A 57,345-nucleotide genomic window follows, 5' to 3' on the forward strand; every position below is an offset into this window, starting at 1 on the left:
TAATGGCCGGTGGTGACGCCGTCGGCGAAGGTCAGCCCTTCGATGGTGACGTTCTTGGCGCCGCCGAGGCCGAAGGACACCGACGCCGAAGAGCTGCCGTGGATCACCGCCTTCTCGTTGCCGTAGCCGGCGAAGGTGACGCCGGAATCCTGGGCGTTCAGCCACACCCCGTTCTGATGGTAGTCGCCGCCGCGGATGTAGGTGGTGTCGATGTTCGGATCGGCGCGCATCGCGCTCTGCGCCTTGGCGAGGCTGGCGAAGGGACCGTCGGTGCCGTCGGCGTTGGGGGCGGCCAGCTTGCCCGACCAGCTGTCCTTGCCGTTGGTGGCGACGTAGAAGGCCGGGCCGGTGGGGGTCGGATTGGTCGGCGTCGGGTTCGTCGGGGTGGGGGTGGTCGGCGTCGTCGGCGTGGTCGTGCTGCCGGCCGGGAAATCGGAGGCCGGGGCGTTCAGCACCAGCGTGCCGTTCCACCACATCCCCTTCTGGCCGGCCACCACGTCCTTGCCGTCGAGCGCGCCCTTGTCATAGGTGACGGCGCTGCTGGTGGAGGCGTAGCTGTGGCCGTTGATGGAGATGCTGTTGACGGTCAGGCTGCGGTCCTGGCCGTTGATGATCGCATCGTTGTCGTACTGGACCTGCACCTTGTGCGCGACATTGTCGGCGGCATCGGTGGTGAAGGTGAAGTTCTTGGCGGTGGTGCCGGCGGTGCCCTCGCCAATCTGCTTGCCGTCGACCAGCACCTTGAAGTGGGCGTTGACGCCGCCCGCCGCGGTGCCCGACGCGTTCACCACGATGGTGTCCTTGCCGGACGCGGGCGTCGCGGTGACGGCCGCGGGGAAATAGCTCTTGTCGGCGTTCACCACCAGCGTGCCGTTCCACCACATGTTCGACTGGCCGGCGGCGACGTCGCGGCCGTCGAGCGCGCCCTTGTCGTAGCTGACGATGCCGGCGGTCGGCGCGATCGTCTTGCCGCCGATGCTGATGCTGTTGACGGTCAGGCTGCGGTCCTGGCCGTTGATGACGGCATCGTTGTCGTACCGGATCTGCACCTTGTGCGCGGTGTCGGCGGTCAGCACGGGCGTGAAGACGAAATCCTTCGCCGTCGTGCCGGCGGTGCCCTCACCCACCTTCTGGCCGTCGACCAGCAGGGTGAAATGGGCGTTCACGCCGGCGGCGGCCTTGCCCAGCGCGTTCACGACGATCTTGGTGGAGGTGGTGGCCATCGGTTCGGTGTCCTCGCCTGATGTGCCCCGGGGCATGCCTGTGCCCCTGGGGTCTGATGTCCGTTTTGGGCCTGAACCCGGATGCCGGCGGAGGATGGCGAGGAGCGGCGGGATCTTTGTGTGATGTTTTCCCTTAAAAGCGCCGAATCTGCGACAAATTGTGGCTACTCCCGCCGTGGGCCGATTCGCACGATGGTCGTGATTGCAGTGCAGCATTTCCGCAACAGCGAGCCGTGCGAAAATTGCGGCTTTCCCGTATTCCTGCAGGAAGCCGTTGAACGAAAGGTGCTTTTCCCGGATTGTTTGGAATGGCCACAACTGTCTGCCGCCGGAACGAGACGCGGTGACCGCAGGGCTCCGGACCCCCATATGTCCGGTCGCCGAGCGGAACGAGGATTGACTGAGAGATGCACGAGTACAGCGAGCGGCAGCGCCGCGCCGTCGAAGACCCCAGCCACCGGCCGCTGCCGCCGGGCTGCTTCCGGGTGCAGCGGCCCATTCGCTTTTCCCACTGCGACCCGGCCGGGATCGTCTATTTCCCGGTCTATTTCGACATGTTCAACGGCGCGGTGGAGGACTGGTTCACCCAGGGGCTGGACATCGATTATGCGACGATGATCCTGCAGCGGCGGCTGGGCCTGCCGATCGTGCATGCCGAATGCGATTTCGTGATCCCCAGCCGCATGGGCGACACGCTGACGCTGGGCGTCCTGCTGGAACGGCTGGGCCGCAGCTCGCTCAAGCTGCGGATCAACGGCGAGCATGAGGGGCAGGTGCGGCTGTCGGGCAGCCTGACGGTGGTCACCACCTCGCTGGACGATTTCGCCGCCGTGCCGATCCCCGACGACATCCGCGCCGCCATGCAGCGCTATCAGGCGGGTTGCGACGCGTAAGGGGGGCAGCTATCACAGCGGGGACTGGGCTTAAGTCGCCCTGCCCTGCTGTAACGGACCTCCATGGACGACATCGACCGCCGGCTGATCGATCTGTTGACGGTGAACGCACGCACCAGCACGGCGGCGCTCGGCCGCGCGCTGGGGCTGTCGCGCTCCACCGTGCAGGACCGCATCGCCCGGCTGGAGCGGCAGGGGGTGATCGCCGGCTATACCGTGAAGCTGGGTGACCCGGCGCCGCGGCGCGGGGTGTCGGCGCTGGTGATGATCAGCGTGAACGCCCGGCTGGCCGACCGCGCCGTCCATGCTCTGCGCAAGATGCCGGAGGTGATCCGGCTGCACAGCATCAGCGGCCAGTATGATCTCTGCGCCACCGTCGGCACCGAGACGCACGACGCGATGGACGCCGCGCTGGACAGCATCGGCCGGCTGCCCGGCGTGGAGCGGACGATGTCGTCCATCGTGCTGTCGACCAAGATGGAACGGTAGATCGGATCGCCACTCCGATCCGTCAGAGCCTGTAAGTCTTCAGACGGTACTTTTCCACCGTCATCCCCGCGAAGGCGGGGATCCAGGAATCTTTGCGGATCAGCCGGTGAACCGGCTGGATTCCCGCCTTCGCGGGAATGACGGCCGAGAAAACTTTCGCTGCCAGCATATTCAACGGATCAGGATGTGCCCCCATCCGGTAAGGACGGGGACTCTCCCTGCCCTCACGCCTTGCCGTCCATGTGGATGACGCGCAGGTTGTTGGTGGTGCCGGCCTGGGCGAAGGGGATGCCGGCGACGACGACCATGGTGCCGGTCTTGCCGGCGAACTCCTCCGCCCGCGCGGTGGAGATGGAGCGGTCGACCATTTCCTCGTAGGTGCGGATGTCGTCGGACAGCACGCTGTGGGCGCCCCACAGCAGGCAGAGCCGGCGCGACACCGCCCGGTCCGGGGTGATCGCCAGGATCGGCACTTCCGGCCGTTTGCGGGCGATGCGCGCCGCGGTGGTGCCGCTGGAGGTGAAGGCGACGATGGCCGAGGAATGCAGGTTGTTGGCCAGATCGGCGGCGGCGGCGGCCACGGCGTGGGGCGGGCTGTGCTCCTCCCCCGGATGGGTTGCCTGGATCAGCGAGTGATAGAGCTTGTGCTGCTCGGTGGAGCGGATGATGCGGTCCATCATGGTGACCGCCTCGACCGGATACTGGCCCGACGCCGATTCGGCCGACAGCATCACCGCGTCGGCGCCGTCATAGATGGCGGTCGCCACGTCCGACGCCTCGGCCCGTGTCGGGGTCGGGGCGGAGACCATCGAATCGAGCATCTGGGTGGCGACGATCACCGGCTTTACCGCCAGACGGCAGGCGCGCACCAGCTCCTTCTGGCGGCCGGGCACGTCCTCGTGCGGGATTTCGACGCCGAGGTCGCCGCGCGCCACCATCACCGCGTCGGACAGGCGGATGATGTCGTCGATCCGCTCCAGCGCCTGCGGCTTCTCGATCTTCGCCATGATGCCGGCACGGTCGCCGATCAGGCCGCGGCCTTCCAGGATGTCGCCCGGCTTCTGCACGAAGGACATGGCGACCCAGTCGACGCCCAGCTCCAGCCCGAAGGCGAGGTCGGCGCGGTCCTTCTCGGTCAGGGGCGACAGGTCGAGCACGGTGCCGGGAAGGTTGACGCCCTTGCGGTTGGAGATGGTGCCGCCGACGACCACGCGGGCCTCGATCCAGTCGTCGCCCAGATCGGTCACCTCGACGCGGACGCGGCCGTCGTCGATCAGCAGATGGTGGCCCGGCATGATGGCGGCGAAGATTTCCGGGTGCGGCAGCGGGATGGCGCGCTTGTCGCCCTCGCTGCCATTCAGCACGAAGCGGATCTGGTCGCCGGTGGCGACGGTGATCTTGCCGTCGCGGATGGTGCCGACGCGGATCTTCGGACCCTGGAGATCCTGCAGGATGCCGATGGGGCGGCCGACCTCCGCCTCCAGCTCGCGGATGGCGCGGTGGACCTTGGCGTGGTCGTCGTGGGTGCCGTGGCTGAAGTTCAGCCGGAAGGTATCGACGCCGGCCAGGAACAGGGTCTTCAGCATCTCGGGCGAGTTGCTGGCCGGTCCGACGGTGGCGACGATCTTGGCGCGGCGATGACGGCGCATGTGGTTCCGGCCGCGGGGGCCGTCCTCTGTGGCTGGGCCGTCCGGTGCGCCGACGGGACGGCGGCCACCTTGGAGGGACGGCGGGGTGACTGGTCTGCAGCGGAACGGCCGGAGCGGGCAACCGGTTGGGGTAGCCCGCCGACTGTTCGCGTGCCTGAACAAGGTGTCGCCATCGCCGCCGGAAAGCAAGGCGGCAGGCGGGCTTAGAGTTCTTCCAACTGCTCGTGCAGGTCCTCGATGGCGCGGATGCGGGCGCGGCCGGCGGCGCCGGTCAGGGGGATCAGTTCGGCGGCAAGGGCGTGGATCACCGCCAGGGCGGCGACATGGGTGTCGAGCGCGGCCAGGCTGCGCGTCTCGCAGCGGAAGGTCAGCGGCGGCGGCGGGGCCTCCAGGGCGGAGTGGCTGTCGGCAATCAGGATGGTGGGAATCGCGCGCTCCCGCACCGTTTGCAGCAGGCGGACGATGGCCGGCGGGCGGCGGCGGATGCCGACCAGGAACAGCAGGTCGCCGGAGCCCGGATTGCCAGGACTGAGGTCGGCCAGCGTCTCCGCCATCGTCTCGCCGGAGGCCGCCAACTGGTGGACCTCGCCGCGCACCTGGATGAACTGCCAGCGGGCATAGCCGGCCAGGAAGGCGCTGTTGCGCGCGCCGCAGACCCAGATCCGGCGGGCGTCGGCCAGCGCACGGGCGGCCTGGGCCAGCAGCGCCGGGTCGGTCTGGCGGGCGGTGGCGGCGAGTGCCTCGGCGCTGCGCTGGAAATGCGCCTCCAGGGGAGCGGGGCCGGCGTCGGAGGCCGGAGCCGGGCCGCCGGGGGGCAGCAGGAACAGGGGGGAGCCCCAGTCGCCGCCGCGCCGGGCGGCCAGCCGTGCCTCCTCGAAACCGGCATAGCCGAGGCGGCGGACCAGACGCGACACCGTCATCTTCGACACGCCGGCCCGGCCCGCCAGCTCGGTCGCCGAATAGCCCGACAGCTCGCCCGGACAGGCCAGGATCACGTCGGCGAGCTGCCGCTCCAGCGGGCTGAGGTCGCCGTAGCGCTCGCGGATGCGCGCGGTCAGGGACGGCTCGGCGCCGTCGCTTGGGGGGCTGGAGTGGTTTGCCTGTTTCATAGGCTGATCGCCTCGTGGTTCCGGCATTTGCATAAAAAATCAGCTTCTGGAGTTCGGCCAATGTGACGTTACAGACGTAACGGATTTTGCCTGTGGCGGGATAATCGTAACATTTCCGTGCTTTGGCCCATATCGGAATTCATAGGACGGACGTGGCACGCCGATTGAAAAGGAGGGGGTCATCGTCCTTCGCTCTGGAGATCAGGTGCCATGCGGTTCGCAAAGATTCTGGGTGCTCTCGGCCTTGCAACGGCGGTTCTGGCCGGGGGTCTGGCCCCGACCCATGCAAAAGCCGACGCGCTTGAGCGCATCGCCAAGGAAAAGGTGCTGCGCGTCGCCGTTCCGCAGGACTTCCCGCCCTTCGGCTCGGTCGGCACCGACCTGAAGCCGATCGGGTACGACATCGACGCCGCCACCCTGATCGCCAAGGAAATGGGCGCCAAGGTCGAGCTGGTGCCGGTGACCAGCACCAACCGCATCCCCTACCTGACCACCGGCAAGGTCGATCTGGTCATCTCCAGCCTGGGCAAGAATGCGGAGCGCGAGAAGGTCATCGACTTCTCCACCGCCTACGCCCCCTTCTACAACGGCGTCTTCGGCCCCGACGACATCAAGGCGGAGAAGCCGGAGGACCTGGACGGCAAGACCGTCGGCGTCACCCGCGGCTCGGTCGAGGACATCGAGCTGTCGAAGATCGTGTCGGACAAGGTCACCGTCCGCCGGTACGAGGACAACAACGGCACCATCTCCGCCTTCCTGTCGGGGCAGGTGCAGCTGGTCGCCACCGGCAACGTGGTCGCCGCCGCCATCTTCGAGCGCAACCCGCCGCGCCAGCCGATCATGAAGTTCCTGATCAAGAACTCCCCCTGCTATGTCGGGCTGAACAAGAACGAAGGCCCGCTGCTGGAGAAGGTCAACGCCATCATCGCCAAGGCCAAGGATGACGGGTCGCTGAACGACATCGCCAAGAAGTGGCTGCACGCGCCGCTGCCGAAGGATCTGTGAGCGGCATTTTGCCCCTCCTGGGGATCCCCCCTCTCCCCCCCGGGGAGAGGGTCGGGGTGAGGGGGATGCACAGGGTGGAGTAAGGGGGAACAGACAGCGCACGATGCTTGAAGATCCTCGCCGCGCGTCCCCCTCACCCTAACCCTCTCCCCGGGGGGGAGAGGGGATCATTCCCGATCCGCAATGTTCCGGCATCTTCAATCCGGCACGGGACCACATCATGGCCTACAGTTTCGATTTCTCGTCCCTGTTGGACTACACGCCCGTGCTGGTGGACGGGGTGGTGACGACCATCGGGCTGACGGCGGTCAGCACGGTGCTGGGCGTCGCGCTCGGCATCGGCGGGGCGGCGGCGCGGACCTCCTCGGTCAAGCCGCTGGCGGTGGTGGTCGGCGCCTATGTCGAGCTGATCCGCAACACGCCCTTCCTGGTGCAGCTGTTCTTCATCTTCTTCGGGCTGCCGTCGCTGGGCATCAGGCTGGCGGAATGGCAGGCGGCGGTGCTGGCGATGGTGGTCAATCTCGGCGCCTATTCGACCGAGATCATCCGCGCCGGCATCGACGCCACGCCGAAGGGCCAGATCGAGGCCGGGGCCAGCCTGGGCATGACCGGGCCGCAGATCTTCCGCTATGTCGTGCTGGGGCCGGCGATGGGGAAGATCTGGCCGGCGCTGACCAGCCAGATCGTCATCGTCATGCTGGGATCTTCGGTCTGCTCGCAGATCGCAGCGGAGGAGCTGAGCTTCGCCGCCAACTTCATCCAGTCCCGCAACTTCCGGCCCTTCGAGGTCTATTTCCTGGCGACCGCGCTGTATCTGGCGCTGGCGGTGGCCCTGCGCTGGATCCTGAGCCTGGTCGGCGGACGGATGTTCGCCAAGGGGGTGTCGCGTGCTTGAGTTCACCCTGTGGGACATCCTGTCCAACCTGCTGCTGGCGGCGCGCTGGACGGTGCTGCTGTCGCTGATCGCCTTCGTTTCCGGCGGGGTGGCGGGGCTGCTGCTGCTGCTGGCGCGGGTGTCGCCGGTGCCGCCGCTGCGCGTCGCGGCGAAGCTGTTCATCGAGGTGTTCCAGGGCACGCCGCTGCTGATGCAGCTGTTCATCGTCTTCTTCGCCCTGCCGCTGATCGGCATCGAGACGACGGCCTGGACCGCCGCCGCCGTCGGGCTGACGCTGTTCACCGCCGCCTATCTCGCCGAGATCTGGCGCGGCTGCGTCGAGGCGGTGCCGAAGGGCCAGTGGGAGGCGTCGGCCAGTCTTGCCATGACCTTCGGCGAGCAGATGCGCCACGTCATCCTGCCGCAGGCGCTGCGCATCGCCGTGCCGCCGACCGTCGGATTCTCGGTGCAGGTGGTGAAGGGCACGGCGGTGACCTCCATCATCGGCTTCGTCGAGGTGACGAAGGCCGGAACCATGATCACCAACGCCACCTTCCAGCCCTTCCTGGTCTACGGGTTGGTCGGGCTGATCTATTTCGCCCTGTGCTATCCGCTGTCGTTGTCGGCCAAGGCGCTGGAAAGGAAGCTGAATGTCGCCCGTTAAGACACTCCCCGCCGGTGGGCCCGCCACCGGCCGGCCTCTGGTTAAGCTCTCCGGCATCCGCAAATCCTTCGGCCCGGTGGAGGTGCTGAAGGGCGTCGACATGGCGGTGGAGGAGGGGCAGGTCGTCGCCATGATCGGCCGCAGCGGATCGGGCAAGAGCACCCTGCTGCGCAGCATCAACGGGCTGGAGCGCATCGACGGCGGCGTCATCGAGGTCGACGGCGAATGCGTCGATCCCGGCCAGATCGACCTGCGGGCGCTGCGCCAGAAGGTCGGCATGGTGTTCCAGCAGTTCAACCTGTTCCCCCACCTGACCGCCGGCGAGAATGTCATGCTGGCGCTGAAGGTGGTGAAGAAGCAGGACAAGGCCACCACCCGCGCCGCGGCGGAGGCCGCGCTGGCCAAGGTCGGGCTGGGCCAGAAGTTCGACGCCTACCCGTCGCAGCTGTCGGGCGGCCAGCAGCAGCGCGTCGCCATCGCGCGGTCGCTGGCGATGGCGCCCAAGGTGCTGCTGTGCGACGAGATCACCTCGGCGCTCGACCCCGAACTGGTGGCCGAGGTGCTGGGGGTGGTGCGCAAGCTGGCGGAAGAAGGGATGACGCTGATCCTGGTGACGCACGAGATGCGCTTCGCCCGCGAGGTCTGTGACCGGCTGGTCTTCATGCATGGCGGCCGGATCATCGAACAGGGACCGCCGGCCGAGTTGTTCGACCGGCCGGCGACGCCGGAACTGGCGCAGTTCATCGGCATGGTGGAAGCACGCTGAGCGGCGCGCCCTGGCCTTCCGGCGTCTTTTCCCGGCCCCCTGGGGAATCGCATCGGGGAAGCTTGATCATACACAGGGAAGCACGTCATTCCCGCGAAGGCGGGAATCCAGCCACATCCGCCGCTGATCTGCAGGGTTTCCTGGATCCCCGCCTTCGCGGGGATGACGCAAAGTCCCTTTTGCTCCAGAAGCTTATCAATGTCTGGAATTGTGTGAATGCCATGGCGCCTTCGCGGGGATGACGAAAGTCCATTCATCGGAAATTCGCTTCCTGATCCCCTGCCCCGGTCTCAGTGCTTGCGCACGCCGAGGTCCATCAGGGCCTTGCGCAGGCCGGACGCGGCGGCGGGGCTGGGGACGGTCTGGCGGAAGAAGGCGTAATAGCTCCGGCTGAGGGCGGCGGCGGACTGGCCGCGCGCTGATGCCGGAGCGACGCGGTAGATCTCGTACAGGGCGTGGCCCAGACCGCCGTCCAATTGATACTTCATCTTGATGTTCATGAAGCGCACCGGCCCCAGGATGCGGCGGACGCTTTCCTCCGACTGCTTGGCGTAGATGATTTCCGGCACGTTGATCTGGATTTCCGCCGGACGGCCGTTCGACGTGCGCACGAAGACCGTGGTCGAGGAATAGCCGCAGGGATCGGCGTCGGCCCCCACCTCCTTCACCTGGATCAGGCCGCGCCCCTGCGAGGCGGTGAAGGCGCGCTTCAGATCGACCAGCACCGAACGGCAGTCGGCCAGGGTCGGCACGATGATGGTCATGCGCGCCAGATCCTTGATGGAATGCCAGTCGCCGTCATAGTCCATGCCGACCTTCTGGGACGCGCGCTCCTCGCTCTTGATCGGGGCGGCGGAGATGACGCCGCGGTATTTGGCGGCGATGGACTGGCCGACCTGCTCGATCTCCGCCTTCGACGCCGCGGCATCGGCGAAGACGCCCGTCTTGATGCGCGACTGCGCCGCATCCCTGATGCTGTTCAAAAAGGCGGCGTGCGTGCCGGTGGCCATGGTCCCGTTCCTTCGCAGGCGATCGATTCAACCCATCATACGGCGTCGCTGGCGGCGGCAAAGTGACGACCGTCACTCGAAAGATTTGGGTATAAAAGGAATATAATCAGCAAATTAATCTCTTAACGAACCCGGCGGGCGTGGTTGTGCGCTCACGGATGTTAACTTTTTTGCGAACGATAATGGTCGGTCGCGAATTTGGCTTACTCCCATGGCTGTAATCCCACGTGACAGACACCTATCAATCAAGTGTACGAATGGGTAAGTATATTTGGCAAACATATGGGATCGTTCAGCGGTATTTTTGAAAGAATGATGCGTGAGCGTGCCTATAGCCGCGGATTGTCTGGTCTATGTCTTTTGAGATCATCTTGAGAAAATCAGTGAAAGCAAAGCGGATACTGATGTGATGAAAAGAAGACTATGGGTTTGATCGCAAAACCTGTGACCAAGATGGGGTATAGTTTGCTGATCTGACTCCCCCCTCTTGAACGACCCTGTGATCGGCTGGGCCAAATTTGCCACAAGCTTCGAGAAAAGTTAAACGGACTTGGAAAGGTTTCGTTAACCATTGAAGCCCCAGCATGGCTTCAACACAACGGACATAGGATTGAAGTCATGAGCACGACCACCGCGCCGAGCAAGATCGTCGTCAACGCCTACGGCCAGTCCCAGGATGGCGTGGCGCCGCATTTCAAGCTTCTGGTGGATGGTCACGAGGTCGGTTCGGCCAATGCGGCCGCCACCTCGTCGAAGGCATACAGCTTCACCGCCGACCTTGCGGCGAACACCGCGCACACGGTCCAGGTCGTCTACGACAACGACACCGTGAACGCCGCCAATCGCGACCTCTATGTTCAGTCGATCGAGGTGAACGGCCACACGCTGAAGCCGACCGACGCCGTCTATGAGCGCCATGACGATGCCGCCCCGGCGCCGACCCAGGCCGGCCAGGACGCCATGTGGTGGGACGGCGCGCTGACCTTCAAGACCCCCGCCAGCCATTACGCCGCCCCGGTGGCCGCCGCTCCCGCCGTGCCCGCCGCCGGCACCGCGCAGAACGTCATCACCGTGAACGCCGCCGGCAATGCGGCGGGCGGCGAAGGCGCACACTTCACCGTGCTGGTCGACGGCAAGCAGATCGGCGAGGGCACGGCCACCAGCCCGGACGCCAAGGACTTCAAGTTCACCGCCGATCTGGCCCAGGGCACCGCCCATGCGATCGAGGTGAAGTACGACAACGACGCCGTCATCGGCGGCAGCGACCGCAACCTGTACGTCCACAGCGTCGGCGTCGACGGCAAGACCGTGGCGGCGACCGACGCCGCCATGTCGGTCCACCGCACGGCCGACGGTGCCGAACTGGGCGCCACGAGCAACCTCTATTGGGACGCCACGCTGACCGCCAAGCTGGACGCCAGCCATTTCGCGGCCACGACCAGTTCCACGGGCGGCTCGACCGGCGGTTCCACCGATGCCGGCAAGGGCGGCAGCAGCACGGGCGGCGGCACGAACGTCTCCACCGGCGGTTCGACGGGCGACGCCTCGCTGTCGCTGAAGGTCGGCAACGTCACCGTGTCCGATCCGGGCATGGTGCAGAGCAGCGGCTCGATCAACGGCTTCCTGCACACCAACGGCAACCAGATCGTCGATGAAAGCGGCAACAACGTCCGCCTGACCGGCGTCAACTGGTTCGGCGGCGAGGGCTACAACTATGTGCCCGCCGGCCTGTGGGCCGACAGCTACCAGGGCCACATCGACAGCATGAAGGGCCTGGGCTTCAACGTCATCCGCCTGACCTGGGCCGACGACATGTTCGACAGCGACGCCGTCACCAACGGCATCGACTATTCGAAGAACCCGGACCTGAAGGGTCTGACCCGCCTGCAGGTCTATGACAAGGTCATCGATTACGCCGGCAAGGTCGGCATGAAGGTGATCCTGGACCACCACCGCAACGACGGCGGCGCCGGCACCAACGAGCATGGGCTGTGGTACACCGCCAACAACCCGGAATCGACGGTGATCGACCACTGGAAGATGCTGGCCAAGCATTATGCCGGCAACGACGCGGTGATCGGTGCCGACCTGCACAACGAGCCGAGCGTGACCGCCACCTGGGGCGACGGCAACCAGGCCACCGACTGGGCCGCGGCGGCCGAGCGCATCGGCAATTCGATCCAGACCGTGAACAAGGACTGGCTGCTGCTGGTCGAGGGCACGGAGTGGAGCAGCACGCTGGCCGGCGTGAAGAACCATCCCATCGAGTTCGACGTGCCGAACAAGCTGGTCTATTCGCCGCACGCCTATGGCCAGAGCGTCGGCAACTTCAGCTGGCTGACCGACAGCAACTTCCCCAACAACCTGCCGGCCCAGTATGACGGGATGTGGGGCTTCATCTATAAGAACAACATCGCCCCGGTCCTGATCGGCGAGTTCGGCGGCCAGATGCACAGCGCGGCCGAGCAGACCTGGGCCAACGCCTTCGTCAAGTACATGAACGGCGACTGGAACCTGGACGGCAAGAGCGACCTGCCGGCCGGCCAGCAGGGCATGAACTGGACCTATTGGGCGTGGACCCCGGAATCGGGCGATGTCGGCGGCCTGCTGAAGGACGACTACAAGACCATCGACAGCACCAAGATGAACATCATCAAGGCGGGTCTGGCCTCCAGCTCCGGCCACTCCGGTTCGGTGCCGGGCAGCGACGAGGCGGTCTTCACCGTGCAGCTGGCCAAGGCGGTCACCACCGCCACCACCATCGACTACTCGACCGAGGACGGCACCGCCAAGGCCGGCAGCGACTACACCGCCGCCCACGGCAGCCTGACCTTCCAGCCGGGCGAGACGAGCAAGACGGTCTCCGTCCACATCAACGGCGACAACGTCACCGAGGGCACGGAGAACTTCCTGCTGCACCTGACCCACGGCACCGCCAACCTCGGCACCGCCACGGGCTACATCACCGACCACGCGGCGTAACGCCGGGCGGTCAGCGCTGAAAAAAGGCCGGTCCGCGTCGAAAGGCGTGGGCCGGCTTTTTTCGTGTTTTTGGGCGCGTGTTTCCCGTGGTGCGTTTAATGTGAAACGCACAAAGCCTTGAAACGGGAAATTGTGTAACCTTATGGGGCGGGGCGGAGGTCGGCCCTGCAATCGCCAAAAGGGCTTCAAAGTGGCCCAGAAAAAAATTAACCCCGGCCGCATGCCAGGGGCAGAGACGGTACCGGGGTATACAGGCGTCAATTTAGGGCGTGTGAGGGGGAAATGCAAGGGGAAGCGGCGAAAGTGAATTCCTATGAGGAGTTGGAGAAGGCTCTCTCCCTGGAGCGGTTTGCCCGTTATCTCGATTGGGCCGGCGGTGACCGCGAACGGGCGATCGAGCTTTACAGCCTCAACACTGCCTTGTCGGAAGCCCTCTATACGCCCTTGCAAATGCTGGAGGTGGCTCTTCGCAACCGCATCCATGCCGTGATGGCCGAAGCCGTCAACGAGAGCTGGTTTCAGGAAGAGACTGTGTTGCTGGGCCAGTGGCAGCCGGAGCAACTTGCCAAGGCGATCAAGGACATCGAGCAGAGCGGGAAGGACCCCACACCCGGCCGGATCGTAGCCGCCTTGACCTTCGGTTTCTGGACTTCGATGTTCGGCAAGGATTACGAAACCCTGTGGCAGCAGACCTTGCACAAAGTTGGCCGGCGTGGCGACGGAAAAGGCCTGCGCCGTAAGGACTTCTCAGGTCCGCTCGCGCAAATCCGCAGTCTGCGGAATCGAATTGCGCATCACGAGCCGATCTTGATGTGGGACCTGGGGAAACGGTACCTCAGCATTCTGGAACTGACCGGGTGGTTGTCGCCGCCCGCTCTCGCATGGTGTCAGGCGCACAGTCGCTTCGAACAGGTGTATCCGGTCGAGCCGATTGTCCTGGAGGCAGGTGTCGAGGTGAAGGTGGAATGACGTTTTGTCTTGAGGCCTATCGCCTTTCGCCCTGCCGTTACCGCAGGCTTCCGATGCGCGGCCACTCCACCGCCGGATGCCCTGCCAGCCGGTCGAGCAGGCAGTCCAGCAGGTCCCAGATCGCGGCGTCGTGCACCAGATGGTGGGTCAGCAGGCCGATGGGCTCGGCGGGATCGCCCCTGCCCTCTTGGCGGCCCTCGCGGCGGTCGCGCAGTTCGCGGCAGAGCAGGTCCAGCAGGGCGTCCAGCGGGACGGCGGAGCGGGTGCCGTGCCAGTCGATCAGGTCGAGATGGGTGTTGACCCAGGCGATGCCGTCGCGGCTTGCCGGCGCCGGGCCGAAGGCGGAGACGGCGCGGTAGCCGGCGGCGGAAAGGCGGGACGGCATGTCGGCGGCCATGCGGTTCCAGGGCGGGACGAACAGCGGCAGCAGGCGGTCGCCGAACAGGGCGCGCAGGGCGGACAGGCCGCGTTCGGCCTCGGCCTGGCGGAGGTCGGCGGGGCGTTCCGGGCCGAACTCGCACTTCTTGGCGCCGGGGGCGGCGTGGTCGGCGTGGGACCAGCCATGGACCAGCGGGGTGACGGTCGGGTGGCCGGCGAGGGTGTCGGCGAGAGACGGCTCGGCGTCGGCGGGGATGACGGCGAGGCCGAGCGGGATGTTGGCCTCGGCGCAGCGCTGCAGAAGTTGGTCGAGCTGCGGGCTGGCGGCGATTGCGTCGTCGTCGCGCAGCCAGAAGGTGCAGCGGCGGCCGAGATCGGTCCAGCGCGCCAGTTCGTCATCCACCGCAATCCAGTTTGTGGCGGTCCAATTGGTCATGGCGTCTTCTCCGCAAGCAGGGTTTCGACGATCTCCACGCTGCGCGCCGCACCGGCCAGCGAGGCGGGGCTGAGCGGCGGGATGCGGGCGCCCAGCACGGAGGTCAACGCGCGGGCGAGGCTGTCGGGCGTGAGGTCGGCCTCGCGCAGGGTGGCGATGCCGGGCTGGCGGGCCAGGATGGCGGCGCGGATGGTCTGCTCGACCTCCCTGCCGTCCTCGAAGGGACAGAAGACGCTGGGGACGCCGGCGGTCAGGCAGTCCAGCGCGGTGTTGTAGCCGCAGCGGCCGACGGCGGCGGCGGCCCGGCCCAGCAGGGCGCGGAAGTCGGGGCGCACCGGCTCCAACAGCAGCCGGTCGGCCGGGGCCATGGCGCGCAGCCGGTCGGCCAGCGCCTCGTCGCCCTTCGCCACCAGCAGGCGCCAGCGCTGCGGCAGGGCCCAGGATGCGGCACAGCGGGCGGCGGCTTCGAAGACCGGGCGGCCGACCGGGCCGCCGCCGGCGGTGACCAGGATCTCGGCATTGCCGTCGGTGCCGTCGTCGGGGACGGGCGGCGGCGGCACGACGAAGCCGGTGTAGCGCAGCAGTGGGCGCATCGCCGGGGTCAGCGGCCAGCTGTCCTCCAGCGGGATCAGGGCGGGGTCGGAATGGACCAGAACGCCGTCGTAGAAGCGCAGCAGGCGGTGTTCGGTCTCGGCGACGCGCTTCGGTTTGGAAGGCGGGGCCAGGATGTCGCGGACGGAGGCGAGCGTCAGCGGCGGGCGCGGCAGGGCGCGGGCGCGCTCCAGCAGGGCGTCGAACTCGGCGGCCAGAGCGCGGCGGCCGAAGGGGAAGAGTTCGGTGATGAGAACGTCGGGTCGGAGGCTGTCGAGCAGGCCGGTCAGCATCGCCTGCCGCGCGGCGAACAGCGCGGCATCGGCGGGGCGGCCGTCGGCGGCCAGCAGAGTGGAGAAGTCGGCACCGTCGCTCGCCAGCGGCGGCAACTGGTGCAGGGTGGCGCCGCCGCTGCCGAGATGGGGGGCGGGACGGCCGCCGCTGACCACATCGACGCTCCAGCCGCGGGCGGTGAAGGCCTCGGCCAGGGCGAGGGCGCGGCTGAGATGGCCGGTGCCGAGCAGATGGGTGACGGCGATCAGGAGCTTCATGACAGGCGCTGCCCCTCCCTTGGGCCGGCGGGGTGGAGCGTGCCGTCGGCGGCGAGCGTCATCGCATAGAGGCGGTCGCGCTTGACCGGAACCGGCGGCGGGCCGCGGAAATCCCAACCCCAGGCGAGCGCCAGGGCGACGCGGATGACGCCGATGTGGGTGACGATGAGGTGACTCTCCTTCTCCCCCCTGGGGAGAAGGTTGGGATGAGGGGGTTCGGCGCAGCCGAAGAGATCCTCGCCGTGCGTCCCCCTCACCCTAACCCTCTCCCCGCTTTCGGCGGATCTTCGATCCGCCTGTCGCGTCAGCGCAAACGAAGTTTGCGCGTGAGCGGGGGGGAGAGGAGATTTAAGCCACCCAATCAACCGGTCCCGCAAGTCGGCGGGGCTTTCGCCGCCGGGGGGGCGGAAGTCCCAGCCCCAATGTTCGAGGTCGCGGTAACCGCTGGCGGGGTCGGCGCGGAGGTCGTGGCCGCGTTGGCCTTCCCAGGCGCCCCAATCCATCTCGATCAGGCGGGGGTCGGTGTGGATGGGGCGGTCGTTGCCGAGGATGCGGGCCGTCTCGATGGCGCGCGACAGCGGACTGGCATGCAGGGTGGCGTCGCGCCAGTCCGCCGGCAGGGTCAGGCGGGCGAGACGGTCGCGGCCCTCCGGGTCGAGCGGGATGTCGGTGCGGCCCTGGATGCGGCCCTCGCGGTTCCAGGCGGTGATGCCGTGGCGCAGGAAAGCAAGGCGGATCATGATGGCAGCAGGCCGGTCAGCAGGCCGCGCAGACGCTCGGCCGCTGCGGACAGGGCGTGGTGGGCCTCGACATGGGCGCGGGCGTTTTGGCCGAGGGTGCGCAGGGCCGGCGGGTCGGACAGCAGGGCGGACAGCGTGGCGGCGTAGTCCTGGGCGGTCGGGCCGGTCAGCCGGCCGCCGATGCCGTCGCGGATGACGGTGCCGGTGCCGGCATTGTCGACGGCGAGCACGGGGACGCCGTGGGCCTGGGCCTCCAGATAGACCATGCCGAAGGCCTCGTTCAGGCCGGGCCAGACCAGCAGGTCGGCGGCGCGGTAATGGGCGGCGAGGTCGGCGGGGGCGCTGGCGCCGTGGAATTTCACGCGCTGGCCGAAGGGGGCGAAGAAGGCCGAGACCTCCGCCGCGGCCGAGCCGTCGCCGACGATGTCGAGCGTCCAGGGCCGGGCGGCGAGACGGGACAGGGAATCGGCGAGCAGGCGGTAGGAGGCGAGCTTGTCGCCGGGACGCATCATGGCGACGGTCAGCAGGCGGGGCGGAGAGATCGGCTCCGGGCGGTCGATAGCAGGCGGCAGGTCGAGGAAGGGGGGCAGCATCGCCACCTGTTGGCCGGGCGGGCCGTAGGCCTCCACCGCGTGACGGTCGCGGGCGCTGATGCAGAGGACGAGGGCGGCCTGTTCGATGGCGGACTCGGCGGCGGCGGCGAAGGCGGACCAGGGGCCGGTCAGGCGCTTGCGGGCGCGGGTGGCCTCCACCACGACATAGGGGATGCCGAGGGCGCGGGCGACGGCCGGGCCGATCAGGTCGGGGGCCTTGTAATAGACGTGGTAGCTGAGCCACAGCGCCGGGCGCCGCGCCGGTTCGGCGGCGTAGAGCGCCAGCAGGCGGTCGCATTCGGCGGCGGCAACGGCGGACAGGCGGGCCTGCGCGGCGGGGTCGCCGGCGCCGTCATAGACGCGCAGGCCGCTCGCCACCTCCACCGGGCCGGTGGTCTCCAGGGCGCGCAGGATCAGCCGCGCCATCTGGCGGTCGCCGGAGGGGATGGGATGGTCGACCGGTTTCAGGGGAGCGTAGAAGGCAATCCGGGGGGCGGTCACGCCGCGGCCTCCTCCAGCCGGCGGACGAGACGGTCGATGCCGGCGGTCATGCCGAACTCGGCGCGCAGGCGGGCATGGGCGGCTTCGCCCAGACGCAGGCGGAGCGCCGGGTCGGTGGCGAGCCGTTCCAGCGCGGCGGCGATGGCGGGCGGGGTTCCGTCGGTCAGCAGGCCGTGGGTGCCGTCGGCGATGAATTCGGGGATGGCGGAAACGGCGGTGGAGAGGATGGCGAGGCGCTGGCTCGCCGCCTCCATCAACACGTTGGGCAGGCCGTCGCGGTCGCCGTCCTCGGCCACGACGCTGGTCAGAACGAACAGGTCGGCATGGCGCAGCGCCTCGATCACCGTCGCCTGATCCTGGGCGCCGTGCCAGTCGATGCGATCGGACAGGCCGAGCCGCTCCGCCTGGGCGCGCAGGGACTGCTTGAGGTCGCCGGAGCCGATATGGACCAGCCGCCAATGCAGACCGTCCGGCAGCGTCGCCAGCGCGTCGAGCAGCCGGTCATAGCCCTTCTTCTCAACCAGCCGGCCGACCGACAGGATCTCCACCGCGCGGTCAGGGGTGGAGCCGTCGCGGGCCGCGGCGTCCTTGCGGTCGGGCGGGTCGGGGAAGCGGGAGAGGTCGAGGCCGTGATAGACGAGGTCGATGCGGTTGGGATCGGCGGCAAGGCCGCGCAGATGGGCGGCGCCGACGGCGGTGCAGGTGGCGCCGAAACGGGCGTCGGCCAGCTTCTCGCGCTTCTCCCACTCCGGCGTCGTCCAGATGTCCTTGGCATGGGCGGAAAAGCCCCAGCCGATGCCGCGGATCGCGGCGGCATAACGCCCGACCGAAGCGGGCGTGTGCAGGAAATGGGCGTAGAGGAAGGGCACGTCGGCCGGCAGTTCCGCCGCGAGGACGAGGGCCTGTCCGAAACGACGGCCCCGGTTGGCGGTGCGGTCGCGATTGAGGTCGCGCAGCCAGCCCAGCGCCGTGCGGACCAGCCCGGCCGGGTGGCGGAGGATCAGGCGGCCGAGCGCACGCAGGACGCGGGCCGGCTCGTCGCGCAGATACTCGGGCAGGTAATGGACGGGCGCGGTGATGCGGTCGTGCAGGGCGTGGCGGCGGCTGTCGGTGGGGTGGCGCAGCGACCAGATCGCCAGTTCGATGCCGCGCTGCTGCAGGGCCAGAAGCTCCTGCGCGATGAAGGTTTCCGACAGGCGGGGATAGCCCTTCACCACGACTGCGATCTTCAAAGCTTTACGAGTCACCATGCACACCGGGCGGCATCATGCCGTCCGTTCCCTGGATGGTTAGGGTAGTCGCATATGGAATCAGGAGTCCCGGTAAAGGACGTTCGTCATCCCCGCGAAGGCGGGGATCCAGGAAGCTTTCGTGCGAAGTAACTGAAACGGCTGGATTCCCGCCTTCGCGGGAATGACGTGGTTCCTTGTGTGGGATCATAACCGCCAAATGCGATCACCTTGCCTGGATGGTCATGCGCGCTTGCCCGCCATCGCGCGGGACATCCGCTCCGCCGCCCGGCGGATCGGGGTGACGGGGGTGGCGCGGGCGACCACCGAATCCGCCTCCAGCACCTCGCGGGTCAGCCCGACGATGCGGTCCAGCCCGCCGAGCAGGCCGGGCAGCGGGCTGGCCGAGGGCGGCGGCTGGCTGGACAGGGCGCGGATGGCGGCGGCCATCGCCAGCGGGTCGGTGCCGTCGCGGTCGCTGTCCAGCGTGCGCAGCAGGCCGAGCGCCTCCGCCGCCTCGGCGCGGATGCGCTGTTCCAGGCGCGGGCGGGTGCGCGGGGCCAGGACCGACGGCTTGTCGAAAGACAGGATCTCGCAGAAGGTGTTGTAGCCGCCCATCGCCACCACGCCGATGGCCCCGGCATAGAGATCCTCCATGCGGGAATGGAAGTTGATGGTCTCCACCCTGCCCTTCAGCCGGCGGATGCGGGCGGCGAACTCCTGGCGGCGGGCATCCTCCAGGAAAGGGCCGTAGACGATCAGGGCGCGGGGGCTGAGATCCGGATCGGCCTCATAGGCGGCGATGGTCCAGTCGACCAGGGCCGCGCCGTCGCCGCCGCCGCCGGGCGTCACCAGTACATAGGGCGCGGCCATGGGCGCATCGGCGGCCTGGACGGCACCGCCGCCCTCCGTCGGCTCGCGCTTCAGATAGCCGGTGTAGCGCACGCGCGCGGCGATCTCCGCCGGCAGGTCGAGGCCGTCCAGCGGGCGGTAGACCTCCGGCAGGCCGTAGATCCAGAGCTGGTCGTAATAGCGCTCGATGGCGGCGACCGCCTCCTTGCGCTCCCATTCCGGCTGCAGGGCTTCCGGCGCGTCCAGCACGTCGCGCAGGCCCAGCACCACGCGGGTGTTGCCGGTCGCCCGCATCTCCTCCAGGGCCGGCAGGAATTCGCCGTGCAGGCCGGTCGGCTCCTTGTCGACGATGGCCAGCGTCGGGCGGAAGGCGCGGGCGGTGGCGCGGATGATCTCCGCCCGGATGGCGGCGGTCTCCTCGATCGGCAGGCCGAGGTTGCGGGCGGTATAGCCGCCGTCCGGCAACTTCACCACGCCGGGCAGGCGGACATGGTCGACCCGCTCCGGAAAATCGAAGCGGCCGGCGACCGGCGAGCCGGTGAGGATCAGCGCCGAGGCGTCGGGAAAGGCCGACACCAGCGCCTGGGCAATCGTCCGCGACCGCCGCAGATGGCCCAGCCCGAAGGTGTCGTGGCTGTAGAGCAGGATGCGCGGCGGGGTGCGGTCGGGATGGATGGAGCGAAGGGGGGCCAGGGGCTGGTGCATGCTCGGACACTCCGCTTCAGCACTGCGTCGGAACCGAAAAGCCGTTGCAGAACAATTTACTGTGCTCGTCTGAGGACCGGCTCGGTCCCGGTGGTTGCGCGACTGGTCCAGATGCCGGCAGCAGCGCTCCAGCCTGGATAGAACCCCTCACATGGATTGCGCCGCGCATCAACCCGCCTTCCGGCCAAAGGGCGGCAACCCAGCTATGCGCTGTGATATATGAGCTAAGGCCAAGCTCACGCTTCGGGGGGCCGGCTGTTTCGAGCAGGGCAATCGCATTTGGGACACATGTTCCTTGGAAAGGACTTCCGTCATCCCCGCGAAGGTGGGGATCCAGAGTTCGCAAGGCGAATCTGATGGAAAGGCCTGGATCCCCGCCTTCGCGGGGATGACCGGCTTCCTTGGGAGGAACACGATCTTCATATGCGATTGCCCTGCTGGTTGGGGGATCAGTCGCCATGATAGGGATCCAGGGCGTCGCGCAGGCCGTCGCCGAAGAAGTTGAAGGACAAGACTACCAGGATCACCGGCAGCATCGGCAATGACACCCAAGGATAGGTTTCCACGGCCATCAGGTTCTGGGCGTCGTTCAGCATCACCCCCCAGCTGGTCGCCGGCGGGCGCAGGCCGAGCCCCAGGAAGGACAGCGCCGTTTCGCCCAGGATCATCGCCGGGATCGACAGGGTGGCGCTGGCCAGCAGGTGGCTGGCGAAGTTCGGCAGCAGGTGGCGGCGGATGATGCGGGCCGGGCTGGCGCCCATCAGCTCCGCCGCCATGACGAAATCCTCCTCGCGCAGTGCCAGGAAGCGGGAGCGCACGGCGCGGGCCAGCGACGGCCAGTCGAGCAGGCCGAGGATGACGGAGATGCAGAGGAACACCGTCACCGGCGACCATTGCGCCGGCACCGCGGCGGACAGCGCCAGCCACAGCGGCAGCTCCGGCAGGGATTTCAGGATCTCCGACAGGCGCTGCACCCCGGCGTCGATCCAGCCGCCGAAATAGCCCGCCATGCCGCCCAGCGTGATGCCGATGGCGAAGGACACGGCGATGCCCAGCAGCCCGACGGTCAGTGACAGCTGCGCCCCGATGGCGAGGCGGGAGAGCATGTCGCGGCCCAGCCGGTCGGTGCCGAGCAGATGCAGCGAAGCGTCCGGCGGCGGGCAGACCAGCCGCATCCGCAACTCCGCCAGTCCCAGGAAGCGGTAGGGCGTGCCGGGGCAGAAGAACTCCAACGGCATCGGCCGGCTGGTGTCGGTCTCGTAGCGCCAGCGATAGTCCTTCAGGTCGGGATGGCCGACGGTCGGGTAGACGAAGGGGCCGATGAAGGCGCCCTCGTGGAACAGGTGGATGCCCTGCGGCGGGGCGTAGAGATGCTCCACGTCACGGTCGTTGGCGCCGTAGGGGACGAGGAAATCGACGAAGGGCAGGCTGAGATAGGACAGCCCCAGGAACAGCGCCCCCAGCACCGCCAGCCGGTGGCGCAGGAAGCGGCGCAGCATCAGCCGCCCGGCGGAGGCGTTCGCGTCGAAACGGGTGGCCGGTGCGTCCGCCGCCTCCGGATCGGGATAGGGCCGGCTGTCGACGTAATGGTCCCAGCCGCCGCTCATGGCCCCGTCATTCAAGCCCTGGTCTTTCACGATTGGGCCTTCCTCGCCTTGCCCAGGCGGATGCGGGGATCGAGCAGGGCGAGCGCGATGTCGGAGACCAGCATGCCGACCAGCACCAGCAGCGAGATGAACATCAGGATGAAGCCGGACAGGAAGATGTCCTGCGCCCGCAGCGCCTCCAGCAGGGCCGGGCCGATGGTGGGCAGGCTGAGCACGACGGAGATCAGCACCGATCCCGACACCAGCGACGGCAGCAGCGAACCGATGTCGGAGACGAAGGGGTTCAGCGCCATGCGCAGCGGATAGCGGGTCAGCCGGCGCAGCGGCGGCACGCCCTTGGCCTTGGCGGTGACGACATAGGGCTTGCCCAGCTCGTCCAGCAGGTTGGCGCGCAGGCGGCGCACCATGGCGGCGGTGCCGGACAGGCCGATGACGATGGTCGGCACGATCAGATGCTCCAGCACCGAGCCGATCTTGGCCCAGCTGAGCGCCTGATCCTCATAGCGGGCGTCGACCAGCCCGCCGATCGGCAGGCCCAGCCATTTCTGGCCGTAATAGAGCAGGATCAGCGCCAGCAGGAAGTTCGGCGTCGCCAGACCGATGTAGCCGACGGCGGCGGCGAGGTAATCGACCCAGCTGTTGGCGCGGATCGCCGCCAGCGCCCCCAGCGGGAAGGACACCAGATAGACGAACAGCACGGCGGCGAGGTTGAGGATGACGGTGAACCACAGGGTTTCGCCCACGACCTCCGCCACCGGCTTGTTGAACTCGAAGGACCAGCCGAGATCGCCCTGCAGCAGACCGTGGAAGCCGTTCGGCCCCGGCCAGACGCCGATCCAGACCAGATACTGTTCGGCCAGCGGGCGGTCGAGCGCGTATTCGTGGCGCAGGAACTCCGCCTTCGCCAGACCGGCCTCCTGGCCGGTGGCGCGCAGCTCGGCGATCTGGTTGGACAGATAGTCGCCGGGGGGGAGGTTGATGACGATGAAGATCAGCATCGACACCACCAGCAGCGTCGGCACCATCACCAGCAGCCGGTGCAGGATGAAGCGCAGCATGGGCGTCAATTCCCCCCGCGGTGGATGCCCGACGGCTCCGGATCGGCCGGGCGGGCGTCGGCGAAATAGAACTCGTCGGGCCGGTAGACGCCGAGGTAGGCGCCGGGGTCCCACAGCCACAGCCCCTTGTCCGGGACGTTGCGCAGGCGGTTGGAGACGGCGATGGGCTGCGGCGTCTTCGACACCACGCCGATGGCGTAGATCTGGTCGGCATGGATGTCGAGCAGCGCCGACCACAGGGCGCGCCGTTCCGTCTCGTCGGTGGTGTGGCGCCAGCGCCGGGCGATGTCCATCAGCTCCTGCGGGATCGGCATGTCGATGGGTTCGCCGGCGCTGCCGGAGGTCTGGTAATACTGCCCCCATTTCGGCCAGCTGAAATTCTCCTGGGTCATCGGCGCCAGCTCCTCCGGACTGCTGTCGGGGTCGGGGATGCCGTTGTCCCAGCCGCCCCACACCGCCATCATCGTCTGGCCGGCATAGACCCGGTTGCGCAGAACGTCGCGGTCCACCGTGCGCACCAGCAGCCGGACGCCGATGTCGCGCCAGGTCTCGGCGATGATCTGCATCGCGTCGGCCACCTCCGGCTTCTCGCCGGCGGTCTCGACGATCACCTCCAGCGGCCGGCCGTCGGGAAGCCGGCGGTAGGCGGCGCCGCGCGGGCGCTTCAGCCCCATCTCGTCCAGCAGCGCCGCCGCCTGTTTGGGGTCGTAGCCGGTCCACAGCCCGGTGCGCTCCGGCTTGTAGAGCGGACTGCGCGGCAGCACGTCGACGCCGCTTTCCTGCGCCAGCCCGAAGAAGAGCGAGCGGTTGATGATGCGGCGGTCGATGCCCATCGACAGGGCGCGGCGGAAGCGGACGTCGCGCAGCACGGCGCGCCAGACCGGATCGTTGTAGTTCAGGTTGGGATAGAGCGCGATCTCCGCCGCCTTGCCCTCCGGCCACAGCAGGGTGCGGTAGTCGCCCTGCCGCTCCCCCGACACCAGGACCGGGACCTGGGAGAAGGTCAGCCCTTCGGCCTGGAGGTCGGCCTTGCCGGTGGCGACCTGGGCCGGGATCAGCCCGCCGGCCATCACCGACACGTCCAGCCCGTCGGTGTAGGGCAGCTGCATGCCGCGTGCGTCGAAGCGGTGGTAATAGGGGTTGCGCTGGAACAGCAGATGGGTGCCGGTGCCCTTCGACATCGCCATCCAGGGCTGCAGCGTCGGCTCGTCCGGGTTCTCCATCCGGAACATGTCGTCGCGGGCGTTGTGCAGGGCGGCCCAGTTGCGGACCTTGTATTTGGCGATCAGCGGGGCGAGGTCGGCCTCGCCGGTGTAGCGGGCGTGGAAGCGCTTCAGGTAATGGGCCGGGCGGTAGATGAAGGGCGGCCGGGCGGCGGCCAGCGCCGGGAGGAAATAGGGGTTCGGCTCGTCCCAGCGGAAGCGGGCGGTGACCGCGTCGGGGAAGCTGACCTCCGGCGGCTTGCCGTCCACCAGCATGAAGCGCGGCGGGCCGGACGGCGACAGCATCGGGTTGTTGGCGATGTCCTCCCACCAGTAGCGGATGTCGTCGCTGGTGAAGGGGGCGCCGTCGGACCAGCGGTGGCCGGCGCGCAAGGTCAGGGTGAAGTCGCGGCCCTCATGGACGGTCACGGCCTTCAGGATGTCGGGCACGATCTCCCGCTTGGCGTCGTAGCCGACCAGCCGGGCGTAGCCGTACAGCACGGCGATGCGGCTGTTGCGCCGCTGGGTGATGAAGGTGCGGATCCAGCCGCCGGAGCGGCCGAGGTCGCGGCCCTTCGCCTCCAGATCGACGATCAGCGGCTCGTCGGGCATGCGCTGGCGGACGGGCGGGATCAGGCCGTAGACGACCTCGTCGCGCAGCAGGGCGGGTTCCTGCGGGCTGAAGGCGGCGGCGGGGGTGGCGAGGAGGAGGAGGAGGGGGATCGGCAGGCTGCTTATCGATTTGCCGAAAGGGCCGAAGCCAAATCGGCCGTCATTCCCGCGAAGGCGGGAATCCAGCTTTTTGAACGGCATCGCGATGGAGGCGCCTGGATCCCCGCCTTCGCGGGGATGACGGCCGAAAAAATGGTCGATGATGGTCCTCATGCCGCCCGCCTTACGAAATGTCCGGGCGCGGCTTCCACCAATGGAGGGGGGGCGCCGTCGGAGGTGGGGCGGAAGGGTTCGGGCCAGAGGTCGGGGCGGCCGGCGCCCAAGGCCACGGTGGCGATGTCGATCGGACGGTCGACGTACGGTTCCGGCGAGGCGGCGATCAGCGCGCGGGTGTAGGGGTGCAGCGGGGCGGAGAACAGCAGGGCCGGCGGCGCCTCCTCCATCACCCGGCCGGCGCGCATCACCGCGACGCGGTCGGCCAGCCGAGCCACCACCGCCAGATCGTGCGAGATGAACATCAGGCTGAGGCCGAGCCGCTGCTTGATCGATTCCAGCAGGTCCAGCACCTGCGCCTGCACCGACACGTCGAGCGCCGAGGTCGGCTCGTCGCAGATCAGCAGTTGGGGGTCGAGGGCGAGCGCGCGGGCGATGCCGATGCGCTGGCGCTGGCCGCCGGAGAAGGCGTGGGGATAGCGGTTGGCCCAGGCGGGGTCGAGCCCGACCTGCGCCATCAGCGCCCGCACCCGCTCGCGTCCCTCGCCGCGGCCGCAGACGCCGTGGATCGCCAGCGGCTCCGCGATGATCTCGCCGACGCTCATGCGGGGACTGAGGGAGGCATAGGGATCCTGGAACACCATCTGGGCACGGCGGCGGTAGGCGGTCAGCTCCGCCCCGGTGGCGGAAAGGAGGTCGAGCGGCGGTTGCCCCGTGGCGGCGCGGAACAGCAGGCGGCCACCGGGATCCGGCCGCTCCGCCAGCATGGCCAGCCGCGCCAGCGTCGTCTTGCCGGATCCTGACTCGCCGACGATGGCCAGCGTCTCCCCCCGGCCGACCGACAGGTCGACGCCGTCCAGCGCGCGGATGCGCAGGTTGCCGCGCTCGTAGGTCTTGGCGACGCCGTGGAATTCCAGGATGGCGTCGCGCACATCCTCGCCCGGCGGCACGCAGACCATCGCCGGGATGGAGGGGGCGGCGGCCATCAGCTTGCGGGTGTAGCCGTGCAGCGGCCGGCCGAGTACGTCGGCGCAACAGCCCGACTCCATCACCCTGCCCGCCCGCATCACCACCACGGCGTCGGCCATGTTGGCGACCACCCCCAGATCGTGGGTGACCAGCAGAACCGCCATGCCGGTCTCGGCCTGCAGCTCCTTGATGAGGGCCAGCACCTGGGCCTGCAGGGTGACGTCGAGCGCGGTGGTCGGCTCGTCGGCGATCAGCAACTGCGGGCGGGCGACCATCGCCATGGCGATCATCGCGCGCTGGCGCAGGCCGCCCGAAAGCTGGAACGGATAGGAGCGGAAGGCGCGCACCGGATCGGGGAAGCCGACCCGCTCGAACATGGCGAGGCAGCGTTCGCGCGCGCTGGTGCGGTTACAGTTGCCGTGCAGCCGCAGCACCTCGATCGTCTGGTCGCCGATGGTGTGGAGCGGCGACAGCGCGCTCATCGGTTCCTGGAAGATCATCGAGATGCGGCTGCCGCGGATGTCGCGCAAGCCGGCCTTGGACAGGCGCAGCAGGTCCACCGCCTCGCCGTCGCGGCCGAACAGGATGGAGCCGCCGGCCACCGCCGCCCCGCGCGGCAGGATGCCGAGGATGCTGCGGCAGGTCAGCGTCTTGCCCGATCCGGATTCGCCGACCAGCGCGACGCTCTGCCCGGCGCCGATGGAGAAGCCGACGCCGTCGACCACCGGGCGGGGGGCGTTGCGGAAGCGGATCGTCAGGTTGTCGACGGTCAGCATCTTTGCGTTCCCCGCCCGTTTTTCCAGGGCCATCCGTAATTCGCCATTATCCCCCTCTCCCCCCCGGGGAGAGGGTCGGGGTGAGGGGGATGCATGGCGTGGCCGCCCCGAGAATCCTCGCTGTGCCTCCCCCTCACCCTAACCCTCTCCCCGGGGGGGAGAGGGGATGTCTGGCGCCTTGGACCCATTGCGGTCATTCCATCACTTGCGTTTCAGAACGGCTGTTGGCCGCGGCGGGCACCGAGCCGGCCGGCGCTTCGCTGGTCAGGCGCTTGCCGACCTGCTGGATCACCCGCAGCGGCAAATCGGGCACCGACGACAGCAGGCGCAGCATGTTCGCTCCGTCCAGCCGCAGCAGGCGCAGGTCGGTGCGGGCGCGGATGGTGGAGAAACGCCGCACGCCGGCCAGAAGCTCCAGATCGCCGAACACCTCGGGCGGCTTGATGTAGGCGATGTGCAGCGGCGGCTGGTTGTCCGGCATCAGCCGCACCAGTTCCGCCTCCCCTTCCGCCAGGACGAAGGAGAATTCCGACGGCTCGCCGCTGCGGTAGATGAAGTCGCCGGCAACGACCGTGCGCCATTCCGATGCCACCAGCATGCGGCGCAGCACCGTTTCCGGCAGGTCGGAGAAGACGGGCGAGCGCGACAGCAGCCGCAGCGCCGGCTCGTCGGTGCCCTCCGCCTCGCCCGGCATGGTGTCCTCGCCATGCTCGTCGTCCCCCTGGCCGCGCCGGACCAGCCGGCCGTCCTCCAGGTCGTAGAGCGCGTCGAAGGCCGGGTTGTCGGCGATCCGCTCCTCCAGCACGATCATCGTCATGGTCGGCAGTAGTTCCTTCATGCGCAGGAAGATGCGCAGCCGTTCTTCAGGATCGTAGCTGTTGAGCGCCTGATAGATGACGAAGATGTCGGGCTTCTTCATCAGGCCGCGGATCAGCTGCACCCGCTGGCGCACGCTGATCGGCAGCAGCGAGCCGCCAATGCCGACCTCGCCCAGCGCCACCAGGATCAGCACGAAGGCGCGGGCGTCGGTACGTTCCAGCGCCTCGTCCACCAGGGCGCGGAGCTGGGTGATGGCGCGCGGATCCTCCGTCGTGATGCGGCCGAACAGCAGGTTGTCCATCACGTTCAGGCGCGGGTGGTAGAGGTCGGGATCGAAGACGGCGACCTTGTCGCGCAGCTCGTACGGCATCTCGTTCAGCAGGCTGCGGCGGACCGCCATGATCGCCTCGCGCTCCGCCGGGGGCGCGAAGTCCATGCCGTCGCGCTTGGGCACGATCATCAGGAACATGGTGGCGAACAGCAGGGTGTCCGCCTCCTGGTGGCGGCGCTGCGGCCGTTCGGAACGGCGCTTCAGCCGGGTGACCGCCTCCACCAGCTCCTCGAACAGGGCGTCGTCGATGTGCGGATAGCGCATGATCATGACGTCGCCGTCGGCGCTGTCGCGATAGACGCCGACCACCCGCATGGCGAAGCGGCGGCCGATGCGGACGGCCGACTCCCACAGCCCGTAGGTCTCCATCAGCTCGCGGACGGTCGGGTTGCAGACCATGCGGGCGACGGTCAGTCGCTTGCCGTCCGGCAGGCCGAACAGCATGTTCTCGGCAAGGCTGGCGTAGGGGTTGAAGCGGTCGCGGTCGAAGCGGGCCAGCAGCTTGTCCATGCCGCGTTCGGCGATGGCGTCGCGCAGCCAGTGGCGGGCGCGCAGCAGCGGCTGGGCGACGAAGGGGTAGTCGTCGGGATCGAACACCTCGCGCAGGCCGCGCTGGTAGACGGCACTCTCGCCGCCGGTCGCCGCCAGGCACTGCATGAACCAGGGACGCAGGCTGGTCCAGTCGGTGGCGCCGATCATGGCGAAGTCGGTCCAGATCCCCTCCATGCTGTCGGTGGAGTTGCCCGACGCCTCGGCCTCCGCGATCTCGCGCCGGCGGGCGGGGGTCATGCTGTCCGGATCGTCGGCCGGCGGGCGGTGGCGCAGCCCGTAGGTGATGTTCTGCATCATGCTGCCGGTGAACATGCGCGGTTCCGGGCCGGCATAGGCCATGCGGCGGCCCAGCAGTTCCAGCGGCAGCTCGTCCAGCGTGCGGTCGCCGATGGTGATCCGGCCGGATGTCGGCGGCGACAGCCGCACCAGCACCTCGGCCAGACGGCGCAGCGCCAGCGCGTTGGTGCCGGCGATGCCGATCAGCGCGCCCGGCGGCACCTCCAGCGACAGCCGCTGCAGCATGCGGTCGCCGTACTCGTTGGCCCAGGTCACCGCCTCCAGCCGCAGCGGGGCCTTGAGGTCCGTCGGGGTGGCGGGCGTCGGCTGCGCCCATTCGAACAGGAAGGGCGGCGAGAACTGGTCGGAGATCTGCTCGTACTTGATCTGGGCGTCGATCATGTTCTGGTAATAGTCGAGCAGCTCCTTCCAGGGAGCCGTCAGGTCCTTGAAGGCGGAGAGCGCGGCCACCAGGGCGCCGATGGTCATGTTCCCGTGCAGGACCAGATAACCGCCGATGGAGAACAGGAAGAAAGGGGTGATCTGGTTGATGAAGTTGTTCAGGAACTTGACGAAATATTTTCGCTTGTAGATCTCCAGCCTGATCCAGTAGATGCTGCCGAGATATTGCGAGAATTCCGCCATCACGTAGCGGACGGTGCCGTTGACGCGGACCTCGCGGACATTCTCAACGCTTTCGCCGATGCGTTCGGACAGCTGCCGGACCTTGCGCACCCGCTCCTTGCCCAGCAGCTTCACCTTCATCTGAAGCTTGGGGATGATGTAGGCCTGTACCGGGATCAGCGCGACCGAGACCAGACCGATGGTCGGCTGCTGGATGAACAGGAACAGCAGGATGGTGAGCATCGTGCCGCCCTGGTAGAGCGGCTGGGCGAAGGAATCGCCGATGAAACCCGCCAGCGGTTCGGTTTCCGCCGAGATGGTGGAGATCAGCTCTCCCTGGCTGACCTTGGAGAAATGCGGCAGCGGGAAGCGCAGCATGCGGTCGAGCAGCATGAAGCGCAGGCGCCGCACCTGCCGTTCGCCGACCACGCCCTTGAAGGTGTTGATCCGCATCTTGAAGGCGCCGTTGGCCAGCACCAGCGCCAGGAAGGTGAAGCACAGCACCAGCAGATAGGTCACCGGCCCCATGGCGACGCCGAGGATCTCGCGCACCGGCTGGGGATCGGACAAGGCCCGGTTGATGATGATCTTCGGCAGTTCAAGCGAGGCGTAGAGCACCGGGAAGGACGCGACCGTCAACAGGGCGAGCAGGATCTGCTGGCGTCCGCTGTGCTTCCAAATGAACTGAAATATGTTGCGGTCCATCAATGGCCTTCAGCGTCGCGGCCGGTCGGGGCCGCAGGGGTCGCGCGCGGGGGGATGAAGGACGGAAGATTGGCGTCGGCCGGGCCGTTTTCCATTGGTGCTTTTTCCGCTGCCGCTATCTCCGCTGCCGCCCGCTCAGCCATCGACCTTCCAGGCATGATAGGTCCAGCGTTCGTCCTGCGGCAGGGGGAGCGGGGTCCAGTTGGGACGCTGCAGCGGCCGGTCGGACAGCACGACGCCGCCGGGCAGCATCAGCGCGTCGATCAGCGGCGCCAGCCACGCCGCCTGTTTGGCGTCATGGTTGCGGTCGGTGCTGCCGAAATCGGCATGGGCCAGCCGGGCGCAACGGCCGAAGCGTTCGGCGGCGGCGGGCATGGTCTCCTGGAAATCACCGACGAACAGGCGGTCCTCGTCCGGCGTCAGTTCCGGCGGCACGCGCACCCACATGTCGAAGACCAGGATGTCGCGCGGCGGGAACAGGTGGCGCAGATGGTCGAAGGTGCGGCCCTTGCCCAAGCCCACCTCCAGCACCATGCCGTCGCGCCCGGCGACCGCACGCTCGGCCCAGGCCAGCGCGTTGCGCTGCACCGTCATCCGGTCGATCATCCGGTCGAGCAGCGACCGGCTTTCAGCACCATTCCCGACATCGGCCGCCATCGGCCCCCTCCCCTTGCCAAGCGCACGAACGGCACGCCGCAGTGTGAAAGGCTGCGCGCGCGCCGTCGAGACAAAACGTCGCATGGTCGGGGCCGGAAACCGCAGCCCTGCCCGGCCTATGGCCGGTTCGGGTCGAAGCGCTTCGCCAGCCCCTGCCAGCAGCGGTAATAATCGTGCTGAAGCTCGGCAGTTTCCAGTGCGTGCCGCGTCGGACGGATGACGGCGCGCGTTTCGACCATGAAGGCCATGGTGTCGGCGACCCGCTGCGGCTGCGTGGTGTCGGCGGATGTCGCCTTGGCGAAGGTCTCCGCATCGGGGCCGTGGCCGCTCATGCAGTTGTGCAAGGACGCGCCGCCGGGCAGGAAGCCCTCCTCCTTCGCATCGTAGACGCCATGGATCAGGCCCATGAACTCGCTGGCGATGTTGCGGTGGAACCAGGGCGGACGGAAGCTGTCCTCCTGCACCAGCCAGCGCGGCGGGAAGATGACGAAGTCGATGCTGTCGACGCCCGGCGTGTCGCTGGGCGATTGCAGCACCAGGAAGATCGACGGGTCGGGATGGTCGAAGCTGATCGAGCCGATGGTGTTGAAGCGGCGCAGGTCGTATTTGCAGGGCGCGTGGTTGCCGTGCCAGGCCACGACGTCCAGCGGCGAATGATCGATGCGGGCGGTCCACAGGGCGCCGTCGAACTTCGCCACCAGCTCGAAGTCGCCGTCGACATCCTCGTACCAGGCGTCGGGCGTCAGGAAATCACGCGGGTTGGCCAAACCGTTGGAGCCGATGGGACCAAGGTCCGGCAGGCGGAAGGGCGCGCCGAAATTCTCGCAGACATAGCCGCGGGCGGTGCCGTCGAGCAACTCCACCCGGAAGCGGATGCCGCGGGGGATCAGCGCGATCTCCTGCGGTTCGACCTCCAGCACGCCAAGCTCGGTGTAGAGGCGCAGGCGGCCCTGCTGCGGCACGATCAGCAGCTCGCCGTCGGCATCGTAGAAGAAGCGGCCCTCCATCGACCGGTTGGCGGCGTAGAGATGGATGCCGCAACCGGTCTGCGCCTGCGGCCCGCCGTTGCCGCCCATGGTGGTGAGCCCGGCGATGAAGTCGGTGGCCATGTCCGGCATCGGCGGCGGGTTCCAGCGCAGTTGCGTCGGCGGGGCCGGCACTTCGTCGAAGCGGCTGGTCAGGCGGCCGGACTCCAGCGGGCGGAAGGGTTCATGGACCACGGCCGGGCGGATGCGATAAAGCCAGGAGCGGCGGTTGTGGGCGCGCGGCGCGGTGAAGGCGGTTCCGCTGATCTGTTCGGCATAGAGGCCGTAGGGCGGGCGCTGCGGCGAGTTGCGGCCGACGGGCAAGGCGCCGGGCAGCGCCTCCGTCGCGAACTCGTTGCCGAAGCCGGACTGGTAGGTGAAGGCGGAGGACGTCATGCGGGCAGCTCCCTGATCCGGGGGATGCGGCCGGCGTGGGCGCCGGGCGCGACCATTTGTCGCTCATATAGTTTCTTTTGAAACTATGCGCCAGGGGAAAATGGAGGGAGTGGTTGCAAGCGGTGCCCCTCTCCATCTTCGAATCAATCCCTTCTCTCCCCTGGGGAGAAGGTTAGGATGAGGGGGTTCGGCGCGGCCGAAGAGATCCTCGAAGCGGGTCCCCCTCACCCCGACCCTCTCCCCGGGGGGGAGAGGGGGAAGCTCAGTTCATCGCGCGATCCGGCAGGTCCAGGATGAAGTCGCCGCCTTCGTCGTAGCCGGCGGTGCGGATCACGCCGTATTGCGGGGTCTGCGGCGCCTCGCTGGTCACGTCGGCGCGGACCTCCTGGTAGAGGCTGTAGCCGTTGCTGTCCTTCGGCAGGGCCAGCACCCGCTTCTTCAGCGCCACCGCGAAGGGGGAGTTCACCTCGCCGTCGGCGACCGGCTCGTCGCCGCCCGACGACAGGGCCATGACGGAGCGGCGCTGCCGGATTTCCTGCTCGTTGGCGAGGCGGCTGGCGTCGACCTTCTGCTCCTTGGTGAAGGCGCCGGAATAGCAGCTGTCCGACACCACCATCACATGCTTGGCCGGCATGCGGCTGAGGAAGCGGCCGATGTCGTTGTTCGACACCCAGTTGCGGGCGCTGGTCGTTTCCGCATCGGCGGGCAGCCAATAGCCGGTGCCGGTCTCCGCCAGTTCATAGCCGTGGCCGGCATAATAGACCATCACCTGATCCTGTTCGCCGACCTCGCGGCCGAGCTTGCGCAGGGCGTCGCCGATCTGCGCCTTGGTCGGGTTGCGCAGGGTCCGCGTCTCGTAGCCGAGATGGTCGTTCAGCGCCTGCGCCACCGCCTTGATGTCGGCCTCCGGCGTGGATAGGGCCGGGATGGCGCTGTCGCGGTAGCTGTCAACCGCGATCATCAGGGCGATCTTGCGCGGCTTCGGCGGGGCGGCGGGATCGGGGGCGGCTGTCGCGCTGTCGATGGCGATGCGCTGCTCGGTCGTCTTGCCGGTCTCGTCGGTCATGGTCAGGGTGGCTTCGGTCGCCCCCGGCTCCACCGGGATGCTGGTGCGGAACTGGCCCTTCTCGTCGATGAAGACCCAGCGGCCGTTCACCCGCGCCTCCGCCAGATTGGCGCTGTCGGCGACGATGCCGCGCAGGGTCATGCTGCCGCCGCGGGTGCGGCCGCCGCGCGCCTGCTGCAGGCTGGGCGGGGCCGAGGAGGCGGTCGGCCGGAACATGTCCGCCGCCCGCGGGTTCGCCACCAGCTGCCGCAGCGCGCCGGAGAAGGCCTGGGTGCGCTGCTCGCGCTCCACCCGCTGCACCATGGCGAGGTAGGTGCGGGCGACCTGGGGCGGCAGGTTGGCCTGGGTCACCGCGGCGCGCACCTGGGCATAGCCGCCGGGCTGGCCGGACGCGCTGGTCTGCAGGATGCCGCCGACGCGCACGGCCACCGGATCGTTGCTGGCGGTCAGGCCGCCGATCAGGGTGGGGACGGGAACGCTGGCCAGCACCGCGCGCTGTTCCGGCAGGGAGAGGGTGCCGGTCGAAAGGCTCGTCACCGCCTGGACCATGCCGCCGCTGCCGGCCGCCTGGATGAGGCTGCCGGCCGCCGCCTGCACCTGCGGCGAGGCGAGAAGCTGCGGCCCCGGTTGCGACAGGGTGGCGCCGGAAGCGTAGGCCCGCGTCGCCTCCGCCGTGAAGGTGACGGAGCGTCCGGACGGCAGCACCACCGTCGCCGGCGCGGGCGGCGGGGGTGGCGGTGAGGTCGGGCCGTTGCCGGCCGGCTGGGTGCCGTCGGAGGTCTGGCCGCCCTGCCCTGCCCCCTGCTCCAACCCGGCCAGGAAGGTCTGCGGGGTGGTGGCGGTGGTCGGGGAGCCGGTGGATGAGCTGGCCGATGTGCCTGTCGATGTGCCGGTCGTGGTGGCGGGGTTGGTGCCGGTGACTGTCGTGGTCGAGCCGGTGGCCGTCGTCCCCGTCGGGTTGGCGGCGATCTGCGCAACCGTCTGCAGCACCGTCTGCACGGAAGTGCTGCCGGTTGCGGTGGATGGAGTGGTCGGCGTCGTGCCCGTCGTGCCGGTGTTCGTCCCGGAGGTGTCGGTGCCGCCCGTATCGGTGCCGCCCGTATCGGTGCCGGTGGTCGGCGTGCCGGTTCCGTCTCCGCCGTCGGTGGAAGGCGTGGTCGGTGTGGTTGGTGTCGTGGGCGTCGTGGGCGTGGTCGGGGTTGTCGGAGTGGTCGGGTCATCCGTGATCGGGGGCGTCACCGGTGGTGTAACCGGGGGCGTCACCGGAGGAGGAGGTGGTGGCGGTGGAGGCGGCGGCGGCGGCGGTGAACTGGTGACCACCACGTCGCCGTTGCTGTACAGCGCCATCGCCTTTTCGCCGGTTCCGGCGGTGCCCCGCAGGCTTGCCTCTCCGCCGCCCGCGGCGATGCGGATGCTGCCGCTGCTGTCGGCGTCGAGGCCGATGCCGGCGACCTCGTAGGTGACGGCCGACGTGCCGGCCTTGCCGAGAATGGAGATGCCGCCGGACGAGGTGACCGTCGCCGAACCCTGGATCAGAACGCCCCAGGCCTCGTCGGCATCCACCTGGGTGGCGTCGCCGTCGATCAGGATGGCGTCGGAGGCGGTGGAGCTGGAGCGGATGGTGGGGCTGCCGCCGCTGGCGTCTGTGGCGATCAGCACGCCGGCATTCCAGCCGTAATAGGACAGCGCCTTGCCGCGGATGGCGATCTTGCCGGTGCCGGAGAGAAGCTCGCTGGTCCCGGTGATGGAGACGCCGTGCCCCTCGTTGTCGTAATCGGAGCCTTCGCCGCGGATGGAGATGACGCCGCCGCCGGAGTCCAGTGTGGCGTCCTCGATCGCCACGCCGGCGGCGCCGTCCCAATCGCCCTTGGCCGCCTCCTGCGTCGGATCGCTGCCGCCGCCCAGGATGATGGCGCCGCCCGAGGTCGAGATGCTGCTGGAGATCAGGCGGACGGCGCCGCCGGACTGTCCGGCGTTGCTGTTGAGCGTTACCGCCGAACCGCCGGTCACGATGGTGCTGTTTGACAGGGAGACGGTGTTGGCGGCCTTCAGCGTCACGGTGCCGTCGGACGTGAGGCTGGTGCCGTAGTCGAGCAGCAGATTGCCGCCGGACTCGACGGTGATGGGAGCGGCGTCGTTGTAGATCTCCGCACCGTTCAGCACGATGTCGCCGCTGGAATAGTCGGTCCTGCGGATGGTGATGGCGCCGTTGCCCAGCACGGCAATGGTGGAGGTGCCGTCCATGCTGACGGCGTAGCTGCCGGAGCTGCCTTCGCCGTGGCCCTCGGTGCCGGTGATGGCGACGGCGCCGCCCGTGGTCTGCAGCACGGAGTCGGCAATGGCGACGCCGATGTTGCCACCGTAATTCATGCCGTTGCCGCCGTCGCCGTTGAGGGTGATGGCGCCGGTGGTGGTTTCAAAACGGCTGTTGTCGAGCGAGATGCCGTTGTTGCCCTCGCCGTTGTTCTCGCCGCCCTCGCCGTTGACCAGGATGGCGCCGGCCCCGGTCTTGATGGTGGCATAGCTGAAGGCGGCGCCGACGCGGTTGTCCGATGGGGAGTAGTCGCCGTACATGCCGATCGCCGGTTTCTGCGTCGGGTCCGACCCGCCGCCGACGATGAAGCTGCCGCCGTTGGTGTCGATGGTGACGGGGCTGCCGGAGGTCCCGGCCACCTTGACCACGCCCTTGCCGAGCCCGGTGGCGGAATTCAGCGTGACGTTCAGCGCGCCGGCGGTGGAGGTGATGCTCCTGAACAGATAGATGTTGCGGTAGGCCTTCAATGTCAGCGAGGCGTCGCCGCCGGACGATTTCAGGATGGGCTGGTCGACGGTGATGTCGCCGGCCTCGGACCCGGTCGTCTCGGTTTGCAGCGTGACGCTGGTGCCGCTGTTCAGCGAGGTCTGGATCGTACCGGCGGTGATGGTGCCGCCGGTGTCCGCCACGATGATGTTGGTCGGGTCGAGCAGCCAGGAACCGCCCTTCCCCTGCCCCTCCCCTCCCCTGGCCCCCGCATCGACCCTGCCCCGCACATGCAGCGACAGCTTGCCGGAGGTCTCGACGAAGCCGCCGTCGCCGCCGGCCGCACCGCCGCGGGCGGAGACGGCGCCGTCGAAGTGCGTGGTGCCGTCGGCCCACACCACCACCTTGCCACCCTTGCCGCTCTGCGTGGCGTCGGCCGTGATGGTGGCGCCTTGCGCAACCACGGTGTCGGTGGAGGGCGGTACCGGCTTGCGCGCCGGGCGGATGTTGTAGCCGGCCAGCGTGGCGGCGGACGCCTTGCCGCCCTGCACGTCGCCGCCGATCAGCACCTCCCCGCCCCCGGCCGGACCGGAGGCGTCGATGCGCACCGATGCGGCCAGCGTCGTGCGGTTGCCGGAGACGGTGACGGAGCCGCCGGTCTGGCCCTGACCATTTCCGCCGGCGTCGAGGGTGCCGGAGACTTCGACCTCGCCGCCGTCGCCGAGCAGGACGATGTCGCCGCCCTGCTGCTCCACCCGGCGGGCTTGCACGGTGCCGGACATGTTGACGACGCGGTCGACCAGCCCCTTGGCGGCGCTTGCCGTCATCTGCACCCGGCCGCCGTCGGCGAAGATCCTGCCGCTGTTGCTGACCAGCGCATCCACCGGTTTGCCGTTGGCGCCGACGGGGCGCGCGTCGGTTTTCGCATCCACCGCGATGTTGATCTTCTGGTCGCCGAAGAGGTCGACGACGAAGCGCTTGCCCGAAGCCAGAGTCACCTCGCCCAGCCGGGCCTGGATGGTGCCGCGGTTGGCGACGCCGGGGGCGACCAGCGCCGCCAGCCCGGCCTCGGCCACCGTGATGGTGCCCTCATTCTCCACCGTCGCGGTGGAGCCGGCGCGGCCTTCGAACTGGAAGCGGCCGGCCATGAAGTCGTCGTTGCGGATGTCGTGGGTGGTGGCGAGCAGCCCGCCGACATCGACCTGGGCGTTCGGCCCGAACAGGATGCCGTTGGGGTTGACCAGCCAGACCTGCCCGTTGGCGGTCAGCCGCCCCATGATCGCCGACGGGTCGGGACCGGTGACGCGGTTGAGGGTGATGGCGTTGGCGTCGGGCTGCTGGAAGTTGGTGTGCTCGCCCTCAGAGATGCCGAAGCGCTGCCAGTCGATCACCGCCCTGGAGGTCGACTGGATGACGTCGAGCCGGCCGGGGCCGGTCGGCCGGATGGTGGCGGCGCCGTCGGTGACCACGCCGCCTTCGGGATTGGCCAGGGCCGGGAGGGGCAGGGTCAGGGGGAGGGCCAGAGACAGGGAGGTGATCGCGGCGACGATCGCGAAACGGGCGGTTCCCGCAAGCGCCGTGCTGTGGCGCAACGCCGTCCTGCCGGACAAACCTGAAACTCGCATCACCGATCCAATCCTCTCGCCGCCCCGGAAACCAGACCGGAAGGCAATACGCTGTCACAAACCAATGGATACGAAACATTTTAACGACCGGACGGCTGCACGGAAATACCGAAAGTGGTGACGGAATGTTTCGTGCCGGCAATGGACGCTGTGCGTCATTTCACGGCGGAAGCGTTACCGGTAACGGGTATCGGTAATGAGTTTGGGGCGGCAGGCGTTACCGGTAACGGGTTTTCGGTACAGAGGGAGCCTATTTCCATGGCGCAGGTATCGCCTTTGCCCTTTCGACCCGGCCGCCGATCCGCTAATAAGAAGGCCATCAAGTAGATTGGCACGCGATGCAGGGGAAACAGATGGCCGATCCGACCGCCGTCGCCACGAGGAAGTCTGCGGGCAAATCTTCCGGTAAATCAAGCGGCAGGCAGGCGACCCAAGGCGCCGGAGAGCCGGTAAAGTCAGCCGCACCGAAGCCGGCGCGCTGGGTGGTCTACAGTGCGCCGAAGGGCGGCACCGGCAAGACCACCAGTTGCAAGAACACCGCCGTCGCCGCGGCCAAGGACGGCATGCGGGTGGCGACCCTGGATTTCGATCCGCAGCGCACGCTGGGCCAGTGGCACGAGCTGCGCCGTCCGCACGACGTGGCCGCCATCGACCATTATGAAGGGACGCTGGACGAGATCGACGCCGCCCTCGCCCAGATCGACCCCGCCCGCTACGACGTGGTGTTCATCGACACGCCGCCGTCGGTGGAGCTGTATCCGGAGGCGACCAAGATCCTGCTGCGCCGCGCCGATCTGGTGCTGGTGCCGACCGGGGTCGGGCGCTTCGACAAGATGAGCGTCATCCCCTGGATGGAGTTCCTGCGCGATTACGGCCGCCCTGCGGCCTTCCTGCTGAACCGGGTCAAGCGCCGGTCGGTCAGCCTGCGCGAGGCCAAGCTGGAGCTGGGACGCGTCGGCCGGCTGGTGCCGCATGAGGTGCCGGACATCGAGGACATGCACCGGGTCGACGACATCGGCTGTTCCATCGTCGATGTCGGATCGGTCAACGGCGCCGACGAATGCCTGGGCGCCTGGTACTTCATCCGGCACGAGCTGGGGATCTGAACCTGGGGGTTTGAAAATGGCCAACGTGAAGTCCTTCATGAAGAAGGTGGCGGAGCAGGGCAAGGCCGCCCCCCCGCCGGCGGCCAAGCCGGAGGTAGCGTCTACTCCATTGCATGGAGGTGGGGTGCGGTCAGGGACGGCGGTGGCGCCGTCCAAGGCGGATCGCCGGGCGTCCGACATCAGCGACGCCATCGTGCCCTGCCACACCCGGCAGGAATTCGCGCAGGAGATCCGGTATCACTGGAACCGCAGCCGCAAGGAATTCCTGTCGATCGGCCGGTATCTGAACCGCGCCAAGGAAATCCTGCCGCATGGCGACTTCGAGGCGATGATCGAGAGCGACATGCCGTTCTCGGTCGAGACCGCCTTCCGCTTCCGCGCGGTGGCGGAGGCGGTGGACACCGGCCGGCTGTCGCTGGAGGTGCTGCCGGGGGCGGAAAGCGTCGCTTACCAGATCGTCACCATGACGCCGGACGAGTTGGAGCGGGCGAAGGCGCAGGGGCTGATCCGTCCCGACGTGACCCGCAGGCAGTTGATCGACTTCAAGCGGTCCTTGCGCCCGCCGAAGGACGTGACGCCGAACGACCGGCGCCGGCAGCTGCTGTCCGAATATGCCCGGCTGCGCGCCCGCATGGCGGAGGTCCGCGACGAGCTGCGCCGCGACCATGGCATCGACCCGGAGCATGACCATGGCCGATCCGGCCGCACCGGCGTCACCATCGACGTCGAGGCGGAGGACATTGGTCCCGGCGAGAACGGCGAGGACTGATCCGGCTTCAGTGGCCGTGCGACGAATGAGAGGCGATGCCGTTCCGGCCGCCGCCGCGGCCGGGGGAGGAGTTGCCGCTCAGCAGGTCGGTCAGCGCGCCGAAGTCGCGCTGGAAATTGCCGAAGAAATCGACGCCGCCGCCGTTGCGGGACGCCCGCGCGGCCGACGCCGTCATCTCGTGCGCCTCGCTGTGGCTGGACCGGCGGCTGGAGCCGCGCGCATGACGCTTTGGGGTCTTCGGCTTGCGCAGCGGCGTGACCGCCGGCGGGGGAGGGCCATCCGGTAGGGAAGCGGTTTCCGATGCACTGGCGAAGGCGTCGTTGCACAGGCCGCGGTCGGCCGCCCGCTCCAGCCGGTTGGGATCGAGAATCCAGCAGTCGAGGGCATCGGTCTGCGGCCGCTTCGGTGCCTGCACCGCCACCGCGACCGGCTTGGCCGGGGCGGACGCCACCGGTTCCGGCGGGGCGGGGGAGGGCAGGGGGCTGGCGATCTCCGGCGCGTACAGCAGCGGTTCCGCAGCAGCCGGTCCCGCGACGGACAGGACAAGCAGGGCCGCGAGTGCCGCCGCCATCACCATCCCGCTTCCGGTCGTCGTCCGGCGCTCGCCCGGCATCCTCCGTCCTTTCGATTGTCGCGCTCGCGTCTCTCAACAGATAAACGCATCAGCGCGCCTGTTCGTCCGCGCGAAATGGGGGCGGTGGCCGGGATGCGCGGTACTCCTTCCGGGCGGGCTCTTTCGGCGGTGGGGCAGGGGGCTCGGGTGCGGCGTTGTCGCAGGGGCGGGTTGGTGAGCTTAGCGGAGACCGCCCTCTCCCGCCCTGGGAGAGGGAGTTATGATGCGCTGTTGTCGCAGGGGCGGGTTGGCGCTCTTGTCAGGCGGGCGGGTTGGTGGGACAGTTCGGCCCCTGTTTCACCTGCGAGAATGGACGGCGGCGCCGGCGACATGGCCGATTTCAACTGGAACGACCTGCGCTTTTTCCTGGCGGTGGCCCGCGCCGGCACGCTGACCACGGCGGCCCAGCGCCTGCGCGCCGATCACACCACGGTCAGCCGCCGCATCACCGCGCTGGAGGACGCGCTGCGCGTCACCCTGTTCGAACGCCGTCCCAGCGGATTCACCCTGACCCCGCAGGGCGAGCGGCTGAAACAGACCGCCGAGGTGATGGAGAGCGCGGCGCTTCTGGCCCAGGGGATGGTGGCCGACGGCGACCTGTCGCTGGCGGGTGCGGTGCGGATCGGCGCGCCGGACGGCTTCGGCAGCTGTTTCCTGGCGCCGCGCATCGGCACCCTGTGCGAACGCCATCCGGAGCTGGAGGTGCAACTGGTCGCCATGCCGCGCGTCTTCAGCCTGTCCAAGCGCGAGGCCGACATCGCCATCAGCCTGTCGCGCCCGCAGGAAGGGCGGCTCTATGCGCGGAAGCTGACCGATTACCGGCTGGGGCTGTACGGCACCGCCGCCTATCTGGAGGCCCGGCCACCGATCCGCAGCCGCGCCGACCTGCGCGGCCATTCCTTCATCGGCTATATCGACGACCTGATCTTCGCGCCCGAACTGGACTATGTCGAGACCATCGGGGAGGTGGCGCCGCGCATCAAGAGCAGCAGCCTCGTCGCCCAGCTGAAGGCGACGCTGGCCGGGGCCGGCCTGTGCATGCTGCCCGCCTTCATCGCGGCCGGCGAGCCGGATCTGGTGCAGGTGCTGCCGGAGGAGGTGACGATCACCCGGTCCTTCTGGCTGATCGTGCATGAGGATCTGCGCTCGCTGGCGCGGATCTCGATGACCGCCGACTACATCGCCGATCTGGTGCGGCGGGAGCAGGCGCTGTTCCTGCCCCCGCCGACCATTTGATTGGCCGCAGCCTGACTTACCCCTCGCCGCGCAGCATGCGGATGATGCCGGAGAAGTCGGTGCCGCCTTGCCCTTGCGCGTTCATCATGGCGTAGAGCTGCGCCGCCGCGGCGCCCAGCGGGGTGGGGGCGCCGGCGCTCTGCGCCGCTTCCTGGGCCAGCTTCAGGTCCTTCAGCATCAGCGCCGCCGCGAAACCGGGCTGGTAGTCGCGGTTGGCCGGGCTGGCCGGCACCGGGCCGGGGACCGGGCAATAGCTGGTCAGCGACCAGCACTGGCCCGACGAGGTCGAGGACACGTCGAACAGGGCCTGATGCGACAGGCCGAGCTTTTCCGCCAGCACGAAGGCCTCGCAGACGCCGATCATCGAGATGCCGAGGATCATGTTGTTGCAGATCTTCGCCGCCTGACCGGCGCCGGCGCCGCCGCAATGGACGATCTTCTTGCCCATGGCTTCCAGGATCGGGCGGGCGCGCTCGAAGGCGTCCGCCTCGCCGCCGGCCATGAAGGTCAGCGTGCCGGCCGACGCGCCGCCGACGCCGCCCGACACCGGCGCGTCGAGCGAAGTGGCGCCTTGTTCCGCCGCCAGGGCATGCGCCTTGCGCGCGGAGTCCACGTCGATGGTGGAGCAGTCGATCAGCAGGGTGCCCGGCCGCGCCACCGGCACGATGTCGCCGTAGACGCCCAGGACGTGCTTGCCGCCCGGCAGCATGGTGATGACGACCTCTGCCGCGGCGGCGATGGCCGCCGGGCTGTCGCCGATGGTGACGCCGGCCGCCTTGGCCGCATCGATCGCGGCGGGCACGAGGTCGTAGCCAACCACCTGATGCCCCGCCTTCACGAGGTTCGCGGCCATCGGGCCGCCCATGTTGCCCAATCCGATGAAACCGATCACCGCCATCGTCGCGTCTCCCGTTGGTTTGGTTTTTATGGTGCTTCCCCCTCTCCCCCCCGGGGAGAGGGTCGGGGTGAGGGGGAGGCATGGGGTGGATTCAGTAGGGTGCGGAGGTGTGCGACGCTTGAAGATCCTCGCCGCGCGACCCCCTCACCCTAACCCTCTCCCCGGGGGGGAGAGGGGACTAGGGGTCGTGTCGGTCAGGCCATCCGCGCGATCTCGCTGCGCGAGACGATCAGGCGCATGATCTCGTTGGTGCCTTCCAGGATCTGGTGGACACGCAGGTCGCGCACGATCTTCTCCACGCCGTAATCGGCCAGATAGCCGTAGCCGCCGAACAGCTGCAGGGCGTTGTTCGCCACCTCGAAGCCGGTGTCGGTGGCGAAGCGCTTCGCCATCGCGCACAGCCGCGTCGCGTCCTTGCTCTTCGCATCCAGCGCCGAGGCGGCGCGGTGGACGAAGGTGCGGGCGGCCTCAAGCTCCGTCGCCATGTCGGCGATGCGGAACTGCAGCGCCTGGAAGCGGTCGAGCGACTGGCCGAAGGCCTTGCGCTCTGACATGTAGGTCAGCGCCTTGTCGAGCGCCGCCTGGGCGCCGCCGATGGAGCAGGCGGCGATGTTGATGCGGCCGCCGTCCAGACCCTTCATGGCGAACTTGAAGCCCATCCCCTCCTGACCCAGCAGGGCCGAGGCGGGCACCCGGGCGTCTTCCATGATGACGGCGCGGGTCGGCTGGGCGTTCCAGCCCATCTTGTGCTCGTTGGCGCCGAAGGAGAGGCCGGGGGTGTCCTTGGGCAGCAGGAAGGCGCTGATGCCGCCGGGGCCGTCCTCGCCGGTGCGGGCCATGACGAGGTAGAGGTCGGAGCTGCCGGCGCCGGAGATGAACTGCTTGGCGCCGTTGAGGACGTAAGAGTCGCCGTCGCGTACCGCCCGCGTGCGCAGGGCCGCGGCGTCGGAACCGGCGTTGGCCTCCGTCAGGCAGTAGCTCGCCAGCCATTCCATGGTGCAGAGCTTGGGCAGCCAATGGGCCTTCTGCTCGTCACTGCCGAAATTGTCCACCATCCCCGCCACCATGTTGTGGATGGAGATGTAGGAGGCGATGGTCGGGCAGCCCTGGCTCAGTGCCTCGAAGATCACCACGGCGTCGAAGCGGCTGAGCGCCGAACCGCCATGATCCTCCGATACATAGATGCCGCCCATGCCGAGTTCGCCGGCGGCGCGGAGCGTGTCGACGGGGAAATGCTTCTTCTGGTCCCACTCGACGGCGTTGGGCGCCAGCTCGTCGCGGGCGAAGGACAACGCCATGTCGCGGATGGCGACCTGGTCTTCGGTCAGTTCAAAGGACATGCGTCACCTCCTCTAAATCACCCCGCCCCCGGCGCGCGAAGCGCGCCGCGCGGACATGTACCCATCAATCCATGGTCGGAATGACGAAGCTGGCGCCTTCGCCAGCGCCCGAGGGCCAGCGGAGGTGACGGTCTTGGTCTTGGTGTGAAGCGCACCAGATCCGGCCCATGCTGGTTCAGGTCGCCGAAGCCCGAACGCTTCCAGCCGCCGAAGGTGTAGTAGGCGAGCGGAACCGGGATCGGAACGTTGATGCCGACCATGCCGACATCGACGCGCCGACGCGAAATCGCGGGCGGCGTCGCCGTCGCGGGTGAAGATCGCCACGCCGTTGCCGTACTCGTGGTCGTTCGGCGGGGCCAGCGCCTCTTCGTAGAGTCGGCGCGGACGACGGAAGGACCGGGCCGAATCTCCTCCTTGTAGATGCGCATGTCCGGCTTCACCTCGTCAGAACAGGCAGCCGCCCATGCTAGAAGCCGTTCTCATAGCCCTGCATGCTGAACTCGCGGCCGTCGACCGCCAGCTTGGCGCCTTCCGACGCCGAGATCGACGTAGGACTTCACGCGCTCCAGATGTTCGCGCGTCACCAGCGGGCCGAAATCGGCGCTGCTGTCGGTCGACGGGCCGACCTTCAGGCTTTCCACCCGCGGATCAGACGCTCCATCAGCGCGTCGGCGGTCTTCTTGCCGACCGGGACGACGACGGAGATCGCCATGCAGCGCTCGCCCGCCGCGCCGTAGCCGGCGCCGATCAGCGCGCGTCGGTCGCCTGGTCGAGGTCGGCGTCCGGCATCACCAGCGCGTGGTTCTTGGCGCCGCCGAAGCACTGCACGCGCTTACCGTTGGCGCAGCCGCGGTTGTAGATGTACTCGGCAATCAGGGTGGAGCCGACGAAGCCCACCGCTTGATGTCGCGGTCGTCGAGGATGGCGTCCACCGCCACCTTGTCGCCGTGGACGACGTTGAGGATGCCCGCCGGCAGGCGGCCCTCCAGCATCAGCTCGGCCAGCAGCCGGCACGCCGGGGTGCGCTCGACGGCTTCAGGATGAAGGCGTTGCCGCAGGCGATGGCCGGGGCGAACTTCCACATCGGGATCATGGCGGGAAGTTGAAGGGCGTGATGCCGGCGACGACACCCAGCGGCTGACGCATCGAATAGATGTCGATGCCGGGGCCGGCGCCATCCGTGAACTCGCCCTTCAGCAGATGCGGGATGCCGCAGGCGAACTCCGCCACCTCAAGCCCGCGCTGGATGTCGCCTTGGCGTCGATGATGGTCTTGCCATGTTCCAGCCGACAGCAGCAGCGCCAGCTCGTCATAGTCGCGCTGGACGAGGTCGAGGAAGCGCATCAGGACGCGGGCGCGGCGCTGCGGGTTGGTGGCGGCCCAGCCGCGCTGCGCCTCCTTGGCGTTCTCCACCGCGGCGCGCATCTCCTCCACGCTCGCCAGCGGCGCGCGAGGCGCGCACCTCGCCGGTCATCGGGGAGTAGACGTCGGCGAACCGCCCCGACGTTCCGGAAACCAGCTTGCCGCCGATCAGGTGCTGAAGTTCGGTGGTCATCCTATTGTCCTCCCTCGGGATTGTTTGTCACCATGTGTACCCGGGCGGCCCTCCGGGGCGACCCGAAACTGCGCATCGGTTGTGCAGGAATGCGGCAAAGCGCCCTCCGATGGCCGTCCGCAACCCCCAGACGTGTGGGAGACTTGGGCGCGTCCGGCGCTTATAGTGCGCCCGCGCTCCAGCCACGGGAAACCCTGGTGTGGGGTGGGGACAGCCGCAGAAACGGCGAAGCGGAATGGACATGACCAGCCACGAAGACGTCTTGACACGCCCGAGACACGACAGCCGACCATCCTGGCGGTCTACAACCAGAAGGGCGGCGTCGGCAAAACGACCACCTCGGTGAACCGCGCTGGCGCTGGCGGCGCTGGGCAAGGCGTCGTGCTGATCGATTTCGACCCGCAGAGCACGCGCCACCGGCAACTCCTGCTGCGCGACAAGGCCAAGGTCGGCATCAACGACCTGCTGCGCAAGGAAACCTTCGTCGAGGACGCCATCACCCCGACCGCCTTCGACGGGCTGTCGATGATCGTCGGCGCGCGCAAGCTCTATGCGCTGGAGCATGCGCTGGACAGCCGCGGCGGCTCGCAGCAGGGGGCTGCGCAAGGCGCTGCATTTCTCGCGCAACCCGCCGGATTATGTCGTCATCGACTGCCCGCCGGCGCTGGGCCATCTGGCGGCCGGCGCGCTGGCGGCGTCGGACCGGCTGATCGTGCCGGTGTTTCCGGGCGTTATGCGCTGGACGGGCTGCGGCGCACGCTGCAGGTGGTGGAGCATATCCAGAACGGGCTGAACCCCAGCCTGACGCTGGCCGGCATCCTGATGCTGTCGATCACCAACGACGAGGTCGGGCGCAATCGCTGACCCAGCTGCGCAACGAGTTCCCCGACCAGATGTTCCGCACCGCCTTCCCCTATGACGTGGACGTGGTGAGGCGACCTACCGCCGGATGCCGGCGGCGATCTTCACGCCGGACGGGCGGACGACCAGCCGCTTCGCCGCGCTGGCCTGGGAGATCGTCCACGGCCGCGGCAGCACGCCCGACGACGCCCAGCTGAAGCCGGCGCTGGAGCGCATCAGTCGTGGCACGAGGCGACCGACACCTCCTACCAGTGCGCGGCGTCCTCCATTGACGAGGGCGACGCCGGGCGGCGGGGGCAACGGGCGCGGCAGGCGGAACGCGGGGGCGCGCGGTCGGTGGCGGAATGGGGGCGGGGCTTGTGGGGCTGGTGATCGGGCTGGCCGGCGGCTTCGCGCTGGGGGCGGCCGTGGGGCAGCCGATACGGGAAATTGCTGGGGCTGGGGGGTAGAATATCCGTAACATGGACAAAAGCCCGGGCGAGATGATATCGGGTCCGGTCGGTTGTTGGGGATGCCTCACCGCGCTAGTAAACCTCTCGGAGATGTCGGCCGACGCGTTGCGCCAACTCGTGCTGGAGCTGTGGCGGCGTCGGCCGATCTGGAGCAACGGCTCCGCGATCGTGATGCCGAGATCGCCCGGCTGAAAGGGTTGTCGGGTCGGCCTGCGATCAAGCCGGCGGTCAAGCCGAGCGGCATGGAGCCGGGAGCGCCAGCCCCCGCAGCGGCCTGTGCGTCGCCGACGTGGTCGGGCGGGCAAAGTCTCCAAGACGGTGACCTGCGAGGATCGCGTCCTGTGCGTTGCCGTGCCGGAGGGTCGCGCTTCAAGGGTTGATGAGGATTTCACCGTCCAGGAACTGGAACTGCGGGCGCGGCGTATCCGCTTGCGCCGGGAGCGCTGGCTGACGCCGGACGGCCGGTGCATGGTGGCATCGCTTCCCTCCGGGATCACCGCCCACCTCGGCCCGGAACTGCAACACTTCGATGCTGTTCCAGTATCATCGTGGACAGACCACCATTCCCCGTCTGGTGGCGCTGCTCGCCGACCTCGGGTTCGACGTCTCCCAGCGGCAGGTCGACCGCCTGCTCACCCGCCGTGGCGCACTGCTGGCCGAGGCCGACGCGTACTGCGGGCCGGGCTGGGGCGGCGTCCTGGATCAGCGTGACGACACCGGTGCCCGCCACAAGGCGGCCAACGGCGTCTGCACCAACTCGGCGACGACCGCTTCACCGCCTTCAAGACCACCGGGTCGAAGAGCCGGCTGGATCTCCTGGAGGTGCTGCGCGCCGGCCATGGCGATTACGTCGTCAGCCCGGCGGCGCTGGCCTACATGCGCCAGGGCGGCGTCCCGCTGGGCACCGTCGCCCGGCTGGAGGCTCATCCGGCGCGCCGCTTCAGCCGGAGGCGGCGTGGCTCGATCATCTGCGCGCCTGAACTGGCCGACGTGCGTCCACAAGATCGACATGGTGCGCCTGGCCACGGCGGCGGTGTGGGGGAGCCTTGCCGACCACGGACTGCTCCCCGGCCGTGATCCTCAGCGACGATGCCGGACAGTTCGACGTCGGCCTGCACGCGCTGTGCCGGGTCCATGCCGAACGCCTGGTGCACAAGCTCGACACCTTCACCCCCGCTCAGTACGCCGCCCAGCAGCACATCGCTCGCTGATCTGGGCGTTCTACGCCGACGAAGCCTACCAGAAGGCTCCTGACCCAGGCCGACGCGCCCAACTGCGGGTGCGCTTCGAGCGGATCTTCCTCCGACGCACCGGCTTTTCCACCTTGGACCGGCTGCTGGTGCGCCTGCGTGCCAGCAAGGACGAGTTGTTGCGCGTCCTCGACCGCCCGGGGTCCCCTTGCATACCAACGGTTCGGAAATGACATCCGCTGCCATGTCACCTGCCGGGAAAGTCAGCGGCGGCACCCGATCCGATGCGGGACGGCGCCGCGCGACGGTTCCTCGGCCTGATGAAGACCTGCGCCCAGCTCGGCATCGCCTTCTGGGACTTCCTCGGACATCGCCTCGGAGTCCCAGGCTCGCGGTGCCGCCTTCTCTCCGGACGTGATACGACAGCGTGCAGCTCAAGCAGCGCCCGGGCTTTTGCCCATGTTACGAATATCCCCTCTCCCCCCCGGGGAGAGGGTTAGGGTGAGGGGGACGCGGAGCAAGGATTTTCAAGCATCGCACACTTCCCGCACCCCACTTAATCCACCCTATGCATCCCCCTCACCCCGACCCTCTCCCCGGGGGGGAGAGGGGGAAAAGTGGATCCCACGATCAACGAGAAGAGGCCGTCATGCTTCCTGTCGATGCCGTTCTGCGCAAGGTGGACGAGTCCTTCGAGGAGTCGGTCGGCCGGCTTTGCGAGCTGTTGCGCATTCCCTCGGTCAGCACCGATCCCGCCTACGCCGGCGAGGTCCGGCGCGCCGCGCGCTGGTGCTCCGACAGGCTGACGGCGATGGGGTTCAGCGTCACCATCCATGACACGCCGGGCCACCCGATCCTGGTCGCCCATCATCCGGGGCCGGGCCAAGGGGCGGAGGGGACGGAGACGCCGCATGTGCTCTATTACGGCCATTACGACGTGCAGCCGGCCGACCCGATGGAGCTGTGGCACAGCCCGCCCTTCGATCCGGTGATCGTCGAGGCCGAGCGGGGCCGCCGCGTCGTCGCCCGCGGAGCCGCCGACGACAAGGGCCAGACCATGACCTTCATGGAGGCGTTCGAGGCCTGGCACGCGGTCCACGGCTCCATACCGATCCGCGCCACCGTGCTGCTGGAGGGCGAGGAGGAAACCGGCAGCCCGTCGCTGCCGCGCTTCCTGACGGAGCATGCGGAGGAGCTGCAAGCCGACTTCTGCCTCGTCACCGACACCAACGCCTGGGACGTCGACACCCCGGCGATCACCACCCGGCTGCGCGGGCTGCTCTATCTGGAAGCCACCGTCACGGGGCCGAGCCACGACCTGCATTCCGGCCTGTTCGGCGGCGCCGTGCCCAACCCGCTGAACGTGCTGAGCGGCATCCTGGGCCAGATCCACGATGCCGACGGGCGGGTGCGCTTCGACGGCTTCTATGACGGCGTGCGCGAGTTGCCGGACGAGCTGCTGGCGCAGATCCGCGGCCTGCCGCTGGACGAGGCGCAGTTCCTGGGGGCGCTGGGGCTGACCCGCAGTCACGGCGAGGCGGGGCGGACGCTGCTGGAACGCATCTGGACCCGACCGACCTGCGACATCAACGGCATCTGGGGCGGCTATACCGGCGAGGGATCGAAGACGGTCATCCCGGCGAAGGCGTCGTGCAAGCTGAGCTGCCGTCTGGTGCCCGGCCAGGACCCGGCGGCGGTCGAGGCGTCGGTCCGGCGCTTCTTCGAAGAGCGGCTGCCGGCGGACTGCACAGTCAGTTTCCGCAGCTTCAGTTCCTCGCCGGGGATCGAGGTGCCGACCGACACGCCGTGGATGCAGGCGGTGCGCGGCGGACTGAAGGAGGCGACGGGGCGCGACGGCGTGCTGATCGGCGGCGGCGGGTCGATCCCCATCGTCGGCTGGTTCCGCGAGCATCTGGGGCTGGACACCATCCTCGTCGGCTTCGGGCTGGACGACGACCGCATCCATTCGCCGAACGAGAAGTTCGAGCTGAAATGCCTGCGCAACGGCATCCGCAGCCATGCGGCGATTCTGGGGCGTCTGGCCGGCGGGCAGGCGGGCTGACGGGTGGAGGAGGGCGGCCGGGGCCGGCCCTCCCTTCGGAGTTGATGCTCAGCCGGCTTCGGCGGCGGAGGAGGCGCTCCACAAATTGATGCCGGCGTCGGCGACTGCGTGGGTGTCGATCTCCGCCAGTTCCTCCGGGCTGAAGGACAGGTTGTTCAGCGCGTCCAGCGAGTTGTCGAGCTGCTCGACATTGCGGGCGCCAATCAGGGCGGAGGTCACGCGCGGGTCGCGCAGGACCCAGGCGATGGCCATCTGCGCCAGCGTCTGGCCGCGCCGCTGGGCGATGGTGTCGAGCGCGCGGATGCGCTCCAGGTTTTCCGGCGACAGGAAGTTGGCGCGCAGGGTCCCGCCCTTGGCGGCGCGGGCATCGGCCGGCTGGCCGCCGAGGTACTTGTTGGTCAGCATGCCCTGGGCCATCGGCGAGAAGGCGATGCAGCCCATGCCGAGGTCGTCCAGCGTCTCCAGAAGCCCGCCCTCAACCCAGCGGTTCAGCATGGAGTAGGAGGGCTGGTGGATCAGGCAGGGGGTGCCGAGGTCCTTCAGGATGCCGGCCGCCCGCCGCGTCATCTCCGGCGAGTAGGAGGAGATGCCGACATAGAGTGCCTTGCCCTGACGGACGATGTGGTCGAGCGCGCCCATCGTCTCCTCCAGCGGGGTGCGGGGATCGACGCGGTGCGAATAGAAGATGTCGACGTAATCGAGACCCATCCGCTTCAGGCTCTGGTCCAGGCTGGAGACCAGATATTTGCGCGAGCCCCAGTTGCCGTAGGGGCCGGGCCACATCTCGTAGCCGGCCTTGGTCGAGATCGCCATCTGGTCGCGGTAGGGGCGGAAATCGGTGGCGAGGATGCGGCCGAAATTCTCCTCCGCCGAACCCGGCGGCGGGCCGTAATTGTTGGCGAGGTCGAAATGGGTGACGCCGCGGTCGAAAGCCCGGCGCAGCACGGCGCGCCCGGTGGCGAACACGTCGGTGCCGCCGAAATTCTGCCAGAGCCCCAGCGAAATGGCCGGCAGGTCCAGCCCGCTGCGGCCGGTGCGGCGATAGCTCATGCCCTCGTAGCGCCGGTCGGCGGCAAGATAGGGCGGCTGCATGGCGTTCTCCCGATGTGATCCTGAGTGATATATCAGCATAGGGCGGCGGCGGGGCCGGGTGCAATGGCGCGGCCGGTCATATGGCGGAGGGATGGCCGAACCAGCCGGCGCGGCTCAGTGAGTCGGCAAAGGTGCTCGTGGGGAATGGTGGACATCCGGCAAGCCATTGCCGCCACGGATGCGTGGGAGAAAATATGATCGCTACCGACAACTTTTCGGCATTATCGGGAGTCTATGACTCCTAATCCGAAATAATCTACGAAAAAACGCAAGTATACCTTGCGGCTTCTCGCGACTTAAGGCACGATCCTGGTGAAAGTGCGCTCCAATGATCTGAAGCCGGAGCGCTCCTTGGTATTTGTCCGCTTCCACGCTTTCCGTGAAAGATCGGAACGCGATGGTTGAGCTACGCAAACTTGTAGGGACAGCGAGCGGGTGCGGAAACAAACAACCGGGGCAGGTGAATTTCTGGACGGCCATCGTATCGTCGATTTCAGAAACTCCATGCAGGAGTTGAGGTTATGACGGTCATTTCTGGAACCGGACGCCTTATCCTCGGACGAAATGCGAGGATTGACCCTGGTGACTTGACCCTGGTGGCAATCAGAACACGCCGTTGCGCACCTCCATTGTTTCGGTCGCTGTCGGAGAAAAACGGCAAGTAGCTGACAACTGAATGGGAAAACCAGGGATCTGTATTTTCCGCCCTTTGTTAGTCGGAAGAGAGAATGCGGCAAGAATTTTAAAATATCAGGAATGCATGCCAGTATATTTCGTTTGTAGAAATAACGTCAAAATTCTTCCATAATCCTATTGAATTAAACAAAGTAGTGAGATCGAAAAACAACAAAAGGAGGCATCAAATGCGATTGTTCCTTTTGAGATTTGTCATCACGACCATGGCCGTGTCTTTATCCGGCTGTGAATCTCTAAAAGTTATCAATGCTCCGGAGGCGCGTGGAACGCAAGGTGGAGATGTAGCTATCTATGTTGTTGGTGAAGGTAGCATGGCGTCCACTGGTGAAGAAGAGAGTGAAGATTTTGATAAGGAAAAATACGTCAAAGAATTGCCTGAAGCTGTGAAGAAGGAATGTATTTATTATCAAAGTGCAAATATTTTAGGAGCGACAGCCATTCCGTTGATTTTGGCTGGCGTGAATATTGCTTATAATCAGGCGGCAGACGCATTCAAGGATGCGATGCTCGCAAAGATCGCGCGCTTTCAGCAGACGTATGAAGGTCAGAAAAATGTGAAGAACTTCATTCCTGCCGCCAACGAAAAGGCCTCGAGATGCGTGGAGATCCGGAGAAGCATCACCGGGGATGACGGAAAGCCGCTGATCGCGTCGCAGATCGTGCTCGGTTTCGCCGACGCCGGCTCTTCGGCCTTGCAGATCAAGCCTGTCTACGTGCGTTTCAACCGATTTGCGGCATCGACCCAGCCGGATCCCAAGGGCAATGCCGTGGATGTTGCCGTGACGGTCGGCATCATAACGCTCGCATCGGATGGCGGAGAGCCGGGGCTTCGGCGATACGAACAGAACATAAAGCTTCGGAACGTGCCGCTTGGTCAGGACTATGCCGTGTCCAAGGTTCCCCCGACGGCGATCTTCCCCAGGCTTCCGGCCCGGCCCGCCACGATCGTCATGGCCGTCACCGAAACCGGAAAAGGTTTCGGGGAGTTCGAAGGCTTCGAGAAGGCATTCGAGGCGAACCGCGAGATTATCGGCGTGGCATTGGGGAATGCAATCGAAACCCGTCTCAACGCCATCGCCGCCGGTACGAACTGACCGGCGGCGCACCATCCCCGTCCGCCGGCCCCGGATTGCCGAATGCCGCGATAACCCGTCCCGCCAAAAAAATCGGCAACCCTGGGAGATTGTCAGGAAGGATTGCGGCGTATCACGCCGCATATGCCTGCAGTATTCCATCAATAATGGAGGATGTCATGTGTGATCGTCATCGTCCGCGCGACAACAGGGAGAGCGGTGAACCAGCCATCTGCTTCATCATCCCGCCACATATCCAGGAACATCTGGCCGGTCAGGCGCAGACGCCCGCAGCGCGTAAGCGGGCGATCCGACAGTTGGCCTCCTCTTCCCAAGTGCGTGGCTGGCGCAACGCCTTTTTCGGCGGTCCCGCTGCTGTGGCAGGCATCACTTCGGTGTTCGCCGCCGGCAAGGAGCGCATCGTGTGCGACGCCCATGGGACGGAGCATATCCCCGGCACGCCGATCCGGCGCGAAGGCCAGAACCCGGTCGTGGACCACGCGGTGAACGAGGCCTATGACGGCAGCGGCACCACCTATGACTTCTACCGGCAGGTGTTCGAACGGGATTCGATCGACGGACGGGGATTGGACCTGCTGTCGACCGTTCATTATGGCACCAACTACGGCAATGCCTTCTGGAATGGCGGGCAGATGGTCTATGGCGACGGCGACGGCGAATTCTTCGGATCCTTCACCACGTGTCTCGACGTCATCGCCCACGAGTTGACGCATGGCATTACCCAATTTTCCGCCGGTCTGGTTTACCAGGGGCAGCCCGGTGCGCTGAACGAGTCCTTCTCCGATGTCTTCGGTGTGCTGGTGCGCCAGTTTTCCCAAAACCAGAAGGCGGAGGACGCCGACTGGCTGATCGGCGCCGGTCTGCTGATTCCCAAGCCGGGAACTCACCGTCAGGCATTGCGCTCCTTGAAGGCGCCGGGCACTGCCTACGACGACCCGGAACTGGGCAGCGACCCGCAGCCGGCGCATATGAAGGATTATTACCAGGGCTTTGCCGACAATCAGGGGGTCCACATCAACTCGGGCATTCCGAACCACGCCTTCTACCTCGCAGCGATGGCACTGGGGGGCTATGCATGGCAGACGGTGGGGCCTGTCTGGTACGAGGCGCTGACCACCCGCTTGCGCCCGTCCTCCACCTTCGCCGATGCGGCGGCGGCCACGATCGCCGTCGCCAGCCAAAAAGGAGCATCGGTGCAAAGCGCCGTAGAAGAGGCCTGGAAATCCGTCGGCGTGATCTAATATCAGCAATCGAGCCAAGAGGTCTGAGCAATGGCAGCGGCGGCGGCGAGGGGCCGGAAGTTGGCTATCGCCGCCGCCTTTCTCCTGTCTTGGGGAGTGACGACGGTGGCGGATGACGGCATTTCGGTCACGTTGGAAAGCTCGGGTGGCATAGCCGGGCCGATGCGGCGCCCGACGGCACGCTTGGGTTCCGCCGACCTCGGCGCCGATGACTCGGCGGCACTGAAACGTCTGATCGATGCCAGCCGCTTTTTCGATCTGCCGGCCACCTTTCCGACAGACGCAAAGGCCCGCGATCCCATGACCTATTCTCTCACCATCGAGCGGAATGGGCGGAGCCACACGGTGACATGGTCCGACGGCTCCGGCCATCCGCAGGAACTGGCCGAACTTGCCGGCTGGGTGAGGCGCCACCGCCTTCGGCCGTGACAGCCCCCGGGAAATGAGCAGGGCTTGCGGACACCGCCCGCTCATGGCTCAGTCCGGGCAAACCTGCTGAAATTCAAGCGGTGGAGCGGGCAAATCGTCGGAAGTCGCGGCGGAGGTCGCCATGGTTGCACCGGACGCCCTCACGGCGGGAATTCGCCGTTTCGGATCGCTGGTGAACGGGACAATGTGACCAACACAATCCCCCGATCCGACCCTAACTTGTCACACGAACGATTTGGCATGGCAAACCATCGGCCTGCGCACCGGCGGACTCCTTCGTAGCTCAAAGGTTTTTCCGGTCGCCGGCGGAGGCCATTGCAGGCTGTGGCCGAAAAGATACATCCGACATCGGAAATGTAATGGTGACAATGTTCCGTTTGACCCCGCCGAATACGTCTCCATAATCCTGATTGTCTCGATTGTTCGAGCGTTGTGCGCCAGATGATGGAGGATCCGATGCGCCACACCGACGTGACCCGCAGTTCCGGCCCGTACACGGCAGCCCCGGGCGCCGTCCCGGCCGCCGACCGCGTCACCCGTGTCGCCTCGCGCTCGCTCTGGCGGCTGCTCGACGTGTTGTTTTCCGCGATGGAACGGCGCAAACAACGTCATGCACTGGCGAGGCTCGACGACCATCAGCTGAAGGATATCGGCGTCAGCCGGTCCGAAGTGGATCAGGAAGTGTCGAAGCCGTTCTGGCGGGGATGAGACGATGGCCGACCAATCCATTCAGGGCAAATCCATACACATCGACTACGCGGTCGAACCGGAGTTGAGCGCGGACGCGTTCATCGACGTTCTGGAACGCTCCGGGCTGGCGGAACGCCGGCCCGTGGGCGACCGCCCCCGGGTGGAGGCGATGCTGCGCAATGCCGGCCTGATCATCACCGCGCGTGAGGATGGACGGCTGGTCGGCGTCGCCCGGTCGATCACCGACTTCGTCTATTGCTGCTATCTGTCCGACCTCGCCGTCGACCGCGCCCTGCAGGGGCGCGGCATCGGCAAGGAGCTGATGCGCCGCACCCGCGACGCGATGGGGCCGGGCACCATGTGCCTGCTGCTGTCCGCGCCCAAGGCCATCAGCTTCTACGAGCAGGCCGGGCTGAAGCGCCACGAGCAGGCCTTCCTGTTCACCGATCTGGAATAAGACATCCGGGAGGAGCACCGCCGCCATGCCCGATACGATCATCAGCAGCGGGACCGACAGCAGGATCGACACTGCCGGCCTCGCCATCTCCTACGACGACGTGGCCGGGGCGGCGGAGCGGATCGCCGGCGTCGCCCACCGCACGCCGGTACTGACCAGCCGCACCGCCGACACGCTGACCGGCGGCGAGCTGCTGTTCAAGTGCGAGAATTTCCAGCGCACCGGCGCCTTCAAGATCCGCGGCGCCTACAACGCGGTGTCGCGCTTCACCCCGGTGCAGCGGGCGTTGGGCGCCGTCGCCTATTCGTCGGGCAATCATGCCCAGGCGCTGGCGCTGGCGTCGTCGATGCTGAAGGTGAAGTCCACCATCGTCATGCCGCAGGACGCCCCGGCGTCGAAGCTGGCCGCCACCCGCGGCTACGGCGCCGATGTGGTGCTGTACGACCGCTATGCCGAACCGCCCGACGCCGCCGTTGCCCGCGTGCTGGAGGAGCGGGGCGGCGTCCTCGTTCCGCCCTTCGACCATCCCCATGTGATGGCCGGGCAGGGCACCGTCGCCAAGGAACTGATCGAGGAGGCCGGACAGACCGGCGGGCCGCTCGACCTGCTGGTGGTGCCGACCGGCGGTGGCGGGCTGCTGTCCGGCTGCGTCATCGCCGCCAAGACGCTGAACCCCGGCTGCCGGGTCGTCGGCGTCGAGCCGGAGGCGGGCAACGACGCCCAGCAGAGCCTGCGCAGCGGGAGCATCGTCCGCATCGACGCGCCGAAGACCATCGCCGACGGCGCCCAGAGCCGCGCGGTCGGTCAGCTGACCTTCCCGGTGATCCAGCGGCTGGTCGACGACATCGTGACCGTCACCGACGACCAGCTGGTCGACGCCATGCGCTTCTTCGCCAGCAGGATGAAGATGATGGTGGAGCCGACCGGCTGCCTCGCGGCGGCGGCGGTGCTGTCCGGCAAGTTCGACGTGCGCGGCAAGCGCGTCGGCATCGTCGTCACCGGCGGCAACGTCGACCTCGCCCGCTTTGCCACGTTGGTGGCGGGCTGATGGGAATGCGCGGAATGATGTGACTCGGCGCGCAACGACCCCGCCTCCGACCTGTCCTCGCCGCGCGACCCCCTCACCCTAACCCTCTCCCCGGGGGGGAGAGGGGACTAGCGTCTTATCGATCCGATTCCCCCAAGCCGTAAGGAACGCTCCCTATGACCGGGAAAGCCATGCGCCTGCCTATCTATCAGGTCGATGCCTTCACCGACCGCGTCTTTGCCGGCAACCCGGCGGCGGTCGTGCCGCTGGAATCGTGGTTGCCCGATGCGCAGATGCTGGCCATCGCGGCGGAGAACAATCTGGCGGAAACCGCCTTCTTCATCCGCGACGGTGAAGGGTTCGAACTGCGCTGGTTCACCCCGGCCGTGGAGGTCGATCTGTGCGGCCATGCCACGCTGGCGACCGCCTTCGTCATCTCCACCATCCTGGAGCCGGGCCGCGGGCGCATGGACTTCGCCACCCGGCAGGCCGGCACGCTGACCGTCACCCGCGACGGCGACCGCTACACGCTGGACTTCCCCAACCGTCCGGCCAAGCCGGCGGAGCGGGTCGATCCCAACCTGCTGGCGGCGCTGGGCGGCCCGGCGCCGGCCGCGGTGCTGAGCGGGCGCGACTATCTGGTGGTCTACGAGTCGGCCGACGCGGTGCGGGCGCTGGCGCCGGACATGGCGCTGCTGGCGAAGCTCGATCTGTTCGCCGTCTGCGTCACGGCACCGGGGGAGGGTGGGGTCGACTTCGTCTCGCGCCTGTTCGCTCCGGCCCAGGGCATCCCGGAGGACCCGGTCACCGGCTCCACCCACTGCATGCTGACCCCCTATTGGGCGGAGCGGCTGGGCAAGACCGTGCTGCGGGCGCGGCAGGTCTCGGCCCGCGGCGGCGACCTGCTGTGCGAACTGGCCGGCGACCGGGTGCGGATCGGCGGGCAGGCGGTGCTGTATCTCGAAGGCTCGATCCTGCTGTGAGGCTGAAATGACCGTCCAGTTCGAGCGGGTGG

50 protein-coding genes and 1 pseudogene (2 of these 51 running past the window's edge) are annotated in these 57,345 nt (G+C 67.8%); 22 read left to right on the plus strand and 29 right to left on the minus strand.

The features are described 5' to 3' along the window. Positions 1–1,223, minus strand: partial view of a right-handed parallel beta-helix repeat-containing protein gene (locus tag PWS46_RS25405; protein ID WP_434623649.1) — the 5' portion only. 1,033 nt of this gene lie to the left of the window's left edge; the window shows 1,223 of its 2,256 coding nt (coding positions 1–1,223); the start codon lies at positions 1,221–1,223; its stop codon lies off the left edge, out of view. A gap of 407 nt (positions 1,224–1,630) precedes the next feature. On the opposite strand from PWS46_RS25405, the gene PWS46_RS25410 reads away from it, so the two are divergent. Beyond that, on the plus strand, positions 1,631–2,116 hold the full coding sequence (locus PWS46_RS25410; RefSeq protein ID WP_434623651.1) for an acyl-CoA thioesterase: 486 nt from the start codon (positions 1,631–1,633) through the stop codon (positions 2,114–2,116). A gap of 63 nt (positions 2,117–2,179) precedes the next feature. Next, a complete protein-coding gene (locus PWS46_RS25415) occupies positions 2,180–2,605 on the plus strand; it encodes an Lrp/AsnC family transcriptional regulator (protein ID WP_085091967.1) in 426 nt (141 codons plus the stop codon). Positions 2,606–2,627: 22 nt separating this feature from the next. Here the strand turns inward: PWS46_RS25415 and PWS46_RS25420 are convergent, their stop codons facing one another. From PWS46_RS25420 to PWS46_RS25430, 3 genes are all read right to left on the minus strand, one after another. Further along, positions 2,628–2,774, minus strand: a complete 147-nt coding sequence (locus PWS46_RS25420) for a hypothetical protein (RefSeq protein ID WP_434623654.1) — start codon at positions 2,772–2,774, stop codon at positions 2,628–2,630. A 55-nt stretch (positions 2,775–2,829) separates the two neighbouring features. Further along, entirely contained in the window at positions 2,830–4,254 is a 1,425-nt protein-coding gene (pyk, locus tag PWS46_RS25425) for a pyruvate kinase (RefSeq protein WP_434623656.1), read from the minus strand. A gap of 203 nt (positions 4,255–4,457) precedes the next feature. Next, the gene (locus PWS46_RS25430) at positions 4,458–5,363 is read right to left on the minus strand and encodes a MurR/RpiR family transcriptional regulator (protein ID WP_434623658.1); all 906 of its coding nucleotides are present in this window, start codon (positions 5,361–5,363) and stop codon (positions 4,458–4,460) included. A gap of 210 nt (positions 5,364–5,573) precedes the next feature. Here PWS46_RS25430 and PWS46_RS25435 point away from each other — a divergent pair, with 210 nt between their 5' ends. The 4 genes from PWS46_RS25435 to PWS46_RS25450 all read left to right on the plus strand — a co-directional run bounded on the left by PWS46_RS25435 (position 5,574) and on the right by PWS46_RS25450 (position 8,672). Then, entirely contained in the window at positions 5,574–6,368 is a 795-nt protein-coding gene (locus tag PWS46_RS25435) for a transporter substrate-binding domain-containing protein (protein WP_434623660.1), read from the plus strand. Positions 6,369–6,588: 220 nt separating this feature from the next. Next, a complete protein-coding gene (locus PWS46_RS25440) occupies positions 6,589–7,263 on the plus strand; it encodes an amino acid ABC transporter permease (RefSeq protein WP_434623661.1) in 675 nt (224 codons plus the stop codon). Beyond that, complete coding sequence (locus tag PWS46_RS25445; protein ID WP_434623663.1) at positions 7,256–7,906, plus strand: amino acid ABC transporter permease; 651 nt, start codon at positions 7,256–7,258, stop codon at positions 7,904–7,906. Before PWS46_RS25440 ends, PWS46_RS25445 begins: the two co-directional genes overlap by 8 nt. Next, positions 7,893–8,672, plus strand: coding sequence for an amino acid ABC transporter ATP-binding protein (locus PWS46_RS25450; protein ID WP_434623665.1), 780 nt, complete (start codon positions 7,893–7,895; stop codon positions 8,670–8,672). Before PWS46_RS25445 ends, PWS46_RS25450 begins: the two co-directional genes overlap by 14 nt. A gap of 290 nt (positions 8,673–8,962) precedes the next feature. Here the strand turns inward: PWS46_RS25450 and PWS46_RS25455 are convergent, their stop codons facing one another. Then, entirely contained in the window at positions 8,963–9,682 is a 720-nt protein-coding gene (locus PWS46_RS25455; protein ID WP_434623667.1) for a hypothetical protein, read from the minus strand. Positions 9,683–10,300: 618 nt separating this feature from the next. Between PWS46_RS25455 and PWS46_RS25460 the strand changes: the two genes are divergently transcribed. Both PWS46_RS25460 and PWS46_RS25465 read left to right on the plus strand, forming a co-directional pair. Then, positions 10,301–12,664 carry a cellulase family glycosylhydrolase gene (locus PWS46_RS25460; RefSeq protein ID WP_434623668.1) on the plus strand — a complete coding sequence of 788 codons (2,364 nt, stop codon included), beginning with the start codon at positions 10,301–10,303 and terminating at the stop codon, positions 12,662–12,664. A 303-nt stretch (positions 12,665–12,967) separates the two neighbouring features. Then, complete coding sequence (locus PWS46_RS25465) at positions 12,968–13,633, plus strand: Abi family protein (protein ID WP_434623670.1); 666 nt, start codon at positions 12,968–12,970, stop codon at positions 13,631–13,633. 37 nt (positions 13,634–13,670) lie between these two features. Here the strand turns inward: PWS46_RS25465 and PWS46_RS25470 are convergent, their stop codons facing one another. The 14 genes from PWS46_RS25470 to PWS46_RS25535 form a co-directional block, all read right to left on the minus strand. Beyond that, entirely contained in the window at positions 13,671–14,447 is a 777-nt protein-coding gene (locus PWS46_RS25470) for a polysaccharide deacetylase family protein (protein ID WP_434623672.1), read from the minus strand. Beyond that, on the minus strand, positions 14,444–15,589 hold the full coding sequence (locus tag PWS46_RS25475; RefSeq protein WP_434623674.1) for a glycosyltransferase family protein: 1,146 nt from the start codon (positions 15,587–15,589) through the stop codon (positions 14,444–14,446). Before PWS46_RS25475 ends, PWS46_RS25470 begins: the two co-directional genes overlap by 4 nt. Beyond that, complete coding sequence (locus PWS46_RS25480) at positions 15,586–16,329, minus strand: histidine phosphatase family protein (protein ID WP_434623676.1); 744 nt, start codon at positions 16,327–16,329, stop codon at positions 15,586–15,588. The genes PWS46_RS25475 and PWS46_RS25480 overlap by 4 nt, the downstream gene beginning before the upstream one ends. Continuing rightward, the gene (locus PWS46_RS25485) at positions 16,326–17,423 is read right to left on the minus strand and encodes a glycosyltransferase family 4 protein (RefSeq protein ID WP_434623678.1); all 1,098 of its coding nucleotides are present in this window, start codon (positions 17,421–17,423) and stop codon (positions 16,326–16,328) included. The genes PWS46_RS25480 and PWS46_RS25485 overlap by 4 nt, the downstream gene beginning before the upstream one ends. After that, positions 17,420–18,673 (minus strand): glycosyltransferase family 4 protein, encoded by a 1,254-nt coding sequence (locus PWS46_RS25490; RefSeq protein ID WP_434623679.1) that lies wholly within the window; start codon positions 18,671–18,673, stop codon positions 17,420–17,422. Before PWS46_RS25490 ends, PWS46_RS25485 begins: the two co-directional genes overlap by 4 nt. A gap of 222 nt (positions 18,674–18,895) precedes the next feature. Further along, positions 18,896–20,209: a glycosyltransferase family protein gene (locus tag PWS46_RS25495; protein WP_434623681.1), complete on the minus strand. Its 1,314-nt coding sequence runs from the start codon at positions 20,207–20,209 to the stop codon at positions 18,896–18,898. 449 nt (positions 20,210–20,658) lie between these two features. After that, a complete protein-coding gene (locus tag PWS46_RS25500; protein ID WP_434623683.1) occupies positions 20,659–21,846 on the minus strand; it encodes an ABC transporter permease in 1,188 nt (395 codons plus the stop codon). Further along, positions 21,843–22,874, minus strand: coding sequence for an ABC transporter permease (locus PWS46_RS25505; RefSeq protein ID WP_434623685.1), 1,032 nt, complete (start codon positions 22,872–22,874; stop codon positions 21,843–21,845). The genes PWS46_RS25500 and PWS46_RS25505 overlap by 4 nt, the downstream gene beginning before the upstream one ends. 5 nt (positions 22,875–22,879) lie before the next feature. Beyond that, positions 22,880–24,961, minus strand: a complete 2,082-nt coding sequence (locus tag PWS46_RS25510) for an ABC transporter substrate-binding protein (RefSeq protein ID WP_434623687.1) — start codon at positions 24,959–24,961, stop codon at positions 22,880–22,882. Continuing rightward, positions 24,958–26,706, minus strand: a complete 1,749-nt coding sequence (locus PWS46_RS25515; protein ID WP_434623689.1) for an ABC transporter ATP-binding protein — start codon at positions 26,704–26,706, stop codon at positions 24,958–24,960. The genes PWS46_RS25510 and PWS46_RS25515 overlap by 4 nt, the downstream gene beginning before the upstream one ends. Before the next feature lie 193 nt (positions 26,707–26,899). Further along, a complete protein-coding gene (locus tag PWS46_RS25520; RefSeq protein ID WP_434623691.1) occupies positions 26,900–30,013 on the minus strand; it encodes an ABC transporter transmembrane domain-containing protein in 3,114 nt (1,037 codons plus the stop codon). Between the two features lie 135 nt (positions 30,014–30,148). Continuing rightward, positions 30,149–30,670: a class I SAM-dependent methyltransferase gene (locus PWS46_RS25525; protein WP_434623693.1), complete on the minus strand. Its 522-nt coding sequence runs from the start codon at positions 30,668–30,670 to the stop codon at positions 30,149–30,151. A 116-nt stretch (positions 30,671–30,786) separates the two neighbouring features. After that, a complete protein-coding gene (gene hmgA / locus PWS46_RS25530; RefSeq protein WP_434623695.1) occupies positions 30,787–32,091 on the minus strand; it encodes a homogentisate 1,2-dioxygenase in 1,305 nt (434 codons plus the stop codon). A gap of 262 nt (positions 32,092–32,353) precedes the next feature. Next, a complete protein-coding gene (locus tag PWS46_RS25535) occupies positions 32,354–37,522 on the minus strand; it encodes a filamentous hemagglutinin N-terminal domain-containing protein (protein WP_434623697.1) in 5,169 nt (1,722 codons plus the stop codon). Positions 37,523–38,004: 482 nt separating this feature from the next. Here PWS46_RS25535 and PWS46_RS25540 point away from each other — a divergent pair, with 482 nt between their 5' ends. Both PWS46_RS25540 and PWS46_RS25545 read left to right on the plus strand, forming a co-directional pair. Next, positions 38,005–38,628 carry a ParA family protein gene (locus tag PWS46_RS25540; protein ID WP_434623699.1) on the plus strand — a complete coding sequence of 208 codons (624 nt, stop codon included), beginning with the start codon at positions 38,005–38,007 and terminating at the stop codon, positions 38,626–38,628. Positions 38,629–38,644: 16 nt separating this feature from the next. After that, the gene (locus PWS46_RS25545) at positions 38,645–39,397 is read left to right on the plus strand and encodes a DUF3102 domain-containing protein (protein WP_434623701.1); all 753 of its coding nucleotides are present in this window, start codon (positions 38,645–38,647) and stop codon (positions 39,395–39,397) included. A gap of 7 nt (positions 39,398–39,404) precedes the next feature. Here PWS46_RS25545 and PWS46_RS25550 read toward each other — a convergent pair whose 3' ends face one another. After that, a complete protein-coding gene (locus tag PWS46_RS25550; RefSeq protein ID WP_434623703.1) occupies positions 39,405–40,010 on the minus strand; it encodes a hypothetical protein in 606 nt (201 codons plus the stop codon). A gap of 330 nt (positions 40,011–40,340) precedes the next feature. Here PWS46_RS25550 and PWS46_RS25555 point away from each other — a divergent pair, with 330 nt between their 5' ends. Then, on the plus strand, positions 40,341–41,246 hold the full coding sequence (locus PWS46_RS25555) for a LysR family transcriptional regulator (protein ID WP_434623705.1): 906 nt from the start codon (positions 40,341–40,343) through the stop codon (positions 41,244–41,246). A 16-nt stretch (positions 41,247–41,262) separates the two neighbouring features. Here PWS46_RS25555 and mmsB read toward each other — a convergent pair whose 3' ends face one another. The 6 genes and pseudogenes from mmsB to PWS46_RS25585 all read right to left on the minus strand — a co-directional run bounded on the left by mmsB (position 41,263) and on the right by PWS46_RS25585 (position 44,909). After that, entirely contained in the window at positions 41,263–42,144 is an 882-nt protein-coding gene (gene mmsB / locus PWS46_RS25560; protein WP_434623707.1) for a 3-hydroxyisobutyrate dehydrogenase, read from the minus strand. Positions 42,145–42,338: 194 nt separating this feature from the next. Further along, positions 42,339–43,484, minus strand: coding sequence for an isobutyryl-CoA dehydrogenase (locus tag PWS46_RS25565; RefSeq protein WP_434623709.1), 1,146 nt, complete (start codon positions 43,482–43,484; stop codon positions 42,339–42,341). A 17-nt stretch (positions 43,485–43,501) separates the two neighbouring features. Beyond that, positions 43,502–43,912, minus strand: coding sequence for a hypothetical protein (locus PWS46_RS25570; protein ID WP_434623711.1), 411 nt, complete (start codon positions 43,910–43,912; stop codon positions 43,502–43,504). A 319-nt stretch (positions 43,913–44,231) separates the two neighbouring features. Beyond that, entirely contained in the window at positions 44,232–44,381 is a 150-nt protein-coding gene (locus PWS46_RS25575; RefSeq protein ID WP_434623713.1) for an aldehyde dehydrogenase family protein, read from the minus strand. Then, positions 44,357–44,566 (minus strand): hypothetical protein, encoded by a 210-nt coding sequence (locus PWS46_RS25580; protein WP_434624424.1) that lies wholly within the window; start codon positions 44,564–44,566, stop codon positions 44,357–44,359. Before PWS46_RS25580 ends, PWS46_RS25575 begins: the two co-directional genes overlap by 25 nt. Beyond that, positions 44,476–44,909 (minus strand): annotated as a pseudogene (locus PWS46_RS25585) (aldehyde dehydrogenase family protein). Before PWS46_RS25585 ends, PWS46_RS25580 begins: the two are co-directional and overlap by 91 nt. 472 nt (positions 44,910–45,381) lie before the next feature. Between PWS46_RS25585 and PWS46_RS25590 the strand changes: the two are divergent. Beyond that, a complete protein-coding gene (locus tag PWS46_RS25590) occupies positions 45,382–45,903 on the plus strand; it encodes a ParA family protein (RefSeq protein ID WP_434623716.1) in 522 nt (173 codons plus the stop codon). Between the two features lie 75 nt (positions 45,904–45,978). On the opposite strand, the gene PWS46_RS25595 is transcribed toward PWS46_RS25590, so the two are convergent. Together PWS46_RS25595 and PWS46_RS25600 are read right to left on the minus strand one after the other, a co-directional pair. After that, positions 45,979–46,128, minus strand: coding sequence for a hypothetical protein (locus PWS46_RS25595; protein ID WP_434623718.1), 150 nt, complete (start codon positions 46,126–46,128; stop codon positions 45,979–45,981). 926 nt (positions 46,129–47,054) lie between these two features. Further along, positions 47,055–47,279, minus strand: coding sequence for a hypothetical protein (locus tag PWS46_RS25600; protein WP_434623720.1), 225 nt, complete (start codon positions 47,277–47,279; stop codon positions 47,055–47,057). Positions 47,280–47,398: 119 nt separating this feature from the next. On the opposite strand from PWS46_RS25600, the gene PWS46_RS25605 reads away from it, so the two are divergent. Together PWS46_RS25605 and PWS46_RS25610 are read left to right on the plus strand one after the other, a co-directional pair. Continuing rightward, positions 47,399–47,563, plus strand: coding sequence for a hypothetical protein (locus tag PWS46_RS25605; RefSeq protein WP_434623722.1), 165 nt, complete (start codon positions 47,399–47,401; stop codon positions 47,561–47,563). 628 nt (positions 47,564–48,191) lie between these two features. Further along, complete coding sequence (locus PWS46_RS25610) at positions 48,192–49,604, plus strand: M20/M25/M40 family metallo-hydrolase (RefSeq protein WP_434623724.1); 1,413 nt, start codon at positions 48,192–48,194, stop codon at positions 49,602–49,604. Positions 49,605–49,652: 48 nt separating this feature from the next. On the opposite strand, the gene mgrA is transcribed toward PWS46_RS25610, so the two are convergent. Beyond that, a complete protein-coding gene (gene mgrA, locus PWS46_RS25615; protein WP_434623726.1) occupies positions 49,653–50,696 on the minus strand; it encodes an L-glyceraldehyde 3-phosphate reductase in 1,044 nt (347 codons plus the stop codon). Positions 50,697–51,559: 863 nt separating this feature from the next. Between mgrA and PWS46_RS25620 the strand changes: the two genes are divergently transcribed. The 8 genes from PWS46_RS25620 to PWS46_RS25655 form a co-directional block, all read left to right on the plus strand. Continuing rightward, a complete protein-coding gene (locus tag PWS46_RS25620; RefSeq protein ID WP_434623728.1) occupies positions 51,560–52,486 on the plus strand; it encodes a hypothetical protein in 927 nt (308 codons plus the stop codon). A gap of 158 nt (positions 52,487–52,644) precedes the next feature. Beyond that, on the plus strand, positions 52,645–53,727 hold the full coding sequence (locus tag PWS46_RS25625; RefSeq protein ID WP_434623730.1) for a M4 family metallopeptidase: 1,083 nt from the start codon (positions 52,645–52,647) through the stop codon (positions 53,725–53,727). Positions 53,728–53,787: 60 nt separating this feature from the next. After that, a complete protein-coding gene (locus tag PWS46_RS25630) occupies positions 53,788–54,156 on the plus strand; it encodes a protealysin inhibitor emfourin (protein ID WP_434623732.1) in 369 nt (122 codons plus the stop codon). A gap of 456 nt (positions 54,157–54,612) precedes the next feature. Then, on the plus strand, positions 54,613–54,864 hold the full coding sequence (locus PWS46_RS25635) for a DUF1127 domain-containing protein (RefSeq protein ID WP_434623734.1): 252 nt from the start codon (positions 54,613–54,615) through the stop codon (positions 54,862–54,864). A 4-nt stretch (positions 54,865–54,868) separates the two neighbouring features. Next, positions 54,869–55,303 (plus strand): GNAT family N-acetyltransferase, encoded by a 435-nt coding sequence (locus tag PWS46_RS25640; protein ID WP_434623736.1) that lies wholly within the window; start codon positions 54,869–54,871, stop codon positions 55,301–55,303. Positions 55,304–55,328: 25 nt separating this feature from the next. Beyond that, positions 55,329–56,351: a threo-3-hydroxy-L-aspartate ammonia-lyase gene (locus PWS46_RS25645; RefSeq protein ID WP_434623738.1), complete on the plus strand. Its 1,023-nt coding sequence runs from the start codon at positions 55,329–55,331 to the stop codon at positions 56,349–56,351. A 155-nt stretch (positions 56,352–56,506) separates the two neighbouring features. Then, positions 56,507–57,313 (plus strand): PhzF family phenazine biosynthesis protein, encoded by an 807-nt coding sequence (locus PWS46_RS25650; RefSeq protein ID WP_434623740.1) that lies wholly within the window; start codon positions 56,507–56,509, stop codon positions 57,311–57,313. Between the two features lie 7 nt (positions 57,314–57,320). Next, positions 57,321–57,345, plus strand: the 5' end (the start) of a protein-coding gene (locus PWS46_RS25655; RefSeq protein WP_434623742.1) for a bleomycin resistance protein. The gene runs 362 nt beyond the window's last position; only the first 25 of its 387 coding nucleotides appear in the window; it begins with the start codon at positions 57,321–57,323; its stop codon lies off the right edge, out of view.

Origin of the sequence: Azospirillum sp. B2RO_4 (assembly GCF_051124815.1) — a bacterium.
Taxonomy (GTDB): Bacteria; Pseudomonadota; Alphaproteobacteria; order Azospirillales; family Azospirillaceae; genus Azospirillum.

Coding starts and splice junctions, on each gene's coding strand:
- PWS46_RS25410 (WP_434623651.1), top strand. CDS start 1,631: ATGCACGAGTACAGCGAGCGGCAGCGCCGCGCCGTCGAAGACCCCAGC.
- PWS46_RS25415 (WP_085091967.1), top strand. CDS start 2,180: ATGGACGACATCGACCGCCGGCTGATCGATCTGTTGACGGTGAACGCA.
- PWS46_RS25420 (WP_434623654.1), bottom strand. CDS start 2,774: ATGCTGGCAGCGAAAGTTTTCTCGGCCGTCATTCCCGCGAAGGCGGGA.
- pyk (WP_434623656.1), bottom strand. CDS start 4,254: ATGCGCCGTCATCGCCGCGCCAAGATCGTCGCCACCGTCGGACCGGCC.
- PWS46_RS25430 (WP_434623658.1), bottom strand. CDS start 5,363: ATGAAACAGGCAAACCACTCCAGCCCCCCAAGCGACGGCGCCGAGCCG.
- PWS46_RS25435 (WP_434623660.1), top strand. CDS start 5,574: ATGCGGTTCGCAAAGATTCTGGGTGCTCTCGGCCTTGCAACGGCGGTT.
- PWS46_RS25440 (WP_434623661.1), top strand. CDS start 6,589: ATGGCCTACAGTTTCGATTTCTCGTCCCTGTTGGACTACACGCCCGTG.
- PWS46_RS25450 (WP_434623665.1), top strand. CDS start 7,893: ATGTCGCCCGTTAAGACACTCCCCGCCGGTGGGCCCGCCACCGGCCGG.
- PWS46_RS25455 (WP_434623667.1), bottom strand. CDS start 9,682: ATGGCCACCGGCACGCACGCCGCCTTTTTGAACAGCATCAGGGATGCG.
- PWS46_RS25460 (WP_434623668.1), top strand. CDS start 10,301: ATGAGCACGACCACCGCGCCGAGCAAGATCGTCGTCAACGCCTACGGC.
- PWS46_RS25470 (WP_434623672.1), bottom strand. CDS start 14,447: ATGACCAATTGGACCGCCACAAACTGGATTGCGGTGGATGACGAACTG.
- PWS46_RS25475 (WP_434623674.1), bottom strand. CDS start 15,589: ATGAAGCTCCTGATCGCCGTCACCCATCTGCTCGGCACCGGCCATCTC.
- PWS46_RS25480 (WP_434623676.1), bottom strand. CDS start 16,329: ATGATCCGCCTTGCTTTCCTGCGCCACGGCATCACCGCCTGGAACCGC.
- PWS46_RS25490 (WP_434623679.1), bottom strand. CDS start 18,673: ATGGTGACTCGTAAAGCTTTGAAGATCGCAGTCGTGGTGAAGGGCTAT.
- PWS46_RS25495 (WP_434623681.1), bottom strand. CDS start 20,209: ATGCACCAGCCCCTGGCCCCCCTTCGCTCCATCCATCCCGACCGCACC.
- PWS46_RS25505 (WP_434623685.1), bottom strand. CDS start 22,874: ATGCTGCGCTTCATCCTGCACCGGCTGCTGGTGATGGTGCCGACGCTG.
- PWS46_RS25510 (WP_434623687.1), bottom strand. CDS start 24,961: ATGAGGACCATCATCGACCATTTTTTCGGCCGTCATCCCCGCGAAGGC.
- PWS46_RS25515 (WP_434623689.1), bottom strand. CDS start 26,706: ATGCTGACCGTCGACAACCTGACGATCCGCTTCCGCAACGCCCCCCGC.
- PWS46_RS25520 (WP_434623691.1), bottom strand. CDS start 30,013: ATGGACCGCAACATATTTCAGTTCATTTGGAAGCACAGCGGACGCCAG.
- PWS46_RS25525 (WP_434623693.1), bottom strand. CDS start 30,670: ATGGCGGCCGATGTCGGGAATGGTGCTGAAAGCCGGTCGCTGCTCGAC.
- hmgA (WP_434623695.1), bottom strand. CDS start 32,091: ATGACGTCCTCCGCCTTCACCTACCAGTCCGGCTTCGGCAACGAGTTC.
- PWS46_RS25535 (WP_434623697.1), bottom strand. CDS start 37,522: ATGCGAGTTTCAGGTTTGTCCGGCAGGACGGCGTTGCGCCACAGCACG.
- PWS46_RS25545 (WP_434623701.1), top strand. CDS start 38,645: ATGGCCAACGTGAAGTCCTTCATGAAGAAGGTGGCGGAGCAGGGCAAG.
- PWS46_RS25550 (WP_434623703.1), bottom strand. CDS start 40,010: ATGCCGGGCGAGCGCCGGACGACGACCGGAAGCGGGATGGTGATGGCG.
- PWS46_RS25555 (WP_434623705.1), top strand. CDS start 40,341: ATGGCCGATTTCAACTGGAACGACCTGCGCTTTTTCCTGGCGGTGGCC.
- mmsB (WP_434623707.1), bottom strand. CDS start 42,144: ATGGCGGTGATCGGTTTCATCGGATTGGGCAACATGGGCGGCCCGATG.
- PWS46_RS25565 (WP_434623709.1), bottom strand. CDS start 43,484: ATGTCCTTTGAACTGACCGAAGACCAGGTCGCCATCCGCGACATGGCG.
- PWS46_RS25570 (WP_434623711.1), bottom strand. CDS start 43,912: ATGCGCATCTACAAGGAGGAGATTCGGCCCGGTCCTTCCGTCGTCCGC.
- PWS46_RS25600 (WP_434623720.1), bottom strand. CDS start 47,279: ATGAGCCTCCAGCCGGGCGACGGTGCCCAGCGGGACGCCGCCCTGGCG.
- PWS46_RS25610 (WP_434623724.1), top strand. CDS start 48,192: ATGCTTCCTGTCGATGCCGTTCTGCGCAAGGTGGACGAGTCCTTCGAG.
- mgrA (WP_434623726.1), bottom strand. CDS start 50,696: ATGCAGCCGCCCTATCTTGCCGCCGACCGGCGCTACGAGGGCATGAGC.
- PWS46_RS25620 (WP_434623728.1), top strand. CDS start 51,560: ATGCGATTGTTCCTTTTGAGATTTGTCATCACGACCATGGCCGTGTCT.
- PWS46_RS25625 (WP_434623730.1), top strand. CDS start 52,645: ATGTGTGATCGTCATCGTCCGCGCGACAACAGGGAGAGCGGTGAACCA.
- PWS46_RS25635 (WP_434623734.1), top strand. CDS start 54,613: ATGCGCCACACCGACGTGACCCGCAGTTCCGGCCCGTACACGGCAGCC.
- PWS46_RS25640 (WP_434623736.1), top strand. CDS start 54,869: ATGGCCGACCAATCCATTCAGGGCAAATCCATACACATCGACTACGCG.
- PWS46_RS25645 (WP_434623738.1), top strand. CDS start 55,329: ATGCCCGATACGATCATCAGCAGCGGGACCGACAGCAGGATCGACACT.
- PWS46_RS25650 (WP_434623740.1), top strand. CDS start 56,507: ATGACCGGGAAAGCCATGCGCCTGCCTATCTATCAGGTCGATGCCTTC.